At 37.7% G+C, this 57,671-nt stretch carries 45 protein-coding genes (1 of these 45 cut by a window edge); 24 read left to right on the plus strand and 21 right to left on the minus strand.

Features of this window, described 5'->3' with window-relative positions:
• Nucleotides 1-26: 26 nt before the first annotated feature.
• Nucleotides 27-1,148: a molecular chaperone DnaJ gene (gene dnaJ, locus ACFFHK_RS08605; protein ID WP_382371494.1), complete on the plus strand. Its 1,122-nt coding sequence runs from the start codon at nt 27-29 to the stop codon at nt 1,146-1,148.
• A gap of 58 nt (nt 1,149-1,206) precedes the next feature.
• On the opposite strand, the gene ACFFHK_RS08610 is transcribed toward dnaJ, so the two are convergent.
• From ACFFHK_RS08610 to uvrB, 9 genes are all read right to left on the minus strand, one after another.
• On the minus strand, nt 1,207-2,163 hold the full coding sequence (locus ACFFHK_RS08610; protein ID WP_382371496.1) for an ABC transporter permease: 957 nt from the start codon (nt 2,161-2,163) through the stop codon (nt 1,207-1,209).
• A gap of 24 nt (nt 2,164-2,187) precedes the next feature.
• Complete coding sequence (locus ACFFHK_RS08615; protein WP_382371498.1) at nt 2,188-3,705, minus strand: sugar ABC transporter ATP-binding protein; 1,518 nt, start codon at nt 3,703-3,705, stop codon at nt 2,188-2,190.
• 28 nt (nt 3,706-3,733) lie between these two features.
• Nucleotides 3,734-4,666 (minus strand): sugar ABC transporter substrate-binding protein, encoded by a 933-nt coding sequence (locus ACFFHK_RS08620; protein ID WP_382371500.1) that lies wholly within the window; start codon nt 4,664-4,666, stop codon nt 3,734-3,736.
• 79 nt (nt 4,667-4,745) lie between these two features.
• A complete protein-coding gene (locus ACFFHK_RS08625) occupies nt 4,746-5,684 on the minus strand; it encodes a substrate-binding domain-containing protein (protein ID WP_382371712.1) in 939 nt (312 codons plus the stop codon).
• Nucleotides 5,685-6,126: 442 nt separating this feature from the next.
• Entirely contained in the window at nt 6,127-6,843 is a 717-nt protein-coding gene (locus ACFFHK_RS08630) for an exonuclease domain-containing protein (RefSeq protein ID WP_382371502.1), read from the minus strand.
• A complete protein-coding gene (locus ACFFHK_RS08635) occupies nt 6,840-8,699 on the minus strand; it encodes a DUF294 nucleotidyltransferase-like domain-containing protein (protein ID WP_382371504.1) in 1,860 nt (619 codons plus the stop codon). The genes ACFFHK_RS08630 and ACFFHK_RS08635 overlap by 4 nt, the downstream gene beginning before the upstream one ends.
• A gap of 66 nt (nt 8,700-8,765) precedes the next feature.
• Nucleotides 8,766-10,457, minus strand: a complete 1,692-nt coding sequence (locus ACFFHK_RS08640) for a solute:sodium symporter family transporter (RefSeq protein ID WP_382371506.1) — start codon at nt 10,455-10,457, stop codon at nt 8,766-8,768.
• Between the two features lie 56 nt (nt 10,458-10,513).
• Nucleotides 10,514-11,647, minus strand: coding sequence for a Gfo/Idh/MocA family protein (locus ACFFHK_RS08645; RefSeq protein WP_382371508.1), 1,134 nt, complete (start codon nt 11,645-11,647; stop codon nt 10,514-10,516).
• 328 nt (nt 11,648-11,975) lie between these two features.
• Nucleotides 11,976-14,012 carry an excinuclease ABC subunit UvrB gene (uvrB, locus tag ACFFHK_RS08650; protein WP_382371510.1) on the minus strand — a complete coding sequence of 679 codons (2,037 nt, stop codon included), beginning with the start codon at nt 14,010-14,012 and terminating at the stop codon, nt 11,976-11,978.
• 157 nt (nt 14,013-14,169) lie between these two features.
• Here uvrB and ACFFHK_RS08655 point away from each other — a divergent pair, with 157 nt between their 5' ends.
• From ACFFHK_RS08655 to lpxC, 17 genes are all read left to right on the plus strand, one after another.
• Nucleotides 14,170-15,183, plus strand: coding sequence for a YeiH family putative sulfate export transporter (locus tag ACFFHK_RS08655; RefSeq protein WP_382371512.1), 1,014 nt, complete (start codon nt 14,170-14,172; stop codon nt 15,181-15,183).
• Nucleotides 15,184-15,776: 593 nt separating this feature from the next.
• Nucleotides 15,777-16,235 carry a division/cell wall cluster transcriptional repressor MraZ gene (mraZ, locus tag ACFFHK_RS08660; RefSeq protein WP_382371514.1) on the plus strand — a complete coding sequence of 153 codons (459 nt, stop codon included), beginning with the start codon at nt 15,777-15,779 and terminating at the stop codon, nt 16,233-16,235.
• A gap of 15 nt (nt 16,236-16,250) precedes the next feature.
• Nucleotides 16,251-17,216, plus strand: a complete 966-nt coding sequence (gene rsmH, locus ACFFHK_RS08665) for a 16S rRNA (cytosine(1402)-N(4))-methyltransferase RsmH (RefSeq protein ID WP_382371516.1) — start codon at nt 16,251-16,253, stop codon at nt 17,214-17,216.
• Entirely contained in the window at nt 17,216-17,533 is a 318-nt protein-coding gene (gene ftsL, locus ACFFHK_RS08670) for a cell division protein FtsL (RefSeq protein WP_382371714.1), read from the plus strand. Before rsmH ends, ftsL begins: the two co-directional genes overlap by 1 nt.
• A 24-nt stretch (nt 17,534-17,557) precedes the next feature.
• Nucleotides 17,558-19,324, plus strand: a complete 1,767-nt coding sequence (locus ACFFHK_RS08675) for a penicillin-binding transpeptidase domain-containing protein (RefSeq protein WP_382371518.1) — start codon at nt 17,558-17,560, stop codon at nt 19,322-19,324.
• A gap of 9 nt (nt 19,325-19,333) precedes the next feature.
• Complete coding sequence (gene murE / locus ACFFHK_RS08680; RefSeq protein WP_382371520.1) at nt 19,334-20,800, plus strand: UDP-N-acetylmuramoyl-L-alanyl-D-glutamate--2,6-diaminopimelate ligase; 1,467 nt, start codon at nt 19,334-19,336, stop codon at nt 20,798-20,800.
• A gap of 19 nt (nt 20,801-20,819) precedes the next feature.
• Entirely contained in the window at nt 20,820-22,214 is a 1,395-nt protein-coding gene (gene murF / locus ACFFHK_RS08685; protein WP_382371522.1) for a UDP-N-acetylmuramoyl-tripeptide--D-alanyl-D-alanine ligase, read from the plus strand.
• Entirely contained in the window at nt 22,208-23,290 is a 1,083-nt protein-coding gene (mraY, locus tag ACFFHK_RS08690; protein WP_382371524.1) for a phospho-N-acetylmuramoyl-pentapeptide-transferase, read from the plus strand. Before murF ends, mraY begins: the two co-directional genes overlap by 7 nt.
• Before the next feature lie 15 nt (nt 23,291-23,305).
• Nucleotides 23,306-24,631 (plus strand): UDP-N-acetylmuramoyl-L-alanine--D-glutamate ligase, encoded by a 1,326-nt coding sequence (gene murD / locus ACFFHK_RS08695; protein WP_382371526.1) that lies wholly within the window; start codon nt 23,306-23,308, stop codon nt 24,629-24,631.
• Nucleotides 24,632-24,648: 17 nt separating this feature from the next.
• Complete coding sequence (gene ftsW, locus ACFFHK_RS08700) at nt 24,649-25,824, plus strand: putative lipid II flippase FtsW (protein WP_382371528.1); 1,176 nt, start codon at nt 24,649-24,651, stop codon at nt 25,822-25,824.
• A gap of 9 nt (nt 25,825-25,833) precedes the next feature.
• Nucleotides 25,834-26,883, plus strand: coding sequence for an undecaprenyldiphospho-muramoylpentapeptide beta-N-acetylglucosaminyltransferase (gene murG, locus ACFFHK_RS08705; protein ID WP_382371530.1), 1,050 nt, complete (start codon nt 25,834-25,836; stop codon nt 26,881-26,883).
• Between the two features lie 9 nt (nt 26,884-26,892).
• The gene (gene murC, locus ACFFHK_RS08710; protein ID WP_382371531.1) at nt 26,893-28,335 is read left to right on the plus strand and encodes a UDP-N-acetylmuramate--L-alanine ligase; all 1,443 of its coding nucleotides are present in this window, start codon (nt 26,893-26,895) and stop codon (nt 28,333-28,335) included.
• Nucleotides 28,335-29,267, plus strand: coding sequence for a D-alanine--D-alanine ligase (locus ACFFHK_RS08715; protein ID WP_382371533.1), 933 nt, complete (start codon nt 28,335-28,337; stop codon nt 29,265-29,267). Before murC ends, ACFFHK_RS08715 begins: the two co-directional genes overlap by 1 nt.
• Entirely contained in the window at nt 29,264-30,112 is an 849-nt protein-coding gene (locus tag ACFFHK_RS08720; RefSeq protein ID WP_382371535.1) for a cell division protein FtsQ/DivIB, read from the plus strand. The genes ACFFHK_RS08715 and ACFFHK_RS08720 overlap by 4 nt, the downstream gene beginning before the upstream one ends.
• Nucleotides 30,113-30,125: 13 nt before the next feature.
• Nucleotides 30,126-31,427, plus strand: coding sequence for a cell division protein FtsA (ftsA, locus tag ACFFHK_RS08725; RefSeq protein ID WP_382371537.1), 1,302 nt, complete (start codon nt 30,126-30,128; stop codon nt 31,425-31,427).
• A 73-nt stretch (nt 31,428-31,500) separates the two neighbouring features.
• On the plus strand, nt 31,501-32,709 hold the full coding sequence (gene ftsZ, locus ACFFHK_RS08730; RefSeq protein WP_382371539.1) for a cell division protein FtsZ: 1,209 nt from the start codon (nt 31,501-31,503) through the stop codon (nt 32,707-32,709).
• A 54-nt stretch (nt 32,710-32,763) separates the two neighbouring features.
• Complete coding sequence (lpxC, locus tag ACFFHK_RS08735) at nt 32,764-33,681, plus strand: UDP-3-O-acyl-N-acetylglucosamine deacetylase (RefSeq protein WP_382371541.1); 918 nt, start codon at nt 32,764-32,766, stop codon at nt 33,679-33,681.
• Nucleotides 33,682-33,772: 91 nt separating this feature from the next.
• On the opposite strand, the gene ACFFHK_RS08740 is transcribed toward lpxC, so the two are convergent.
• The 9 genes from ACFFHK_RS08740 to miaB form a co-directional block, all read right to left on the minus strand.
• Nucleotides 33,773-35,101, minus strand: a complete 1,329-nt coding sequence (locus ACFFHK_RS08740) for a replication-associated recombination protein A (RefSeq protein ID WP_382371543.1) — start codon at nt 35,099-35,101, stop codon at nt 33,773-33,775.
• A gap of 3 nt (nt 35,102-35,104) precedes the next feature.
• Complete coding sequence (gene lolA / locus ACFFHK_RS08745) at nt 35,105-35,725, minus strand: outer membrane lipoprotein periplasmic chaperone LolA (protein WP_382371545.1); 621 nt, start codon at nt 35,723-35,725, stop codon at nt 35,105-35,107.
• Nucleotides 35,726-35,736: 11 nt separating this feature from the next.
• Nucleotides 35,737-38,622 carry a DNA translocase FtsK gene (locus ACFFHK_RS08750; protein WP_382371547.1) on the minus strand — a complete coding sequence of 962 codons (2,886 nt, stop codon included), beginning with the start codon at nt 38,620-38,622 and terminating at the stop codon, nt 35,737-35,739.
• Nucleotides 38,623-38,885: 263 nt separating this feature from the next.
• Nucleotides 38,886-40,340, minus strand: coding sequence for a catalase (locus tag ACFFHK_RS08755; protein ID WP_382371549.1), 1,455 nt, complete (start codon nt 40,338-40,340; stop codon nt 38,886-38,888).
• A 263-nt stretch (nt 40,341-40,603) separates the two neighbouring features.
• Nucleotides 40,604-41,086 carry a leucine-responsive transcriptional regulator Lrp gene (lrp, locus tag ACFFHK_RS08760; protein WP_382371551.1) on the minus strand — a complete coding sequence of 161 codons (483 nt, stop codon included), beginning with the start codon at nt 41,084-41,086 and terminating at the stop codon, nt 40,604-40,606.
• Nucleotides 41,087-41,178: 92 nt separating this feature from the next.
• The gene (gene secF / locus ACFFHK_RS08765) at nt 41,179-42,159 is read right to left on the minus strand and encodes a protein translocase subunit SecF (protein ID WP_382371553.1); all 981 of its coding nucleotides are present in this window, start codon (nt 42,157-42,159) and stop codon (nt 41,179-41,181) included.
• 17 nt (nt 42,160-42,176) lie between these two features.
• A complete protein-coding gene (gene secD / locus ACFFHK_RS08770) occupies nt 42,177-44,021 on the minus strand; it encodes a protein translocase subunit SecD (protein ID WP_382371555.1) in 1,845 nt (614 codons plus the stop codon).
• A gap of 28 nt (nt 44,022-44,049) precedes the next feature.
• The gene (yajC, locus tag ACFFHK_RS08775) at nt 44,050-44,388 is read right to left on the minus strand and encodes a preprotein translocase subunit YajC (protein WP_382371557.1); all 339 of its coding nucleotides are present in this window, start codon (nt 44,386-44,388) and stop codon (nt 44,050-44,052) included.
• A 197-nt stretch (nt 44,389-44,585) separates the two neighbouring features.
• Entirely contained in the window at nt 44,586-46,013 is a 1,428-nt protein-coding gene (gene miaB, locus ACFFHK_RS08780) for a tRNA (N6-isopentenyl adenosine(37)-C2)-methylthiotransferase MiaB (protein WP_382371559.1), read from the minus strand.
• Nucleotides 46,014-46,222: 209 nt separating this feature from the next.
• On the opposite strand from miaB, the gene ACFFHK_RS08785 reads away from it, so the two are divergent.
• The 4 genes from ACFFHK_RS08785 (at nt 46,223) to ribD (ending at nt 53,175) form a co-directional block, all read left to right on the plus strand.
• Nucleotides 46,223-47,404 carry an FAD-dependent monooxygenase gene (locus ACFFHK_RS08785; RefSeq protein WP_382371561.1) on the plus strand — a complete coding sequence of 394 codons (1,182 nt, stop codon included), beginning with the start codon at nt 46,223-46,225 and terminating at the stop codon, nt 47,402-47,404.
• A gap of 147 nt (nt 47,405-47,551) precedes the next feature.
• Entirely contained in the window at nt 47,552-51,490 is a 3,939-nt protein-coding gene (hrpA, locus tag ACFFHK_RS08790; RefSeq protein ID WP_382371716.1) for an ATP-dependent RNA helicase HrpA, read from the plus strand.
• 88 nt (nt 51,491-51,578) lie between these two features.
• Entirely contained in the window at nt 51,579-52,040 is a 462-nt protein-coding gene (gene nrdR, locus ACFFHK_RS08795; RefSeq protein ID WP_382371563.1) for a transcriptional regulator NrdR, read from the plus strand.
• A 1-nt stretch (nt 52,041) separates the two neighbouring features.
• Nucleotides 52,042-53,175, plus strand: coding sequence for a bifunctional diaminohydroxyphosphoribosylaminopyrimidine deaminase/5-amino-6-(5-phosphoribosylamino)uracil reductase RibD (ribD, locus tag ACFFHK_RS08800; protein ID WP_382371565.1), 1,134 nt, complete (start codon nt 52,042-52,044; stop codon nt 53,173-53,175).
• Here the strand turns inward: ribD and rimI are convergent.
• Both rimI and ACFFHK_RS08810 read right to left on the minus strand, forming a co-directional pair.
• Nucleotides 53,170-53,619 (minus strand): ribosomal protein S18-alanine N-acetyltransferase, encoded by a 450-nt coding sequence (gene rimI, locus ACFFHK_RS08805; RefSeq protein WP_382371567.1) that lies wholly within the window; start codon nt 53,617-53,619, stop codon nt 53,170-53,172. The two genes, ribD and rimI, sit on opposite strands and share 6 nt — an antisense overlap.
• Nucleotides 53,606-54,028 (minus strand): DNA polymerase III subunit psi, encoded by a 423-nt coding sequence (locus ACFFHK_RS08810; protein WP_382371569.1) that lies wholly within the window; start codon nt 54,026-54,028, stop codon nt 53,606-53,608. The genes rimI and ACFFHK_RS08810 overlap by 14 nt, the downstream gene beginning before the upstream one ends.
• A 139-nt stretch (nt 54,029-54,167) precedes the next feature.
• On the opposite strand from ACFFHK_RS08810, the gene folE reads away from it, so the two are divergent.
• Both folE and thrS read left to right on the plus strand, forming a co-directional pair.
• Nucleotides 54,168-54,824, plus strand: a complete 657-nt coding sequence (gene folE, locus ACFFHK_RS08815) for a GTP cyclohydrolase I FolE (protein WP_382371571.1) — start codon at nt 54,168-54,170, stop codon at nt 54,822-54,824.
• Between the two features lie 156 nt (nt 54,825-54,980).
• Entirely contained in the window at nt 54,981-56,912 is a 1,932-nt protein-coding gene (gene thrS, locus ACFFHK_RS08820; RefSeq protein ID WP_382371573.1) for a threonine--tRNA ligase, read from the plus strand.
• 143 nt (nt 56,913-57,055) lie between these two features.
• On the opposite strand, the gene ACFFHK_RS08825 is transcribed toward thrS, so the two are convergent.
• Nucleotides 57,056-57,671, minus strand: partial view of a Bcr/CflA family multidrug efflux MFS transporter gene (locus tag ACFFHK_RS08825; protein WP_382371575.1) — the 3' portion only. It continues 584 nt past the right edge of the window; 616 of the gene's 1,200 nt are visible here — the last part of the coding sequence; its start codon lies off the right edge, out of view — the gene reads right to left on this strand; it ends in the stop codon at nt 57,056-57,058.

Genomic DNA, 57,671 nt, shown 5'->3' on the forward strand with positions numbered 1-57,671 from the left:
CTTTACAACAGAGAAGATAAAAGATAATGGCAAAACGTGATTATTATGAAGTGTTAGGCGTTGCAAGATCAGATGATGAAAAAGCAATTAAGAAAGCCTATAAACGCTTAGCAATGAAATTGCATCCAGACCGTAATCCTGGTGATAAAGAAGCAGAAGCGAAATTTAAAGAAGTACAAGAAGCTTATGAGGTGCTAGGAGATAAAGAAAAACGCGCTGCTTATGATCAATATGGACATGCTGCGTTTGAGCATGGTGGAGCAGGTGCAAGTGGCTTTGGTGGAGCCGATTTTGGTGATATTTTCGGTGATATATTTAGTGATATGTTCGGTGGTGGGCGTGGTCGTCAACGTGTGGTACGAGGGGAAGACCTCCGCTATGACATTGAAATCACGCTAGAGGAAGCCGTTAAAGGGGTGAGCAAAGATATTCGTATTGCAACATTAGCAACCTGTGATACGTGTCATGGTAGTGGTGCAAAATCTGGCTCGAAAGTTGAGACTTGTAACTATTGTCATGGTTCAGGTCGTATTCGTCGCCAAAGTGGATTCTTTGTACAAGAGCAAACTTGTCCGCATTGTCATGGTGCAGGAAAAATTATTGAACAACCTTGTGATAGTTGTCATGGTGATGGTCGAGTACATAAACATAAAAATCTTTCCGTTAAAATTCCAGCTGGTGTAGATACTGGTAGTCAACTTCGTTTAAATGGTGAAGGAGCGGCGGGAGAAAATGGTGCGCCAGCAGGCGATCTTTATGTTGTGATTCATGTGAAAGAACACGATATTTTCCAACGAGATGGCAATAATCTTTATTGTGAAGTCCCTATCAGTTTCACCTTAGCTGCATTGGGTGGTGAAATTGAAGTCCCAACATTAGATGGTAAAGTAAAATTAAAAGTCCCTGAAGAAACGCAAACAGGTAAGCTTTTCCGTTTGAGAGGGAAAGGGGTAACCTCAACACGTTCACATTATCAAGGTGATTTAATTTGCCGTGTGATTGTGGAAACACCAGTGAAATTAAATAAAGAACAGAAAGCGCTATTACAACAATTTGAAAAAAGCTTAGAGGGGCGAAATCATCATCGTCCTAAAGAAAGTGGCTTTTTAGATGGGGTAAAACGTTTTTTCGATAATTTAGGTAAATAAAAATAAAAATGGCGAGAAAGTTCTCGCCATTTTTGTTATGAAGTAGAATTAATGTTACTTAACTACCTTTTTTACGACGTTTTAAGGTATCAATTAATACCGCAACGACAATAATCATTCCTTTTACAATTTGTTGCCAATATGGGTCAACACCAAGCATATTTAGACCTTTATTGGTTGTCCCAATAATTAATGCTCCAATGACACACATTGGAATGGTACCAATACCACCACTAAGGGATACGCCTCCAATTACCGCAGCAGCAATCGCATCTAATTCCCAAGCTAATCCGTAAGATGGGTTACCTGCGTAAGTACGAGCGGCTAACATTGCTCCCGCTAATCCTGATAATGCACCAGCTAAGATATAAACCCAAATTAAGGTTTTGGTGGTATTAATTCCACAAATTTTTGCCGCATTTAAGTTACCGCCAACGGCATAGACATGGCGACCAAAGGTTGATTTGCTTAAAAGAATATGTGCGCCAATAACCACTAAAATATACAGAATCACTAATCCAGGTAAACCAAAGAAATTGACATCTGAAATCCAAGTAAAGGCTTCAGAAGATGCATCAATCGGACGACCATCAGAGTAGAGTTGTGCAGCACCACGGGCAATAATCATCATACCAAGTGTGGCAATAAACGGTGGAATTGATCCGATGGCAGTTAAACCACCGTTAATTGCACCAAGTAAGGCACCTAGTGCAATAGAAAGCGCAAAGGCAAGAAATGCGGCGCTGACACTATCTCCACCAGTAACAATAGAAGCGGCGACTACAGAAGTTAATGCCACCATAGAACCAGAAGATAAATCAATCCCCGTTGTTACAATCGCAAAGGTTACTCCGATAGCAATAATTCCGAACATTGATACTTGTTCAATAATACTCCAGACAGTTCGTGCAGAGAAAAAGCCATCAATCGAAACGGATAACACTAAAAACAGTGCAATTAAAATAAGAACCATGCCATAAGCATTTAACAGTTTTTTCATCATATCATTCGACATAATTAATTCCCCATACGTTAAGTTTTAGTTATTTGTTAAACCAGATGCTAGTTCTAGCACTCGTTCTTGCGTTAATTCTTGATGAGGAATAATGCCCACTTGATGACCTTCGTGCATAACCATGACGCGATCGCTCATAGAGAGTAATTCCAACATATCAGACGTAATCATAATGATACTTTTGCCTTGTTTAGCAAGTTCAACCATTAATTTATACAGTTCCGCTTTTGCGCCAACATCAATACCTTTCGTTGGCTCATCTAAAATCAAAATATCAGGCTCAAGTAATAACCAACGTGCTAATAATACTTTTTGTTGATTTCCACCAGAAAGATTATTGGTTATCACCTCAACATTAGGCGCTTTAATTTTTAACTTATCTTTTTGTTCAAGGGCGGTACGTTGTGCTTTAGTAACTGAAATTAAAAAATTCTCTAAATAAGGCGACATTTTCGGCATGATCATATTGTCGGTAATACTTAAATTTAGGAATAAACCAGTTAATTTCCGATCTTCTGTAACAAAACCGATTTTGTATTTCATCGCATCTAGTGGGTTTTTAATGTCAGCTTTTTGTCCGTGAATATAAATTTCGCCACTATCAGCTGGTTTATAGCCAAATAAGCCCTCAACAATTTCTGATCGCCCTGCACCAACTAAACCCGCAATGCCGAAAATTTCCCCTTTTCGCACTTGAAAACTGACATCTTGATATTTTCCTGCACGTGTTAAATTTTTTGTTTCTAAGACGATTTCATCTGAAATATCTACTCGTTCTCGTTGGAACATTTCGGACATATCACGCCCTACCATCATTGAAATTAATTCATCTTTACTAACTTCAGAGGCTGGTTTTGTACCAATATATTGTCCATCACGAATTACGGTAATTTCATCAGATACACGGAAGACTTCATCTAATTTGTGAGAAATAAAAATAATTGCAATGCCATGATTCTTAACTGTTTCAATAATTTTATAAAGTTGTTCAACTTCAGTTTCAGTTAACGCAGTAGTCGGTTCGTCCATAATAATGACTTTTGCATTGTTTGAAACCGCAGTTGCAATCGCAACTAATTGTGCTTTTGCGACAGAAACATCAGACATTTTGACCGTTACGTCCATAGGAATACCAAGCCCTTGTAAGATCTTGGCTGCTTTTTCGTCCATCTCTTTTTGATTGAGGAAAAACTTTCCTTTAGTTAATTCTCGCCCCAGATAAAAGTTATCAGCAATAGTAAGATTAGCAGCAGGAGAGATTTCTTGAGGTACCATTGTTAAGCCTTTACGAATTGCATCGATTGGGCGAGATGGGCGGAATGGCTTACCATTTAAGATAATTTCCCCTCCTTCATCAGGGGTATAAATGCCATATAAGATTTTCATCAAGGTAGATTTACCTGCACCGTTTTCACCCATTAATGCGTGAACGCTACCTTTTTTTACTTTTAGATTGATGCCATCTAGTGCTTTAACCCCAGGAAAGGTTTTAGAAACATTGCGCATTTCTAAAATATAAGGGGTGTGGGTTAATGAATCCATTTAGAACTCCTTAATTCTTAACAAATTATTATTCTTTGTATTTATTAATATATTGTTCTTTTTTATCTGGTGTTACTAGTTCAAAAGGAATCCAGTTATAGAGAGGAACTGTCTCACCCATGGCAGCTTTGTATGCCATTTCAACACTGATTCGACCTTGCCCCGAAGCAGATTGATATATGGTTGCATCTAATCCATTACCTAAGTATTCTAAGGCATCAGGTGTTGCATCAATTCCTACAATAATTAAATCATCATCTTTTAAACCTAGTTTTTTTGCTGCTAATAATGCGCCAATAGCCATTTCATCATTATTCGCTAAAACAACATTGATATTTTTGTGTGCTAAAAGTAAATTTTCAGCGACTTCTATTGCTTTTGCTCTATCCCATTTTGCCTCTTGTTCGGCAATAATTTTTATTTCAGGGTGTTTAGATAGAATATTTTTATTTCCCTCAGTTCGCTTAATTTGTGCATCTAATCCAAGAGGACCTAGCAAGATAATTGCATTGGCTGCTTTGCCGTTGAGCGCATTAACAGTAAATTCTCCTTGCATCTCTCCACTGATAATTTCTTCGGAACCAACATAGCTAGTCAGATATTTCATATCCTCTTCATTAGGTTTGACCGTAACAACAACAAAAGGAATTTTGGCTTTTTTAGCTTTTAATCCAATGGCCTTAACTATTTTAGGATCAGTAGGCATTGCAATAATGGCATCAACTTTAGCATCAATAAAATTTTCAGTATCATTAAGCATTTTTGTTGGATCGCCATTAGCATCAGCAAAACGCAATTTGATATCTGTATGTTCTTCAGCAAATTTTTTCATTGCGTCTTGTAGATAGGTAGGATATTTATCAGATAAGCTATACATAGTGATGCCAATCGTGATTGATTTAGCGGATAAATAAGGTATAAATAAAAATCCTACAACGAAAATCAATATTTTTCTTAACATGGGTTACTCCTTGTTTAAATTAAGGAATACAAGTAAAAAGAGAGAATGGAATATTATGTCTATTCCATTCTCATGTTATTTATTTATATTTTGCTTGATATTCTTCTTTTTTGTCTGGAGTAACGAGTTCAAAAGGAACCCAGTTAATTTTTTCAACTTTCTCGCCTTTTGCTGCGCGATAAGCTGTTTCGGCACCAGCGTAGCCTTGACCTTGTGCAGATTGGAATACGGTTGCATCAAGCCCTTTGCCTAAATACTCTAACGCATCTGGTGTCGCATCTAGACCAACAATAATAATATTTTCGTCTTTGATACCTAGTTTACGCGAGGCTAATACTGCACCGATTGCCATTTCGTCATTATTACTTACGACAACATTAATTGCTTTTTGACCTGATAATACGTTTTCCGCAATAGCTAATCCTCTATCACGTTCCCATTTACCTTCTTGTTCTGCCACAATAGTGATATTTTTATGATCTTTGAAGACATCTTTATTTCCTTGGGTACGTTTAGTTACCGCATCTTGTCCTAATGGACCTAATAGAATTAATGCTTCACCTTTATTACCATTAAGAGCATTTACGATGTAATTACCTTGGATTCGTCCGCCTTCAATTTCATCAGAACCCACAAAACTGGTAACGTATTTTTCTAAGTCATCATCATTTGGACGGCGGTTCACAATAATTAATGGAATACCTGCATTTTTCGCTTTACGACCAATCGCTTTCACAATATTAGGATCATTAGGGACGACTAATAACGCATCAACTTTTTGATCAATAAATGTTTCAACATCACTTAATTGTTTTGCTGAGTCAGCATTTGCATCAGCAAGTTTGATAACCACATCATCATGTTTTTTATCAAAATCACGAATTGCATCTTGAAGATAAGTTTGCCATTTGTCGGCAAAGGAATTCATTGGCGCACCGATGACATAAGTTTTTGCTGTTGCCGCTTGTGCAGTAAATAATAAGCCGCTACATAACACAGTTAATAATGTTTTTTTCATCATAAGATTAGCCTTGTAAGTTGAGTTAATCACGATGGAAATACGACTATATTCTATAAAACGTCAATGAAAAGAATATAAATTCCAAATAATGATAATTTGAAATAAATTATCTGTTGTTATATATAGCATTAAGGAAATTTTATGACAATTATGAAGTTAAAGAATTGTGAAATGTATCTCATTTTTTCATATAAAATTTTATGACTTTCTTTGTGAAAAAAAGATGGTAAGGAAAAAGAGTTTTTATAAAATTTTTATATATCAATAGATTAAGTTTTTATTTGGATTTGATGTTGATTAGATAAGTGATGAAAAATTTAGATAAAAGGTAGTATATAATTACAGAAGGTTAATAAAATTTAACTATTTTTCTGTTTTATTAGATAATGTTTTTTATGAATAAAATTTTTATTTTCAAAGCCAATTTGAAATAAAAAAATTAAATAATGTTGCCTTGTTGACGAATAATTTGCTTTAAAGTGGTTTGTGGGTGATTAAAGATCTTTGCCATTAATACTAAAAAGAGTTCTCCAGTTGCAATCGCATCAGCGATAGCATTGTGGGCTAAATAAGCGGGTAATCCTATTTTTTGACGAATTTCGGTGAGGCGTAAGTCAGGATTATATTGCCCTTGATAATCAGATAGTGTGCGAGTTAGCACGAGGGTATCCAAAAAGATTAAAGGCAGTGGTATTGTTGAGGGCAGTCCTAAGATTTGACGTAAAAAGCTTTTTTCAATAGAAGCGCAATGGGCAATAATAATTTTTCCTGCTAAGTAAGGGATTAAGCGCTGTAAGCATTCTTGTTCATTTAATCCTAGTGTTAATACTTCTGGTCGAATGTGATTAATAATGGCTGTTTCTGGTTTAATCGCATCACTTGCAGAAAGGTAGTAGTGTTGTGAAGTTGATAAAGAGAGAATTTGTTGTTGAATTTCCACTGTACCGATAGAGAGAATACGATCTTGGTTTGCATCTAATCCTGATGTTTCAAAATCTAATGCCACGAAAGTCAGTTCGTTTAATGGTTGATGACTTGATGGTAAGGCAGCTTGAAATAACGGTAAGGCTACTTCAGGTATGCGTTGGGTAACTAAAGCTTGTTGCCGTTGTTTTTCTAATTGTTTTAAAGGATCTCGCCAAAATTGCCAAATCATCGTAATAATCCTTTTGCATTAAAACGTAGTTGTGCTGCTTCTTGATAACGAGCGATGATGCGGAAGGCATCTTTTAGGTGATTTCGTTCAAACGAGGTTAAAGAAGTAGGTTCAATTTCATTGGTTAATGACTTGTCTTGTAATACGGCTTGTTGTTGATGACATAAGCGAACTTGGTTGATGAATGAAAAGGTTTCATATAATTCTTGCTGACTTTCTTGGCTAATAATGCCTTGTTTGCTAGCAATTTTTAATCGTTCGACTGTATTTGTGGCTAAATTGTTCGCTGCTAAAGCATAAACTCTAGCAAGTTCTACAATTAAATTAACGGCTTGTCGTTTTATATTTAATACTTTTTGGTTTGCCCCATTTTTGGCTAAAACGAATTGACGGAACATACCTAATGGCGGATTAATCCGTAATGAATTTGCAATGAGCAAAGCTAAAAAGCGGTTATTGCCTTTAATATGCATAAGAATGGTGTGTTGGAGACTTTCTACCAGTGATTCATCGCCAAATAAGAAACGAATATCAAGATAGACACTAATATCAAGTAGAGCTTGTGGATCAGGGTTATATACCCATTGACGATAATATTCTTTCCATTTAGCTAAAGATACTGACCATTTTGCTTGATTTGCCATCATATTGCCTTCGCAATAAGGATAACCACACGCATTTAAACCAGAACAAACGAAATTGCTTAAACGTTGGAAATAATCTTGCTCTTCTGATGTTGGCTGGCGAGCGAGAATTAATCCACTGTCTTGATCAGAATTAAGGTGCATTTCTTGTCGTGCTTGAGAACCAATAGCAAACCAAGCATAAGGCATAGGTGCTGGACCAAATTCACGTTCGGCAAGTTGTAATAATCGTTTGGTAAAGGCATCTGCGATTAAAGTAAGCATCTGTTGAATGATTTGTGCATCAGTGCCTGCTTCTTGTAATGTAAGAAATACAGCTTGTTTTTGTGGTACTAAAGCAAGCAATTCTTCTAAGGATTCTTGGCGGTAAATACGACTAATTAAAAAGACGGCTTGTACTTTGCTTTTTTCAACTAAACTGGTTGCGGTTAATACGCCAATAACATTGTTTTCCTCAACCACAGGTAAACTACGCACATTATGTTGCATCATCATTTCGACTGCTTCAATGAGCAATGCAGATTTATTAATGACCTGAGGCTCTTTTGTCATTACTAAACTAATAGGCTGATCAATCGTTATCCCTTCCGCAACCACACGTTTAGTTATATCACGATCGCTAATAATGCCAAGTAACTTATCATCTTGCATAATTAACGCACTAGAACGGTGCATTTTTACCATAATTTTAGCGGTATCTTGGATAGAACAATTAGGTGAAACAATCGCCATTTGTCGATTCATAACCGTTTCAACTGTTTTCAAATAAATAGCTTCTTCGGCTAAATGTGTAGTAGAGTGAGCTAAGCGAACGCTTTCTTTCGCAGCAAAATGATGACGAATTGCTGGATTATTTTCAATTAATTCAAATAGTTTTGATCGAGGAATACGATATAATAGTGTATTTTCGATAGCAATAACGTGATAATCACCGCTTCCTTCTTGATTGAGCTGGCTAAAACCAAAAAGATCTTCATCAGTTAATCTTGCGCGTAATTCGCCTGAAGGCAACCGCTGTTCAACCGCACCAGAACGAATAATAAATAAACCTTTACCAACTAATTGTTGTTGTTCTAATGTTTGATCTTTTGTGAGATAGAGGATATCGACAACGCCAGCTAAGGCCTGTTGATCATGTTTGGAGAGAAGATCAAAAGGGTGAATAGTGGACAAGAAAGTAATAATATTGGGTAAAAGAGAAGTTTCTAACATAGCAAAATACTTTAGTTAATAAAGTAAACCGCATATTAGCGGTTTACTTAAGATGACTTATTTTTATTATGCAACAACTTTTCTGGTTTGTGTATGACGTAAAGCTTGAATGATAGACCAGATAACATAAGCAATAGCAAGTGTTGCGACTACATAATAAGTTGGCATTAGCCATGTGCCTACATTTTGAGCTAAGAAAGTGTACATTGAAATAGAGGCTAAGCAAATTAATACTGCAACAGGTTTAGTTAATGACCAAGGTTTAATGTCCACTTGTTCGGTATAAACATCTTGATATTCAGTTGTGCGTGGGTAGAAGCGACCAATGATGAGCATAAATACAATATTTGCTATAAAGAGTAAACCGATTAAGTGGAAGAAGTGAATATCTACTTTAATAATAAAGTTAAATACAATATAAGCAGACATACCAAAGAGTAATCCTAATTTTGCTGCGATCGCTGGTACACGTTTAGTTAATAAACCAATTAAGACAACACTTAAAATTGGCGCATTAAACATTCCTTGTAATTGTTGAATTAAATAGAATAGACCGTCTGTACTCTTAGCAACTAAAGGCGCAGCAACCATGGCAATAATCGCTAAACTTAAACCTAGAATTTTACCGACAGTAACCACTTGTGTTTCAGTTGCATTAGGGTTTAAGGATTTTTTATAGATATTGACGGTAAATAGTGTTACTGAAGAGTTTAATGCGCCACTAAAAGTTGAGAATACAGCACCAACAACAACGGCGGCGAAGAAACCAACTAATAAATCAGGTAAAACTAATTGTACTAACATTGGGTAGGCATTATCAGGGTTCTCCATTTGCCCATTGAAAATATGGTAAGCGATGATACCTGGTAAAATAATAATGCTTGGAATTAATAATTTAAAGAATGCACATAGGAATACCCCTTTTTGTCCTTCAGCCAGATTTTTTGCACCTAATGCTTTTTGTACAATAGATTGATTAGTACACCAAAAGAACATATTGGATACAATCAACCCAGTAAAGAGGGTTGAAAAGGGAACTAATGAATCTTCAGCACCGATAGAATTAAACTTTTCTGGGTGAGATTGGAATACTTCCGTTAGACCAGACCAAACATTACCATCACCAACATAGCCGAGAGCAAATAAGGTTACGGTTAAACCACCAACAATTAATCCTACACCGTTTAAGGTGTCGGCAATCGCAATAGCTTTAATGCCACCGAATACGGCATAAATCGCACCAATAGCTCCAACACCCCAAACCATAATTAATAGAGCAGTTGAACGATCTAACTGGAGCACATTAGAAACTTGAAATAAATTTTCTAAGGCAATCGCACCTGTATAAAGTACGATAGGTAGCAATGAGATAACATACAACCCTAGGAATAATATTGAGGTGATTGTTAGCGTTTGTTTATCAAAACGCTTTTCTAAATATTCAGGAATACTTGAAATACCGAGTTTGAGATAGCGAGGTAAGAAGAAAATAGCGAATAAGACGATCGTAATTGCAGCCATAACTTCCCATGCCATTACAATGAAACCAGTGCGGAAAGAAAGACCATTTAAGCCAACAAGATGTTCAGTAGAAAGATTCATCAATAACATAGATGAACCAATATAAATCCCTGTTAAAGAGCGTCCTCCTAGAAAATAGCCTTCTGCAGATTCAGTTAAATGTGCATTACGCGTTTTGTAATAAGCATAACCAGCTACAAAGGTAGTAAAGATAATAAATGAAATAAAAGCAAACATTGTTTTTCTCCTACATCGCTAGAAATCAATATTTCCAGCACAAAAATATACAAGTGTTAAATTTCACTCACCTTTATCCAAGTTTTATGTTGCGCAGAATATGCAATCGCTTCTAAAACTTGTGAAATGTGGTAACCCACATAAAAATCAGGTGAAATAGGTTTGTTATTTAATAAGCCTTCAATTAAATCCCTAACTTCAACCGCTTTTTGATCATTAAAGCCAATGCCATGTCCTGCACTGATGCAGAATGGGCGGTAGTCAGGGTGTTCAGGTCCAGTTAAAATGGTTTTAAACCCTTGTCGGTGAGATGTATCTTCATGACGATATAGTTTTAATTCTGCCATACGTTCTTGAGTAAAACTTAAGGTGCCTTTTGTACCTGTAACAACATAAGTAAGTCCCATTTTTCGCCCGCAAGCGATACGAGAGGTTTCAATCGTTCCCATGGCGCCGTTGGCAAAACGCACTAATGCACTTGCTTGATCTTCATTTTCAACAGTACAACGTTTATTAGGATCTTTAGGATCTGGTCGTTGTTTAATGACTGTTTGCATATCGCCACACACTTCTTGAATTTCTGAACCTAGTAAATATTCCGCCATATGTACAATATGGGCAGCGAGATCGCCTAATGCGCCTAGTCCTGCGAGATGACGATAACAATGCCAATCCATAGGAGTATTAGGATTTGCTAAATAATCTTCGTTATGTGTACCGTAAAAATGGATAACCTCGCCAATTTCACCATTAGCAATAATTTCACGCGCTAATTGGCTTGTTGGGTTTTTGGCATAATTGAAACCAACTAATGTTTTTACGCCTGCTTGTTGTGCAGCAAGATACATCTCTTTGGCTTCTGCAGCTGTTAAAGCTAATGGTTTTTCAGAATAAACAGTTTTTCCATGCTGAATTGCAGCTAAAGCAATCTCTTTATGTAAGAAATTTGGGGTACAAATATCAACGACATCAACATTTGGATCGGCAACTAACTGTTTCCAATCAGCAGTAGAACGGCGAAAACCAAACTCTTTTGCGCGTTGGGCTGCCAATTCAGGGGTAACTTCTGCTAAAAATTCGAGTTCAACTTTATTTTGTAAATTGAACACAGTTGGTAATTGCGCATAAGCAATAGCATGGCAACGACCGATATAACCTGTGCCAACAAGACCAATTCTAACCTTATCCATTTGGAACTCCTTTTGAAAAATATTCTTCATACTCAATGTGTTCTACTTGCTGCAAAAGGCTTTTGGCGAAAGTACAGTAAGATAAATTGCTGACTAACATACTATGTCGTTATGAAAATTTCAATTCAGTTATTCATTAAAGTAAAATTTTTATTTCATTTTGTGATCTAGGTAGGAATATTGAATATTTAAAGTAGAAAAGCCTTGAAATGAATAGAGAAAGCGTATCAATGTATATTGTATGATGAAGATAAAAGAATATTTATTCTATCCTTTTTTATGATGAAAAAATAAGCAGGAAAAGATCTCCTGCTTATCTTTATAGATGTTAATCTCCTTGTAATTGCATAAAGCGTTCACGTAGTGAATGTAATTGATCTCGAGTTTGTGCGGCTTTTTCAAATTCAAGATCTTGAGCAAATTTATACATTTGTTGTTCAAGTCGTTTAATCTCTTTTTGTAGATCTTTTGCATTATCCAATGTTGCATAAGTAGCAGTGGGTTCTGCAATTTTGTTTTGACGAGCTTTTTTCCCTTTTTGGTTTGTTGGGCTTTGTCCAATATCTAAAATCTCACCAATTTTCTTATTTAATGCTTTTGGTACGATACCATGTTGTTCATTATAGGCCTGTTGTTTTTGTCGGCGACGTTCCGTTTCACCAATCGCTTTTTGCATAGATGGGGTAATATGATCAGCATAGAGAATTGCTTTACCGTGCAGGTTTCGTGCTGCACGACCAATCGTTTGAATTAAGGAACGTTCTGAACGTAAAAAGCCTTCTTTATCGGCATCAAGAATGGCAACCAATGAAACTTCAGGCATATCTAATCCTTCACGCAATAGGTTGATACCAACTAGGACATCAAATTCCCCCGCACGTAAATCCCGAATAATTTCAACACGCTCTACAGTATCAATGTCTGAGTGTAGATAACGAACTAAGACACCGTGTTCCGCTAAGTAATCGGTCAGATCTTCTGCCATTTTCTTGGTAAGTGTAGTAACTAATACACGCTCATTTTTCTCTACTCGTAAACGAATTTCTGAAAGGAGATCATCAACCTGTGTACTGACTGGGCGAACTTCAATTTCTGGATCTAATAATCCAGTTGGACGCACAACTTGATCGATAATTTCATCACCCGATTTTTCTAATTCATAAGGACCAGGTGTGGCTGAAACATAAATCGTTTGTGGTGCTAAACGTTCAAATTCTTCAAAGCGTAATGGACGGTTATCTAATGCAGAGGGTAGGCGGAATCCATATTCAACCAGAGTTTCTTTACGAGAGCGGTCGCCACGATACATTCCTCCGATTTGTGGAACGGTAACGTGTGATTCATCAATAATTAATAAGCCATCGTTTGGAATATAGTCGAATAGTGTTGGTGGTGGTTCACCCTCTTTGCGACCAGAAAGATAACGAGAGTAGTTTTCGATCCCTGAGCAATAGCCAAGCTCATTCATCATCTCAATATCAAATTGGGTACGTTGGGTAATTCGCTGTTCTTCCAAGAGCTTATGTTCTTTTATAAAGTATTCTCGGCGTTGAACTAATTCTTGTTTGATTTGTTCGATTGCTTCAAGAATACGTTCGTGTGGCGTAACATAGTGAGTTTTAGGATAAACGGTATAACGTGGTACCACGCCAAGCGAGCGATTGGTCAACGGATCAAATAGACTTAAACGCTCAATTTCTTCGTCAAATAACTCGACCCGTAAAGCAACATCATCTGATTCAGCGGGGAAAATATCAATTACATCTCCATGCACTCGGAATGTCCCACGTTGAAAGGCTTGATCATTTCGCGTGTACTGCAATGCGGCGAGATGAGATAAAATTTGGCGTTGATCGATAATCGCACCTGTTTGTAAATGTAGCATCATTTTTAAATAGGAATCAGGATCACCTAATCCATAAATTGCAGAAACAGAGGTTACCACAATCGTATCTCGGCGTTCGAGAAAAGATTTGGTCGCTGATAGCCGCATTTGTTCGATTTGATCATTAATGGACGCATCTTTTTCAATAAAAGTATCGCTAGAGGGAACATAGGCTTCAGGCTGATAGTAATCATAGTAAGAAACAAAATATTCCACGGCATTTTCAGGGAAAAAGGCTTTCATTTCAGCATAAAGTTGCGCCGCTAACGTTTTATTCGGCGCAAAGATCATGGCTGGACGATTGAGCTGAGCAATCACGTTAGCAATAGTAAATGTTTTTCCAGAACCTGTTACGCCAAGTAAGGTTTGATGCGCTAATCCATCGTTTAAATTTTCAATTAACTTAGCAATAGCAGCAGGTTGATCGCCAGAAGGTTGAAAATCAGAGTGGAGAATAAATGGCTTACTATTTTTTTTCATAATAACAAAGGTTGGTAAAAATTTGCTGAATCTTAACATATTTTTATAACAAGCTAAATTTGCCATACAAAATCAAGAGATTTTGGCAAACGACCATAGTATTATGGGCTATAAGGAACTATAATTTTTTCGAACATTAATTTATGAAAGAAATGCTATGAAAATTAATATTTTATTACCTGGTCTATTATTAGCAGGTGCGGTAACTGTGATTGCTTTTACATTAAGCTATTTAGGCATTGGACAATCATTAGGTATCAGTGCCTTAACTTTTGCCATTTTATTAGGAATGCTTGTTGGAAATACCCTTTATCCTAAGGTAGCAAATAGCTGTCATGAGGGGGTGAATTTTTCTAAGGGAATTTTGTTGCGTGCAGGCATTATTTTGTATGGTTTTCGCATTACGTTTCAACAAATTGATTCTGTTGGCGTTAATGCAGTTGTAACAGATGCCATTATGTTGCTTTCAACCTTTCTGATTACTTGCTGGTTAGGGATAAAATGGCTCAAAATTGATAAAGAAACGACTTATCTTTGCGCAACTGGGGCAAGTATTTGTGGTGCGGCGGCGGTGATGGCAGCTGAACCTGTTGTCAAAGCGCAATCGCATAAAGTGTCGGTGGCGATTGCAACCGTTGTTATTTTTGGGACGATTGCGATGTTTGCGTATCCTATTTTTTATACGTGGCTGCAATCTTATCTAACAGAACATCAGTTTGGTATTTATATTGGTTCAACGGTACATGAAGTGGCACAAGTGTATGCGGCGGGTCAGAATATTAATAGTCAGATTGCAGATAGTGCTGTGATTACCAAAATGATTCGGGTGATGATGTTAGCACCGTTCTTATTGGGACTCTCTTATTTTTTAAGCCGTGAGCAATCAACGACAGAACATAGAAAAATCAATATTCCGTGGTTTGCCGTTTGGTTTATTATTGTTGCTATTTTTAACTCATTCCCTATTTTGCCAGTAAAAATAACGCAATGGTTAGTCCAGATCGATACCATTTTGTTAATGATGGCGATGTCGGCATTAGGGTTAACGACACACCTTGATGCCATTAAAAAAGCAGGAGCAAAACCATTAATTCTTGGTTTGATTGTCTTTTTCTGGTTATCGATTGGTGGTTTTGTAATTAATGTGGTAACTCAATCACTATTCGGCTAATAAACTGGAGCAAAAATGGAGTGCTGATTACTCCAGTAATAATTATTTCAACTGAACATAACATAAGAAAAAAACTTGAAAAATGGTAAGTTTTGCACAGACTTATTTTTGTCAAGTTTTTTTTTATTTATTTTTTTACTGAAAAATATAATCTTTACTGGATTTTATTTAACTTATTGATTTTAAATAAAATGTTATTTTGCAAACAATTTTCGTTAGTATGAATAAAAATCCTTATATAGCAAGGATTAAGAAAATTTAGAGAAGAGTATTCCACAAAGTTATCCACAGGTTGTGTGGATAGAAAAATCAGTCATAAATTGGTGAAGATACTTATAAATATAATGTCATTAGAAAGAGATGTATTCTCTCCTTTATACATGCCCAAAATCATTCTTAATTTGTACTTTATTCACTAAATTACATCATCATTTTTTCCAAAAAGATTTTTTTGCAAATTTATAGTGTTTTATATGTAAAAAATGTAAGGAATTACTTGCAATCCTTTATTTCAGAGAATAGACTAATAAAAGTGGTAGATTGTGGTAAATAGTGGTAAAAATTCTTTATTTTTAACGAATAGGTAATGGGATATGTTTCGAGGCGCATCGTTGATTAATCTTGATGCAAAGGGTCGTTTAGCGATCCCAACTCGTTATCGCATGGAACTTCAAGATAAAGAGCATGGACAACTTATTTGTACAGCAGATATTCGCCAGCCTTGTTTGTTGTTATACCCTCTTTCAGAGTGGGAAATTATTGAGCAAAAATTATTACAATTACCAAATTTTGATGAAACTGGACGACGTTTACAACGTGTGATGTTGGGATATGCAACGGAATGTGAATTAGATAAAACGGGGCGAATTTTGCTTAGCCCTGCTTTAAGACAACACGCCGCTCTAGAAAAAGAAATCATGCTAGTAGGACAACTTAATAAGTTTGAAATTTGGCAAGCTGAAAAATGGCAACAACAAATCGCAGAAGATATTCAAATTGGTAGCAGTGGTACGATGGCGACGTCTGATGAGTTAAGAACTTTGTTTTTATAAGTGAGTTTTATTCCTATGGAACAAGTAACCTATTCAGATCCGACACATTTTACAGTTCTATTAAATGAAGCGGTAGAGGGATTATCAATTAAGCCAAATGGCATCTATATTGACGGTACTTTTGGACGAGGTGGACACTCTCGCAAAATTTTATCTGCGTTAGGTGAAAATGGGCGTTTAATTGCGGTTGATCGTGATCCTGAAGCGATTTTGGCTGCACAGGCAATTACGGATAATCGTTTTTTAATTGAGCATAATACTTTTTCTGAAATTAAATCGATCTGTGAAAAACATCACTTAGTTGGCAAAGTCGATGGTATTTTGCTTGATTTAGGGGTTTCTTCACCACAATTAGATGATGCAGCGCGTGGATTTAGCTTTATGCAAGATGGTCCATTAGATATGAGAATGGATAGTTCTAAAGGGCTTTCTGCAGCAGAATGGTTACAGCAGGTATCAGAAAGTGATTTAGCTTGGGTATTAAAGACTTTTGGTGAAGAGCGTTTTGCTAAACGTATTGCCCACAGTATTGTCGAGTTTAACCGTCAAGCACGACAGAATAAAACAGAACCGCTAACGCGTACATTGCAATTAGCACAACTGATTGCACAAGCTATGCCTGTAAAAGAGAAACATAAGCACCCAGCAACCCGTAGTTTCCAAGCTATTCGCATTTTTATTAATAGTGAATTAGAAGAATTGGAAAAAATCTTAAATTCGGCAATCGATGTGTTAGCACCAACAGGCAGATTAGCCATTATTAGCTTTCACTCATTAGAAGATCGTTTAGTAAAACGTTTTATGAAAAAACAGAGTAAAGGTGATGATATTCCTAAAGGATTACCATTAACTGAAGATCAAATTGAACGAAACCAAAAATTAAAATTAATTGGAAAGGCGATTATGCCAACAGAGGCAGAACTTGCACTAAATAGTCGATCAAGAAGTGCGGTATTACGCGTGGCGGAGAGATTAGCATGATTTTTAAAACTTATGATCGTTATCCGTTATGGCGAATTATTGTTGATGACATTTTTCAAGCAAATAAAACTGTCATTTTATTATTACTGGCTTTAGTAATTGTAGGTGTATCAACTATTTGGGTAACTCATTTAACACGTTTAGTTATTAATGAAAAAAATCAATTACAAATAGAATACCAAGCCTTACAAAATGAAGCGTTAAATTTAAGATTAGAAGATAGTGCATTAAGTGATCGTACTCGTATTGAAGGAATTGCGCGTAGATTAGGTATGCAATCAATGCAAGATGATCAAGAAGTATTAATCATTGAATAAAAAATTGAATAACTAGGTAACACAATGGTACGGGCAAAAATTAAATCATCACAGCAAACAAGCAGTTTTTCTAAAGGACGCTATATTGTTACGATTGTCTTAATTATAGGGCTATTAATTGCGCTTATCGCAAGAGCAGCCTATGTTCAGTTGATTAATGCAGATTTTTATATCGCAGAAGGAAATAAGCGTTCTTTGCGTACTGAGCAAATTCCCTTTATTAGAGGAGATATTTTAGATCGTAATGGTGATTTGTTGTCTGTTAGTGTAGAAAATTATTCTGTTATTGCTGATCCAAAAGAAATTTTTGCAAAAAATTCTTTGATGGAAAAAGAGCGTTGGCAGCGTTTAGCTGAAACGCTTGATATGTCATTGCCACAACTAATTGCACGTTTAAATAAAAATCCTAAATCACGTTTTGTCTATTTAGACCGCCAAATTTCTCCGACGATAGCGAAATATATTCAGGATTTAAAAATCACTGGTATTTCAATGCGTAAAGAGTATCGCCGTTTCTATCCAACGGTGGAAGAGTCTGCACAATTATTAGGCTATACCAATATTGATGGTCAAGGTATTGAAGGGATTGAAAAGAGTTTTGATTCATTATTAATTGGTAAAGCAGGTTCAAAAACTTATCGTCGTGATAAATCAGGAAATATTATTGAAAATATTTCTAGTACACAAAAGTATGACGCACATGATGTAACTTTGAGTATTGATCGTCATTTACAATCAATGGTATTCCGTGAAATTAAAAAAGCGGTTGCAGAAAATAAAGCTGAATCAGGAACAGCCGTATTAGTAAAAATTAGCACTGGCGAAATTTTAGCGATGGCAACAGCGCCATCTTATAACCCAAATAATATTTTGGGTTCTCAAGCTGAATTGCGTCGTAATCGGGCGATTACTGATACATTTGAACCTGGTTCGACTGTAAAACCATTTGTAGTATTATCGGCTTTAACGCAAAAGATCGTTTCTCCAGATACAGTGATTAATACCACGCCATTTGTTGTGAATGGGCATACTATTCGAGATGTAGCTCCAAGAAATGAGCTATCAATTACAGGGATTTTACAAAAATCTAGTAATATTGGTGTTAGCCGATTATCGTTACAAATGCCCATATCCGTGTTGATGAATACTTACCATAAAGCAGGCTTTGGCAAGCCAACGAATTTAGGGTTAGTGGGTGAGCAATCTGGAACATTACCATTAAATCGTAAACGCTGGGCTGATATTGAACGAGCAACAGTAGCATATGGTTATGGTTTAACGGTTACACCATTACAGCTAGCTCGTGCCTATGTTGCTTTAGGAAGCTTTGGTGTTTATCGTCCACTTTCTATTACCAAAGTTGATCCACCTGTGATTGGCGAACGTATCTATTCAGAAAAAATTACACGCGAAGTAGTGCATATGATGGAAAGTGTGGCACAACCTGGTGGCGGCGGTATTGCGGCAGCGGTTCCTGGATATCGCGTCGCAATTAAAACAGGGACAGCGAAGAAGTTAGAAAATGGGCAATATGTGGATAAATATATTGCCTATACAGCAGGAATTGCGCCAGCAAGTAATCCACAATTTGCATTAGTGATTTTGATTAATAACCCAACTGCGGGTAAATATTATGGTGGCGCGATTTCAGCACCTGTTTTCTCCAAAATTATGGGGCATACTTTACGTGCTAAAAACATTACCCCAGATGGTATCTCTGGGGAGGTGAAGAGTGCAAAACGTATTGTACGTATTGAAATACCTAAAAGTGAGAATCAACGCAATAATTAAGGAATAAGTATGCAGCGTTTAAGCCATTATTTTGATTTAGCTTTACCAGAACAACCGTTGCATACTATGCAATTAGATAGTCGAGCCGTAACAAAAGGTGATGTTTTTATTGGTTTAATTGGACATCAAGTTGACGGCAGGCAGTTTGTGCCACAAGCGATAGCAGCAGGCGCCGCAGCAATTATTTTAGAGAGCGAAGACCCACAAGATGATCCACGCCTCAGCTGGCAGGATAATATTCCTGTTATCTATGTTTATCAATTAGCACAGCAGCTTTCAAAATTAGCAGGTGAATTTTATCAATATCCGTCTAGTCGTTTGAGTTTAGTTGGCGTAACGGGGACAAATGGTAAAACAACGGTTGCTAATTTATTGACTCAGTGGAATTATCTCTTAGGCAAGTGTAGTGCTGTAATGGGAACCATTGGTAATGGGTTTTATCAACACATTCAACCAGCAACCAATACCACAGGCTCGGCAGTAGAAATTCAACGTCATTTAGCAGCATTTGTTGCACAAGGTGCAGAATTTGTTGCAATGGAAGTATCTTCGCATGGCTTAGTTCAACAACGTGTGGCTGCGTTGCAATTTAATGCAGCCGTATTTACCAATTTAAGCCGAGATCACCTTGATTATCACCATACTTTAGATGCCTATGCCGCTGCAAAAAAAACACTTTTTACCGATCTTTCAGTACAACAACGTATTATTAATGCAGATGATGCAGTAGGTAAACAGTGGTTACAAATATTACCAACTGCCGTTGAAGTGAGTTTAAATCCAACTTTCCAACCACAACACCAACAATGGTTAAAAGCAGAGAACATTGAATATCACCCACAAGGTGCCACCATTTCTTTTACGTCCAGTTGGGGAAGTGCCGTTTTCCATTCACAATTAATCGGTGAATTTAATGTATGTAATTTGCTACTAGCGACAGCAACATTATTATCATTGGGTTATTCATTAACACAACTAGCAGAAACCGTAAGTAAGCTAGAAGGTGTTTGTGGTAGAATGGAACGTTTTACTGCTCCACATAAACCAACAGCAGTAGTCGATTATGCTCATACACCAGATGCACTAGAAAAAGCGTTATTAGCTTCTCGTTTACATTGTCATGGGAAACTATGGTGTATTTTTGGCTGTGGTGGGGATCGTGATAAAGGAAAACGTCCACAAATGGCGAAGATTGCTGAGCAGCTCGCTGATAAAGTAATTATTACAGATGATAACCCTCGAACTGAAGATGCTGCTGCAATTATAAATGATATTGTTCAAGGGCTAGACTTTCCAAATAACGCTACTATAATTCATCGCCGTGAACAGGCATTAGCGTATGCGTTTTCTCATGCTAAAGAGAATGATTTAATTTTAATTGCTGGTAAAGGGCATGAAGATTACCAGATTATTGGACATACTAAGTATCATTTTTCTGATCGTGAAATTGTTTCACAATTACTTGAACTGACTTAATTGATAAAGAAGAATAACAATGATCAAAATTAATTTTTCTACTTTACAAAACCTGTTAGCTGCACAGATAGTAAATTCTCCACAAACGGATTTTGACGTAGAAAGTGTAACAACCGATAGCCGCACAAATTGTTGCGGCAGTATTTTTTTTGCCTTACGAGGAGAAAGTTTTGATGCTCACCAATTTTTAGATCAGGTGTATCAACAAGGTGCAAAAGTTCTGGTCGTTGAGCAGGCAAATCCAATGATTCCAGTGCCACAATTAGTGGTTAGCGATACAAAGAAAGCACTAGGAAAATTAGCGGAGTGGGTGAGATTACAGGTGAATCCTAAAGTGGCTGCAATGACAGGATCATCGGGCAAAACAACCGTAAAAGAGATGACCGCAGCGATTTTACAGCAAACAGCAGGTTCTGAAGATTATGTGTTATTCACTGCTGGTAATTTTAATAATGATATTGGTGTGCCATTAACTTTATTACGTTTAACACCAATTCATCGTTATGCGGTGATAGAACTTGGCGCAAATCATGCGGGAGAAATTGCTTATACAACACAGTTAGCTCACCCAGATGTGGCGTTAGTGAATAATGTTGCTCCAGCACATTTAGAGGGCTTTGGTTCTGTTGGGGGAGTGGCGAAAGCAAAAGGGGAAATTTATCAAGGTTTAACTGCAAATGGTTTGGCGATTGTGAATGCAAATTGCCAATATCTTGATATGTGGCGAGCAAATATTGGCGCACACTCAATTCAGCAATTCTCCTTGAATAATGCTCAAGCAGATATTTATGCGAAATCAATGGAACCTTATGCCGAAGGTTATCGTTTTACCTTATGTACACCACAAGGTGAAATTGAGATCAGTTTACCTTATTTAGGTGAACATAATATTAGCAATGCGTTAGCGGCAACCTCTTTAGCAATGGCATTGGGCGCTTCATTAGAAGATGTGAAAATTGGGTTGTCATTGGGAAAACATGTGAAAGGGCGATTATATCCAGTCAAAGTGAATTCACAATTTACAATCCTAGATGATACCTATAATGCCAATGTAGATTCATTAAAAGCAGCAATTGCGGTATTACAACAAGCTGCACAAACTGTCAAAATCCTTGTGGTTGGCGATATGGCAGAGTTAGGGGAGAGTACCGCACAATGCCATCAGCAGGTTGCTGTTGCTGCACAGCAAGCGGGTTTAACACAAGTATTTAGTGTTGGGCAGCATAGTAAAGTCATCAGTGCAGCTTGTGGTGGTGAACATTATCAACAAAAAGCAGAATTAATTTCGGCATTACAACAATATGTAACGACACAATTACAAGCAGGAAACACAATTCTATTATTAGTGAAAGGTTCTCGTTCGATGAAAATGGAAGAGGTCATTGCTGCATTTAAAGGTTTTGAACAATGTTAGTTTGGATTAGTGAATTTTTAGTTAAATACCATACGTTTTTTAATGTTTTTTCTTATATTACCGTCAGAGCAATTTTAGCGTTGCTAACTGCATTATTGTTCTGCTTATGGATTGGACCTAAAGTGATTACACGTTTACAAATGTTGCAAATTGGGCAGGTCGTGCGTGATGATGGCCCCCAAAGCCACTTTAGTAAACGTGGTACGCCAACGATGGGGGGGATTATGATTCTTGCCTCTATCGGGGTGAGTACATTGCTTTGGGCGAATTTAGAAAATCCTTATGTTTGGTTTACCTTATTTGTGCTATTTGGCTATGGTGCAGTAGGGTTTATTGATGATTATCGTAAAGTGGTACGCAAAAATACAGATGGTTTAATTGCGCGTTGGAAATATTTTTGGCTCTCTTTTATTGCATTAATTGCTGTGTTCGGAATGTATTGGATTGGTAAAGGAACGAATGCGACAGTATTAGTGGTGCCGTTTTTTAAAGAAATTATGCCACAATTAGGTGTGTTTTATATCATTCTTGCCTATTTTGTGATTGTGGGAACCAGTAATGCAGTGAATTTAACTGATGGGTTAGATGGGTTGGCGATTATGCCAACGGTTTTAGTTGCATCTGCATTTGCCTTGATTGCTTGGGCAACAGGAAATGTTAATTTTGCTGATTATCTGCATATTCCGTATATCAAATTTAGTGCAGAGTTAGTGGTCGTTTGTACTGCAATCGTGGGCGCTGGATTGGGTTTCCTTTGGTTTAATACCTACCCAGCACAAGTCTTTATGGGCGATGTCGGTTCGTTATCATTAGGTGGGGCGATTGGTACGATTGCTGTATTAGTGAGACAAGAGTTTTTATTAGTGATTATGGGTGGGGTATTTGTGATTGAAACCTTATCTGTGATTTTACAAGTAGGATCATACAAATTAAGAAAACAGCGTATTTTTCGTATGGCGCCAATTCATCACCACTTTGAATTAAAAGGTTGGCCAGAACCACGAGTCATTGTCCGTTTTTGGATTGTTTCCTTAATTTTGGTGTTATTAGGGTTAGTAACGTTAAAACTACGTTAAACATTGGGGACAAAGATGAATGCTCGTGGAGTAGATTACACTGGTAAGAGAGTAACTATTGTTGGGTTAGGTAAAACAGGACTTTCTTGTGTCGATTATTTTTTTAATAAGTCAGTTAAATTACAAGTAATGGATACTCGTCAGCAGCCAGCTGGCGTAGAGCAATTACCTTCTGATGTGCCTGTACATACTGGTGGATTAAATGCAGAATGGTTAGTGAGTAGTGATTTAATTGTATTAAGTCCTGGCATAGCATTAACAACACCTGAAATTCAACAAGCGATTGCCGCTGGCGTTGAAGTAGTTGGGGATATTGAACTTTTCTGCCGTGAAGCGAAAGCGCCTATTGTGGCGATTACTGGTTCGAATGGCAAAAGTACCGTTACCACATTGGTTTATGAAATGGCGAAAGCGGCAGGTATGAATGTGGGGGTCGGCGGCAATATTGGTATTCCAGCACTTTCTTTGTTAGATAAAAATTGTGAGTTATTTGTACTAGAATTATCAAGTTTCCAATTAGAAACGACTTATAGCTTAACTGCAGCTGCGGCAACTATTCTCAATATTTCAGAAGATCATATGAATCGTTATCACGATTTAGCAGATTATCGCCAAGCGAAATTACGTATTTATCACCAAGCCCAAACGTTAATTATTAATCATGAAGATCGTTTAAGTTATCCAGATAATCAAGAATCAGGACAACAATTATTCCGTTTTGCCGCGCAAGATGCAGACTACTATTTAGCAAAAGAAGCGGATAAAACTTATTTAACCACGCCACAAAAACGACTATTAGCGGTTGATCAAATTAAATTGAGCGGGCGACATAATTATATGAATGCACTAGCAGCGATTGCTTTGGCTGAGGCAGCAAATGTTCCTGAAGTGGGGATCGTGCAGGCATTAAAAAACTTTGCTGGATTAGATCATCGTTTTCAAACGGTACATGAGGAAAATGGGGTACGTTGGGTAAATGATTCAAAGGCGACTAATGTAGGCAGTACCCAAGCAGCATTAAATGGATTAGAGGTGGCAGGACGTTTATATCTCCTATTAGGTGGCGATGGTAAAGGTGCTGATTTTAGTGAATTAAAACCTTTAATTAATAAAACAAATATTTTTTGTTACTGTTTTGGGCAAGATAAACAAGCCTTAGCAGCATTATCAACACAAAGTGTCATTGTGGATACGATGGAACAAGCTATTCAAGCAATTCGTCCATTGTTAAAGGCTGGGGATATGGTTTTGTTATCACCTGCTTGTGCTAGTTTAGATCAATTTGCAAATTTTGAAGTGCGAGGGCAAGAGTTTGCCCGTTTAGCCAAACAAACTACATAATTAAAGGGTAAGATGTAATGTTAGCGAGGATAAAAAATGCGTTTTGGCGTTGGGGACGTATTACACCACAGTCGTCTTTATATGATCGTACCTTATTTTTACTCTTTATTATTTTGCTTTTCATTGGTTTTATTGCAGTAACGACAGCTTCCTTTACGACTGCAGCCAAACTCTTTAATGATCCGCTCTATTTTGCTATTCGTGATGCTATTTATATTGTAACAGGATTAGCATTTTTCTTTTTTGTGTTACAAATTCCTATGGATAAATGGGAAAAGTGGAGTACATGGCTCTATCTAATTGCTTTAGCTTCACTGATTGTTGTATTAATTGTTGGGCGAAATATTAATGGTGCAACACGTTGGATTTCATTAGGTGTTGTAAACTTCCAACCAGCAGAATTAGCAAAGTTAGCGTTAATTTGTTATTTATCAAGTTTCTTTGTACGTAAATATGATGTTGTGATTACTCGACAACTTATTTTTTTACGCCCTACGTTAGCTTGTACAGTGTTGAGTGTTTTTTTACTTTTCCAGCCAGATCTCGGTAGTACTATTGTGCTATTTGTGATTACATTTGGAATGCTTTTTGTTACTGGTGCGAAAATATTTCAATTTATATTATTAATGGGAGCAATGGCTAGTGCTGTTTTGCTCTTGATTATATCATCTCCATACAGAATGAAGCGAGTAACGTCTTATATGGACCCTTTTGCTGACGCATTTGGTTCGGGTTATCAACTATCTAACTCATTAATGGCATTTGGCAATGGTGAGTTCTGGGGACAAGGTTTAGGAAACTCCGTGTTAAAATTAGAATATCTCCCTGAAGCACATACTGACTTTGTTTTAGCGATTGTTGGCGAAGAGTTTGGTTTCGCTGGTGTGTTAGTTATTGTATTTTTATTAGCAGTATTAGTTTTTAGAGCGTTAAAAATTGCTAAAGAGTCTTTAACATTAGAACAGCGTTTTCGCGGCTTTTTTGCCTTTGGTATTGCATTTTGGGTCTTCTTTCAAGGCTTTGTAAACCTTGGGGTAACTATCGGTTTATTACCAACGAAAGGTTTAACCTTTCCCCTTATTAGTTATGGTGGATCAAGTTTAATTATTATGTGTATTGCAATCGGCATTTTAATGCGTATTGATCATGAAAATCGGTTAGCTAGTGGCCATGCACATTTACGAGATGATTAAGAGTAAGGTATGACAAAACGTTTATTAGTGATGGCTGGTGGTACTGGCGGTCATGTTTTTCCTGCGATTGCGGTGGCACGAGTTTTACAACAACAAGGTTGGGAAATCGAATGGTTAGGTACAAAAGATCGCATGGAAGCTCAATTAGTACCAAAACATGGTATTCCCATTCATTTTATTGAAATTTCAGGGTTGCGTGGTAAAGGGATAACTGCTTTAGTAAAAGCACCATGGCAGATTTTTAAAGCAGTGTTACAAGCACGTAAAATCATTAAAACTTACCGCCCTGATGCCGTGCTAGGTATGGGAGGGTATGTATCAGGACCTGGTGGCGTGGCAGCAAAATTATGTGGTGTACCTATTGTTTTACATGAACAGAATGCTGTTGCAGGTTTAACAAATAAATGGTTAGCCAAAATTGCTACTCGTGTTTTGCAAGCCTTTCCAACCGCATTTGCCAGTGCAGAAGTGGTGGGTAATCCAGTAAGATCGGATATGTTTACCTTGCCAACGCCACAGCAACGTTTTTCAATGCGAGAAGGTGCTTTGCGAGTATTAGTGGTTGGTGGGAGCCAAGGGGCAAGAATATTAAATTTATTAATGCCACAAGTTGCTGCACAATTAGGTGATAAAATTACCATTCGTCATCAAGTTGGACAAGGAAATCGTGAGGCGATCCGTCAGTTGTATCTTGAACAGGCTCAAGTTGAGGTAACAGAATTTATTGATGATATGGCAGAAGCCTATGCGTGGGCAGATGTTGTGATTTGTCGTTCGGGAGCATTAACTGTATGTGAAATTGCTGCCGCAGGTGTGCCTGCAATTTTTGTTCCGTTTCAGCATAAAGATCGCCAACAATATTTAAATGCTCGTTATTTGGCAGATTCAGGTGCAGCAGAAATTATTGAGCAAACAGAACTTTCTGCTGACAACGTGGTTACACGATTAAAACAATGGGATCGCCAACAATTATTAGTTATGGCAGAGAAAGCACAAACTAAAGCTACTCCACGAGCTGCACAACAAGTTGCAGAAACCATTATTTCAGTTACAGAGTAAGAGAACAGTATGGACGATAAGATTAAACAAAATTTTCAACACCAAGTACGTATGGTGATTCCTGAAATGCGCCGCGTCAAACAGATTCATTTTGTAGGGATTGGCGGTGCTGGTATGGGCGGAATCGCAGAAGTATTGTTGAATGAGGGGTATCATATTACTGGATCTGATATTCAAGAGAATGCCGTAACGCTACGTTTATCAAGTTTAGGCGCAAAAATTTTCTTACAACACGCAGCGGCTAATATTGCAGATGCTAGTGTAGTGGTGGTATCTAGTGCAATAAAACCAGATAATCCAGAAGTTGTTGCTGCGCATGAAGCACGTATTCCAGTGATTCAACGCGCGCAAATGTTAGCTGAAATTATGCGTTTTCGTCATGGGATTGCCGTCGCAGGAACACACGGTAAAACAACAACAACAGCAATGATTGCGATGATTTATGCCCAAGCGAAATTAGATCCAACTTTTGTGAATGGTGGTTTAGTTAAATCGGCTGGTACCAATGCGCATTTAGGTTTAAGTCGTTATTTAATTGCAGAGGCAGATGAAAGTGATGCTTCTTTTTTACATCTCCAGCCAATGGTATCTGTCGTAACAAATATTGAGCCAGATCATATGGATACCTATCATGGTGATTTTGAGGAAATGAAGCAAACTTATATTAATTTCTTACATAATTTGCCATTTTATGGGTTAGCCGTATTGTGTGCAGATGATCCTGTCTTACAAACTTTATTACCTAAGGTAGGACGACAAATTATTACTTATGGTTTTAGTGAACACGCAGATTATCGAATTGATAATTATAGCCAAACAGGTTTTCAAGGGCACTATACCGTGATTTGTCCAAATGGAGAAAAAATCGAAGTGTTATTAAATGTGCCTGGGCGCCATAATGCGTTAAATGCAACGGCAGCATTGGTGGTGGCAAAAGAAGAGGGGATTGATAATGCGGCGATTTTAGCGGCATTAGCAGATTTTCAAGGGGCAGGTAGACGTTTCGATCAATTAGGTTCATTTATTCGTCCAAATGGTAAAGTGATGCTAATTGATGATTATGGTCATCACCCAACGGAAGTGAATGTAACCATTCAAGCTGCGCGCCAAGGTTGGGAAAATAAACGGATTGTGATGATTTTCCAGCCACACCGTTATAGTCGTACTCGTGATTTATTTGATGATTTTGTACAAGTATTATCACAAGTTGATGTATTAATTATGTTAGATGTGTATTCCGCTGGCGAACCACCAATTACTGGAGCAGATAGTCGATCTTTATGCCGATCAATTCGTAATTTAGGTAAAATTGACCCAATTTTCCTTGCTGATCCTGCGCAATTACCAGAAATTATGGATCAAGTATTACAAGATGGCGATCTTATTTTGGCACAAGGTGCAGGGAATGTAAGTAAACTCTCTCGTCAACTCGTAGAGTTATGGAGTAAATAATGGATATTCAACAATTAAAACAAGAAAAAATTGCCGTATTATTAGGTGGACATTCCGCAGAAAGAGATGTGTCATTGGCGTCAGGTGCGGCAGTGTTAGAAGCGTTACGTTCAGAAGGCTTTGATGCCTATCCTATTGATCCTAAAACTTTTCCAGTAGAAGAATTAAAAAAACAGGGGTTTCAACGTGTTTTTAATATTTTACACGGGCGTGGTGGAGAAGATGGCTCATTACAAGGATTGTTGGAACAATTAGGTATTCCTTATACAGGGTGTGGTGTGATGGCATCGGCATTAACGATGGATAAAATGCGCACGAAATTACTCTGGAAAGCGGTGGGCTTACCTACTGCAGAAATGGAAGTGATTACTAAACAAACGCGTGCTGAATTAAATTCTGAAGCGATTGTGGCTAAACTGGGACTACCATTAATGGTAAAACCATCATTAGAGGGATCAAGTGTTGGTTTAACAAAAGTGAAGCAAATTGAAGAACTTGTGGCGGCAGTTGATTTAGCGTTAACACATGATGATACGGTATTGATTGAGGAGTGGTTAGCGGGACAGGAGTTTTCGGTTCCAGTGTTAGACGGAGAAGTATTACCTTCAATATTAATCAAACCAGCAGGTGAATTTTATGATTATGAAGCGAAATATATTTCAGATAAAACACAATATTTCTGCCCATCTGGGTTGAGTGAGGAGCGTGAAATAGAACTTCGTCAATTAGTCAAACGTGCTTATGATATTGTTGGCTGTCGTGGGTGGAGCCGTATTGATGTGATGACTAATGCAGATGGACAATTTAGATTGGTTGAAGTGAATACTAATCCAGGAATGACAAGCCATAGCTTATTCCCAATGGCAGCAAAAGTAGTTGGGTATCGTTTTTCTCAATTAGTGGTTAAAATTTTGGAGTTAAGTGCTAAATGAGAACCCGCACAAAATATACTTCGCATGTGATTCGTAACAATACATCGCCTACTTATCATAATTATGCTAAACAAAGGAAAAGTGAGGCATTGATTAGCCTAAAGGGGTGGGTAAAATTAATTTTAACGTTCACGATCGCGAGTGTTCTCTATTACGGTTATTCACATCGCTTTGATTGGTTGGATAAACTTGATGTTTCGCCAATTCACTCATTTAATCTAATGGGAAAGCCGTTATTTACGACCACTAATGACGTACGAGAAATGTTAAAAAAATATGCAGATACGCATCAAGGATTGAGAGGATATTTTGGGCAAGATGTTGAATCAATTGAAAAAATGTTTGAATCATTGTCGTGGATTAAATCAATTTCAATTCGTAAAATTTGGCCAGCACAATTAAATATTAGTGTAATGGAATATATTCCTGCTGCAAAATGGAATGAGGTCAACTATTTAACTTCCGACGGCACAATTTTTAGCTTACCAAAAGGGAAAATAAATGATGATAATTTACCGCATCTTTCTGGTCCAGATTTTCAAGGTATTATTGCGCTAAAAACTTGGCATGATTTAAATAAAATTCTGAAAACAAAAAATATAAGTTTAAAATTTGTATCAGTTGATGATCGAGGTTCGTGGAATGTAACTTTATCTAATGATATGATATTAAAACTTGGGAGAGGTGAATGGCGAGATAAAATTGATCGTTTTTTAACTATTTATCCGCAAATTGAAATTCCTGAGAATAAGAAAATTGCCTATATTGATTTAAGATATAATACTGGTGCAGCAGTCAGTTTTACTGATATACCAAAATATATTGAAAAAACAGAAGATAATTAAGTGATGAATAATTATGGCTAAAATTGATGAACCACAAATTATTGTCGGATTAGAAATCGGCACATCGAAAGTTATTGCTGTTGTTGGTGAGTTATTGCCTGACGGTGTAGTAAATGTTATCGGTGTTGGAAGTTGTCCGTCAAAAGGTATTGATAAAGGAAGTATTACAGATTTAGAAGCGGTGGTGAATTCGATTCGACGAGCGATTGAAGCTGCAGAATCTGTTGCTGATTTAAAATTAATCGCTAGAGTTACCTTAGCCATTACAGGCGAACATATTAAAAGCTTAAATGAGAGTGGGTTTGTTGCCTTATCTGGTGAGGTAACACCAGTAGAGGTTGACGAAGCAATGCATATTGCAAGCTCGGTTAAAGTAGGCGATGGATTAACTGTGTTGCACGTTATTCCGCAAGAATATGCAGTTGATCAGCAAATGAATATTAAAAACCCGCTTGGTTTACAAGGTGTTCGTTTAACAGCACAAGCCCATCTAATTGCTTGCCATCAAGATTGGTTGGTGAATTTACGTAAAGCTGTAGAGCGCAGTGGTTTGAAAGTAGATGATATTGTTTTCTCAGGATTAGCATCTAGTTATTCTGTATTAAGTGAAGAAGAAAAGGAACTTGGTGTCTGTTTGATTGATATTGGCGCTGGAACAATGGAGATTTTAGTCTTCACAGATGGTGCTTTACGTTATAGTAAAGTCATTCCTCATGCGGGTAATCGTGTAACTGACGATGTTGCGCAAGGTATTTTTACCTCAAGAACGAACTCAGAAAATATCAAAGTGAATTATGGTTGCGCCGTATTGCCTTCAGCATATGAAAATCGGAAAGCCTCAGCAGATAAAGTAATTGAGGTACCTGGAATAGGTGGTCGTAAATCACAGAAAATAACAAAAGAATTCTTATCGTTGATTATTTCTTCACGTTATAAAGAGTTATTAGGGCAGGTAAATAAAGAGTTAGAGATATTGAAACAGCAGTTAAAAGAGAATAATGTACCGTCTGAATTGATTGCTGGTGTAGTATTAACTGGTGGTGGCGCATTAATTGATGGTATGTTGGAGTGTGCAACAGAAGTTTTTGGACAGCAGGTACAAGTAAAAATCGGAACCCCACTTAATATTACTGGTTTAACAGATTATGTTGATAAACCACAATATGCAACAGTGCTAGGATTATTACAATATACTTATTATCAGTCATCAGGAATACAGCCACAAATTAAAGGAATAAGTGGAGAATCATTAAAAACAAACAAAATAGGCAGTTTTGTTAAAAAATTTTTTAATAAAGTGAAGTCTGAGTTTTGAGATTCTTTATTTTTGGCATACAATAAACAGAATGTCATAATGTTTTTAAATGGTTATATAAGAGAGAGCAAATATGTTATTTGAACCTATTGACGAAATAGTTCAAGATGCTGTTATTAAAGTCATCGGCGTTGGTGGTGGTGGCGGTAACGCATTAAACCACATGGTGCAAGATGAATTCAATGGTGTTGAATTCTTTTCAGTAAATACTGATGCACAAGCACTTCGTAAAAGTCTAGCGCCACAAACAATTCAAATTGGCGCTGAAATTACCAAAGGTCTTGGAGCTGGTGCGAAACCAGATATTGGACGCCAAGCAGCAGAGGAAGATCGTGAAGCCTTACGTAATATGTTAGAAGGGGCGGATATGGTATTTATCGCGGCAGGAATGGGCGGTGGTACAGGAACAGGTGCAGCGCCAATAATTGCTCAAGTAGCAAAAGAGTTGGGTATTTTGACTGTTGCAGTGGTAACAAAACCGTTCAAGTTTGAAGGGAAAAAACGAATGCAGTTTGCCGAATCAGGTATCCAAGAGCTGGCTAAGTATGTGGATTCTCTGATTACAATTCCAAATGATAAATTATTAAAAGTATTAGGTAAAAATATCTCATTCCTTGAGGCATTAGGTGCGGCGAATGATGTTTTACGTAATGCAGTACGTGGTATTTCAGATATCATCACTTCCCCAGGCTTAATTAACGTTGACTTTGCAGACGTAAGAACGGTAATGTCAGAAATGGGATACGCTATGATGGGAACGGGAATTGCATCAGGTGAAGTGGGTGATGGACGTGCTGAAAAAGCTGCACAGGAGGCGATTGCTAGCCCATTATTAGAAGATATTGATATTTCTGGTGCAAAAGGCGTATTAGTAAATATTACGACGAGCGGTTTCAATTTTGCAATGGGGGAATTTGAAGCAGTAGGTGAAACTATTCATGCTTTTGCTGCAGAAGATGCCACTGTAGTTATTGGTACCAGCGTGAATCCAGATTTGCCTGAAAATGAATTGCGAGTAACGATTGTTGCAACAGGGATTGGTAATCGTAATGTAACAGGTGAACCACGCCTTGAGATTGTGGCAAATAACCCGCAAAATGAGGCTAAAAATATTGGTTATCAATTACCGCCATTAAGCGAAACTGCACATATTGATCAATTCAGTAGAACGATTGAGAATTCAGTGGGTGGCGCAAGTAATGGTAATGCAGTGAAGAAAACTGCAGTAGATGAGTCAAAATTATTTGATATACCAACTTTCTTGCGTAAAAACGCGAATTAAAAATAAGCAATGAAAAGTTTCAATGATAATTAATCATTGGTAACTGGAGTCATTATGATGAGACAAAGAACATTAAAACAAAGTGTAAAAGTTACAGGAATCGGGCTTCATAGTGGTAAGAAAGTTACGCTTACGTTACGCCCAGCGCCTGTAAATACTGGTATTATTTATTGTCGTACTGATTTACCAGAAGTGGTTTCTTTTGTGGCGGATCCACATCTGATCCGAGATACAACACTTTGTACTTGTATGATCAATGATGATGGTGTGCGTATTTCTACTGTTGAACATCTTAATTCTGCTTTAGCTGGATTAGGAATTGATAACATCATCATTGAAGTTGATGCGCCAGAAATTCCAATTATGGACGGTAGTGCAAGCCCATTTGTTTATTTACTGTTAGATGCTGGAATTGAGGAACAAGACGCTGCGAAGAAATTTCTTCGCATTAAGAAGAATATACGTGTTGAAGATGGCGATAAATGGGCGGAATTTAAGCCATATAATGGTTTTAAATTGGATTTCACTATTAATTTTAAACACCCAGCAATTAGTAATGATGTCGCCCATTATCAATTAGAATTTTCAACAAAAGCATTCATTCAACAAATTAGTCGAGCAAGAACGTTTGGCTTTATGCGTGATATTGAATATTTACAATCTCACGGACTTGCGCTAGGCGGTAGTTTAGATAATGCTATTGTATTAGATGACTATCGTATTTTGAATGAAGAAGGGTTGCGTTTTAAAGATGAATTAGTACGTCATAAATTACTCGATGCGATTGGTGATCTTTATATGGCTGGACACAATATTATTGGTGAGTTTACTGCATATAAATCAGGTCATGATCTTAATAATAAATTAATCCGTGCCGTATTAGCAGACCAAGAGGCATGGGAACTTGTTTCATTAGATGAAAAAGAACAAGCAACACAAGGATATTTGGCGCCTAATCAAGTACTCATTTAATACCATTAAATCTCTTATAACCATAAATTGAAACGCACCATTAGGTGCGTTTTTTATTGATACTATTTTTGATTTCAGATACTTTCATTGATTATTTGCTTGCATCTTGATCTAACTGAGCTAACCAATCCAATTTTTGCTTAATTTTGATTTCCATACCACGTTCATTAGGGAAATAAAGTTTGGTACCTTTTAATGGTTCAGGAAAATAATTTTCACCCGCTGCATAGGCATTTGGTTCATTATGAGCATAGCGATAATTTTTTCCAACACCTAAGTTTTTCATTAATTGGGTTGGCGCATTGCGTAAATGAATAGGCACATCAAAATCAGGATATTCAGTGGCAAGTTTTTTAGCTTGATGAAATGCAAGATAAACTGCGTTACTTTTTGGTGCAGCGGCAAGATAAACAATCGCTTGTGCGATAGCTCTTTCACCCTCAGCAGCTCCCACGCGAGTGTAACAATCCCAAGCATTCAGAGCGATATCCATCGCGCGAGGATCGGCGTTACCAATATCTTCTGAAGCAATCGCTAATAGACGGCGAGCGACATATAAAGGATCGCCACCAGCGGTAATAATCCGAGCATACCAATATAATGCAGCATCTGGCGCCGAACCTCGAATAGATTTATGAACGGCAGAAATCAAGTCATAATACCGATCGCCTTGCTTATCAAAACGTGCTTGCCGCTCACCAAGGATATCGACCATTAATTGTTGAGTAAGCTGTTTACCTTGTGGCGTATCATCTGCCATATCAACCATCAATTCTAAACAGTTTAAGGCTAGGCGGGCATCGCCATTCACATATTCTGCCAACGTATGTAATAATCCATCTTCGAGTTGTAGTGCTAAATTACCGTAACCATTTTTGGGATCAGCAATAGCACGTTGTAGAATATCTACAATATCTGTAATAGCTAAGGATTTTAATAGATACACTCTTGCACGAGATAACAATGCAGGATTGAGCTCAAATGAGGGGTTTTCAGTCGTTGCTCCAATAAAAATAATGGTACCATCTTCAATATAAGGCAAAAACGCATCTTGTTGTGATTTATTGAAACGGTGTACTTCATCGACAAACAGTAAGGTTTGTTGCCCAGCGAATTGATTTTGTTTAGCTCGATCAATCGCTTCACGAATATCTTTTACCCCACTGGTTACTGCAGAAAGGTATTCCACTTTTGCATTTAACCGACAAGCAATAATTTCTGCTAATGTTGTTTTACCTGTTCCAGGTGGTCCCCATAAAATCATGGAGTGAGCATGACCTGCTTCAATTGCTTTGCGTAGTGGCTTACCTTTATCTAATAGATGCGTCTGCCCAAAATAATTGTCTAGTGTTGTAGGACGCATTCGAGCAGCCAATGGGCGAAAATCATCATTGGCAAAGTTAAGATCTAAGTTATTCATTTATTAGTTACTACTTTTACGTTGATCATCTAATTCAGCACCTTTTGGTAACGTAAATTTAAACAACGAATTAGGTAATTCAGCGGTATTGATATTGCGTAAAATATAGAGATTAGCTTGTCCATCTTTTTCAATCGTACTAAAGCTATTCAATAGCCCATCGGCATTAATTTTAATCGTAAATTGTTTGATATGGCTTTTATTATTACGAGGGGTTAAAGTAAAAACATCATCTTTTTGCTCTACTTGATAATTTGCCCAATGGCGTTGATCATTACTGGTTAATAGAACAAATGGTGTGTTGTTGACTGCGTCATTTACCCAATTTGCAGTAGCTTGTTCGACAAATGGATCATAAAACCATAGGGTTTTACCGTCTGCGATCATTTCACTTTCTTGCGGTGAAGTAATGGTCATTTTAAATAAATTAGGGTGTTTAATTTGTAATGTGCCTTCGCCCTGCTGTATGACTTTTCCATCTGCATCAGAAACTCGTTGTTGGAAGCTGCTACTAAGAGAACTGATATGATTTAAACGTTGCTGTAATTCAGATTTAGCATCTGCTAATGCGTGATTGGTAAAGAGCAATGTTGCAACGCTTAATAAACCGAATAATTTTTGCATAACTTCTCCTTTTAATAACTATTTCTTGGCGCAAGGATCTCACGTTTACCATTAGTTGGCGATGAAAGAATACCTTGTTGTTCCATTTGATCTAAGATACGTGCTGCCCGTGGAAAGCCTAAGCCTAAACGACGTTGTAAGAATGAGGCAGAAGTATTGCCACTGCTTAATACAACCTCTACTGCTTCATCAAATTTTTCATCAAGATCACCACTGTTGCTATCGCTATTATTTGAATCATCATTCTCTTCGCTATTTTCAACAATTTCTGCTAAATAGTTCGGTTTGCCCCTTGCTCGCCAATCGCTCGCGACTCGGACGACTTCATCATCAGTCATATAAGCACCGTGTACTCGAATAAGATCACCTTGACCAGAATAGAGCATATCTCCTTTACCAAGTAGGGCTTCTGCGCCAGATTGGTCTAAAATAGTGCGAGAATCAATTTTACTTGCGACAGTAAAAGCAATACGGCTTGGAATATTCGCTTTAATTAATCCAGTAATTACATCTACCGATGGGCGCTGGGTGGCGAGAATTAAATGAATACCGATTGCTCGAGCTTTCTGTGCTAAACGTGCAATTAACTCTTCTACTTGTTTGCCAACAATCATCATTAAATCAGCAAATTCATCGACTATCACAACAATGTAAGGCAATTTTTCTAATGCTGGTGGCATGGAATCCATGGTATCGCCAGGTCGCCAAATTGGGTTTGGAATAGGGAGATTCATTTCGCTAGCTTGGTCAATTTTGCTATTAAACCCTTCAATATTACGAACGTGTAATGCGGTGAGTAGTTGATAACGACGTTCCATTTCATCGACACACCAGCGTAATGCGTTTGCTGCTTTATTCATATCAGTTACGACATTTGTTAGCAAGTGCGGAATATCGTTATACATAGAAAGTTCTACCTGTTTTGGATCAATCATAATGAATTTTACTTCATCAGGTTTGACTTTAAATAACAGACTTAAAATCATCGCATTGACCCCAACTGATTTCCCAGAACCAGTTGATCCTGCGACTAATAGATGTGGCATTTTAGCTAAATCAACAACAACTGTTTTTCCGCTAATATCTTTTCCTAATGCCATGGAAAGTGGTGATTTCGCTTGATGGAACTCATTGCTACTCAACACTTCCCTTAATAATACACTATGGCGTCGATCATTTGGTGTTTCGATACCAATGTAAGGTTTGCCTGGAATAACTTCAGCAATACGAATAGAACGGAACATTAATGCACGCGCTAAATCAGTATCAATACTGGTTACTTTAGCGGCTTTTGTACCTGGTTGTAATTCAATTTCGTAACGTGTTACCACTGGACCAATCGTTACATTACGCACAGTTGCTTGTACCCCAAAATTACGTAATTGGTGTTCAATGCGACGTGAAGTTTCTTGAATTTCTGCTTCAGTAATATTTGTCGTCATTGCTTTTCCTTCATTTAATAAATCAAGGCTTGGTAATGGTGTTGTTGGTTTCACGGTTGAAATGGGATCAGGTTGCAACAATGGGTGGACCAATGTATTAGCATAGGGTTTATAGTTAGGGGAAGTTACCATTGTTTCAGGTAATTCTTCATTTTCATCTGCTGATTCGGTGGATAAGAGATGATGAAGCGTGCCTTCTTGATTTAATGCTTTTGCTCGACTAACTATTTCAGCTTGCTTTTCTTGCTGTATTGCCAAGAATTCTTGTCTTAAACGGTCATCTTGATTGTCATCAACTACTTCGTCATTATTTGTATTAGTTGTTGTTAAATTAACAGTAGGCATTGCTGTTTCAGTTGTACTGTCTGGTTGCCGCCATTGTTCATGTGCTTGAAAAGTAGCAATGTTCTCTTTAGCTGATGAATTTTGTAACGTTGTAGATAAAGAGACTTTAGGTAAATCGGTAATCTCATTTGTATCAAAAACAGGAAATTCAACCTTATTTAAATTGTCTTCTTGAGGTTGAAAAGGGGACTGAGAAAATGCTGTTGTCGTTGTAACTGGCTGCGTTATCGTTTCGGTTGATTCAATGGTAGAACTATTCTCATGGTATGAAGAGCTTTCTGGTGATGTTGTTAAACCAAAAATCGTAGGGTTAACAAATTGATCTTGTTGTATAGTTGTTACAGCAGTGTTATTAGAGGTAACTTCAGTAACTCTATCAGATTGTCTTGGTAATGGTAATTCAATTTGTTCATAATTATCGAGGGGTTTTGCAGTTTCTATGGTTGGTTCTTCTATTGATTTATTTTCATCTGATGTGTTTTCATCATTAGCCATAAGCCAATGATAAAAACGAGAGAAGTTTTTAATAAAGGAATGACCTATAGAAAGGATAAAGCCGATAATTAATGTGGTAAGAGTGATTAGTGATAAAATCCATGTACCAACATAAGGTATAACAAAATGAGAAATAGCAGCTCCAATTACACCACCAGAAAGATGATAGGGACTATTAGGTAAATAGAGTGCAGCAAGTGTAGCTAAGCTAATCAAAAATAAGAAAAAGCCAAAGGTACGCAAGAAGAAAATTCCACCTTTAAATTCAGTAATAGGGTGATAGCGTAGCAGGTAAAGTGGGATTAAAAAGACAAAAAATGGAATTAAATTCCCAACAGACCCAAATAAGGCAAATATAATATCAATTAACCAAGCGCCTACAACACCAGCTTTATTAACAATAACAGTTTGGTTACTTGCTATCGTCCAAGCATTATCCTCAGGATAATATGATGTCCAAGCAACTAATAAATATAAGCCAAAACAAGCAATTAAAAATAGCCCTAGATTAAAGAGATAAAGATTTGAACTAAGGTATTCTCTTTTGATTTCAACTTGCTTGAACTGGGATAAATTGAGGTTATTGAGTTTGATATTTTTAATTTTATTCATCATTGTTTTTGATATATTTTTTATCTAGTTTTTAGCACCAATTTAGGTTGCTATGATAACAACTCAAATTGGGTTAGACAAATTAAGAGTTAGATGATTTCTAACTATAATATTAAATTATTTAGTATAGATAGAATGATAGATAATGTTTTTGTGTGAATATAATTTGTTAATCATTAGATAGGTAGTATAAGTTTTTTAGATACATTTAACTACCGCACTTCTTCTTAAAAAGTGCGGTAATTATAACAGCAAGTTTGAAATTGCTATTTTGTTAAATTAGCACGAATATCATTGGCTAATTGTGGGCTGACTTTCTCAAAATGAGCAAGTTGTGCTTCAACAATCGCTTTATCTGTCACGCCTGCTAATGAGGCTGCGAAGTTAGCCGCTGTGCGTGCTTTTTGTCCTTCATCAAATAGATTATATAACGCCGCGGGTTGGCTGTAGTAATCTTCATCATATTCTCTGAAGTTAAAGTGTGCCGCTTCACGCTCTAGCGTTAAGGCTGGTGCTTGGTCGTGAGTTGGTACATAAGTTGCGAAGCGGTTTGGTGCATAGTTAGGGTGTGCACCCCCGTTGTGATCGACACGCATTGCTCCGTCACGGTGTGTGGTGTGATATGGGCATTTTGGTGCGTTCACTGGGATTTGGTGATGGTTTACCCCTAAGCGATAACGCTGTGCATCTTGGTATGAGAACAAGCGACCTTGTAACATACGATCTGGTGAGAAACCAATGCCTGGTACGATGTTAGACGGTGCAAATGCGGCTTGCTCTACTTCTGCAAAATAGTTTTCTGGGTTGCGGTTTAACTCTAACACGCCTAAATCGATTAATGGGTAATCCTTATGTGGCCATACTTTGGTTAAGTCAAAGGCATAGTTATGTTTTAACGCATCTGCTTCTGGCATCACTTGCACTTTCACGTCCCAACGTGGAAATTCGCCACGTTCAATCGCAAAGAAGAGATCTTCTTGTGCTGACTCGCGGTTTTCACCCACCACTTTTGCTGCTTCTTCGTTGGTGTAGTAACGGTGACCTTGTTGTGTTTTGAAGTGGAATTTCACCCAAAAACGCTCATTGTTTGCATTGATAAAGCTGTAAGTGTGGCTACCGTAACCATTTAAGTGACGATAATCTGTTGGAATACCACGATCACTGAATAAGATCATAATTTGGTGTAGTGACTCTGGGTGTTTAGACCAGAAATCCCACGCTGCATCTGCATTACGCAAGTTCGTTTTCGGATCACGTTTTTGTGTATGGATAAAATCAGGGAATTTCAACGGATCACGGATAAAGAACACGGGCGTGTTATTGCCGACTAAATCCCAGTTGCCTTGTTCTGTGTAGAATTTTAAAGAAAAACCACGCACATCACGCTCAGCATCCGCCGCACCACGCTCCCCTGCTACAGTTGAGAAACGCAATAATACGTCTGTTTTTTTACCGACTTCGGAAAATAATGCCGCTTTAGAATATTTAGAAATATCGTGGGTCACGGTGAACGTGCCAAATGCAGCCGAACCTTTTGCGTGCACTACACGCTCAGGAATACGCTCACGCGCAAAGTGGGCTAATTTTTCTTGAAACCATACATCTTGTAAAAGCAATGGCCCTTTCGCCCCTGCACTCATTGTATTATCGTTATCAACAACAGGTGAGCCTGCTGCTGTGGTTAATGTGGTTGATTGATGATCAAATGGACATTTTAACATAATTGTTTCCTTATGAAGTAAGTTAGGGGTTATATTGGTAAAAACTATTAATAATTTTATTTTTTATTATTATTACCTATCATAAGATGAATGATAATCTATTCTTTTAATAGTTATAATATATGAAAATTTATAAGATAATATCTTGACGAGGGAGTGGGTATTTGGCAAAAATTTTGTTGATTTTAATGAATGATGACAGTAATTAAGTTCAGTGTAATTCTTTATTTAGGAACTTACTGAACTTAATTTGATAAATAAGCTTACTTGAGTAATAAGAAATTTGTTTGTTTAACTTCTTCCATCACTACATAAGTGCGAGTGTCATTTACCCCTGGTAAACGCAATAATGTTGTACCCAGTAATTTACGATAGGCTGCCATATCGGCTACACGCGTTTTTAATAAATAATCAAAATCACCAGAAACAAGATGACACTCTTGGATTTCATCTAGATCTTGCACAGCACGATTAAATTCTTCAAAGACATCAGGCTTGCCGCGTACTAGCGTAATTTCAACAATGACTAATAGTGGTGAATCGAGTAATTCAGGATTGAGCAATGCGCGATACCCCATAATTACACCTTGTTTTTCTAAACGTTTGACACGTTCTAAACAAGGAGTAGGTGATAAACCAACGCGTTTTGATAATTCGATATTAGAAATTTTTCCGTTGTGCTGGAGTTCATTAAGAATTTTGATATCGATGGCATCAAGTGATTTAGCCATTTTTTTTTGACGCATGTTTTTAATCCTTTTGAGGTGGATAACGTATTTTTTATTATAGTAGATTTCAGATTAAAAGACATCAGCCGTACTTTGTACGGCTGATGTTGTTATGGTAATAATGCTTCTTGATCTGCACCTTCTTTATCGACTTTTGGTGGCAACATATGTTCACGTTTTAAACCAAAATTCAATGCTAATGCAATCGCGATATAGATCGATGAATAAGTACCAAAACCAATCCCGATTAATAGTGCTAATGAGAAACTGTGGATTGTTGGTCCACCAAATAGCAATAAAGCAATGACTACAATCAATGTAGTAATTGATGTCATCAAGGTTCTTGATAAGGTTTGACTTAACGAAATATTGATAATTTCTACTGTTGAAGCTCGGCGAATCTTACGGAAGTTTTCCCGTACACGATCGAATACTACAATACTATCGTTCAATGAATAACCAATTATCGATAAAATAGCAGCAACGAAAGTTAGGTCAATTTCTACTTGTAATGCAGAGAACACGCCGACTGTTACAATAACGTCATGTGCTAAGGAGAGAATTGCCCCTAATGCAAGACGCCATTCAAAACGGAATCCTACATAAATTAATAGCATTGCTAAGGTAATTAAAGTGGCATAAATCGCAGAAACAGTAAGTTCTTCACCAACATTTGGTCCGACGAATTCAATACTGCGAATATTAACGTCTTTATCAATACCACTTAGAATAGATTTAATATGTGTACCTAAATTTGGATCATTAAAAGATGCTGGTACACGAACCATAACATCACGCACACCACCAGAGGCTTGTACAACTGCACTGTGTAATCCATTTTCAGTTAGAACTTCACGTACTTTTGGTAAATCTGCTGGTTGTGAGAACGTGGTATCAATAACAGTACCGCCAGTAAAGTCTAGCCCCCAGTTAAAGCCTTTTGTAATAATGAAGAATAATGAAATTGCTATGACTAAAATAGAGAAGCTATATGCCACTACACGATAACGCATAAAGTGGAATAGCTTGTATGGGAACTTGATATCATTAAGACATTCAGTTTGATTATCTACATTTGTTGAATTTTTCATGCTAATTGATTCCATCCCTAAATCGATAACTTACTGAGTCGTTTACCACCATAGAGGAAGTTCACGATAGCACGAGTACCAGTAATTGCAGTAAACATTGAAATGGCAACACCAAGAGACAACGTAATTGCGAAACCTTTTACGGGACCTGTTCCTGCTGCATAAAGAATGATAGCAGTTAGAATAGTAGTTAAGTTTGCATCGAAGATACTTGAAAATGCACCATTATATCCTTCGTTAATTGCCTGTTGAATTGAGCGACCATTGCGTAACTCTTCTTTTATCCGTTCAAAGATCAGGACATTAGCATCGACCGACATCCCTACGGATAACACAATCCCAGCAATACCTGGCATTGATAAGGTTGCACCTGGAATTAACGACATTACACCAACAAGAATAATAATATTGGCAATTAAGGCGATATTTGCGATCAAGCCAAATTTACGATAGTAAAGCACCATAAATAATACAACAATGGCTAATCCCCAGAAGCTCGCTTTTAATCCTTGTTCAATGTTTTGTGTTCCTAATGATGGACCGATAGTGCGTTCTTCTACGATTTGAATTGGAGCAATGAGAGCACCAGAACGTAATAATACAGAGAGGTTTTGAGCTTCTGCTGGTGAATCAATACCTGTAATACGGAATGTATTACCAAGGCGAGATTGGATTGTAGCAACGTTAATAACTTCTTCGTGTTTGATTAAGATTGCTTTACCGTTAGCATCTTTTTGACCGCTATCTTTGTATTCACTATAAACAGTTGCCATTGGTTTACCAATTGCGGTTTTAGTCGCTTCAGACATAATATTTCCGCCTTCGCTATCCAATGAGATGTTTACTTGTGGGCGACCGTATTCATCATTACCAGAATTTGCATCCGTAATATGTTCACCCCCTAAAATAGTTTTACGATAAACCACAACAGGTCTACCATTGCGGTCATGTTGTAATTCAGAGTCAGATGGCACCATACCATTCTCTGCTGCAGCAACGTTTGCAGTTTGGTTTACCATACGGAATTCTAAAGTTGCAGTTGCACCTAAAATTTCTTTAGCTCGTGCAGTGTCTTGCACACCTGGTAATTCAACGACAATACGTTCTGCACCTTGTTGTTGAACGACAGGTTCTGCTACCCCTAATTCATTTACCCGTTTACGCAAAATAGTGATGTTTTGTTCTACCGCACTGGTTTTCAAACGAGTAAGTTCAGTTTCAGAAAGGGTTAAAGTAACGTTTTGACCATTACTGATAACATCCCAATTTGGATGTTTACGTTTTAAAACACGAACGACATTTTCAGGTGAGATTTGATCGGCTAATGTGATTACAGTGGAATAATTATCACCTGATTGTAATGCTTTATAGACAAATTTTTCTTTACGTAACTCGGTGCGAAGATTGTCTTGTAGTTGTTCTTGTTGTTTCGCTAAAACTGACTTGAGATCTACTTCCATTAAGAAACGCACTCCACCACGCAAATCGAGCCCTAGCTTCAATGGACTAGCCCCAATATTAGTGAGCCAATTTGGTGTTGCTGGCGCAAGATTTAGTGCAACAGAGTAATTATTGCCTAGTTTTTCTAGAATTTTATCTTTTGCGAGTAATTGTTCGTCTGTACTGCTAAATTTCGCCAGAATAGATCCATTCTCTAATGCAATAGATTTAATCGGAAGTTTATTTTGTTCGAGAACTTGACGAACGTCAGTTAATGTTTGTTCAGTGGCGACTTGTCCGCGAGTGCCAGAAATTTGGACAGCAGGATCTTCACCATAAAGATTTGGAAGGGCATATAAAATGCCGATGGCGACCACAAAGATCACCATCAGATTCTTCCATAAAGGGTAACGATTTAACACAATTAAATGCCTTTATGAAAATGAAAAATTAAAATGTTTTAATAGAGCCTTTTGGTAAAACAGCTGCAATGAAATCTCTTTTAATAGTGACTTCAGTAGTTGCATTTAATGCAACAACAATATATTGGTTTTCATTGTCAGTAGGGATTTTGGTAATTTTACCTAATAGCCCACTACTTAATAAAACCTCTTCACCTTTCGCTAAAGAATCCATTAATTTACGATGTTCTTTATTGCGTTTAGATTGAGGACGGAAAATCATAAAATAGAAAATTAAACCGAAAATGACCAATAAGAAGATCATTTGCATACCACCGCCTTGAGCAGCTGCAGCATCAGCAGCATATGCTGTAGAGATAAGACCCATGTTGTTTTCCTTATAAATAACTAATTAAGTAAAAAATAACTCACTTTGTACTTTAACTTTGCATAGCACAAAAAGAGAAAGCTAAAAATAGCACAAAAACACAATCTTGTGAAAATGTTCTTTCCCTGTTGTACTGGGAAGTTGTACTTTTTTTCAGCAAATAATTTCTCTACTTAGTTAAGTAGAGAAATTTGTGATTAGTTTACTTGGTAATGTCCAACGCCAAGTTCATCTTCTTTACGTGTACGGTGCATAACAGCTTGTGGCGATTGTTGAATACGCAAGCTCATTTCATCTTCAGTGCGTACGACTTCACCTCGTAAAGAGTTGGTATAAACATCAGTAATTTTAACATCAACAAACTTACCAATCATGTCTGGAGAACCAACGAAATTCACAATTCGATTGTTTTCAGTGCGTCCCGTTAATTCCATAATGTCTTTTTTCGATGGTCCTTCTACTAGAATACGTTGTTCAGTCCCTAACATACGGCGACTAAATTGTGCAGCCTGTTGATTGATACGTTCTTGTAGTAGGTATAGACGTTGTTTTTTCTCTTCTTCACTGACATCATCTGGCATATCTGCTGCTGGTGTACCAGGTCGAGGAGAATAAATAAAGCTAAAGCTCATATCAAAGTTGACTTGTGCAATGAGATTCATTGTTTGCTCAAAATCTTGGGCTGTTTCTCCAGGGAAACCAACAATAAAATCAGAGCTAATTTGAATATCTGGACGAGCTTCACGCAATTTACGGATAATGGCTTTATATTCTAATGCGGTATGGTTACGTTTCATCATTGTTAATACACGATCTGAACCACTTTGCACAGGTAGATGCAAGAAGCTAACTAATTCGGGTGTATCACGATAAACATCAATAATATCGTCAGTAAACTCGATTGGGTGTGAAGTGGTAAAACGTAAACGATCAATACCGTCAATCGCTGCAACAAGACGTAATAATTCTGCAAACGAACAAATACCGCCGTCATGTGTTGGACCACGATACGCATTGACATTTTGTCCAAGCAGATTAACTTCACGCACGCCCTGTTCTGCAAGTTGGGCAATTTCAAATAAAACATCATCTACTGGACGACTTACTTCTTCGCCACGTGTATAAGGGACAACACAGAATGAACAATATTTATTGCATCCTTCCATAATTGAAACAAATGCGGTTGGGCCTTCTGCTTTTGGTTCTGGTAAGCGGTCAAATTTTTCAATTTCAGGGAAGCTAATATCAACCACAGAACTTTTCCCTCCACGAATTTGATTTACCATTTCTGGTAAGCGATGTAAGGTTTGTGGTCCAAAAATAATATCAACATAAGGTGCACGTTCACGAATGTGTTCGCCTTCTTGTGAAGCAACACAACCACCAACACCAATAATTAAATCAGGATTTTGTTTTTTTAAATCTTTCCAACGACCTAATTGATGGAATACTTTTTCTTGTGCTTTTTCTCGAATGGAGCAAGTATTGAGTAATAGAATATCTGCTTCTTCAGCATTTTCGGTAAGTTCTAAACCATGTGTACTATTTAATAGGTCTGCCATTTTTGCCGAATCGTATTCATTCATTTGGCAACCCCAAGTTTTAATATGTAATTTTTGTGTCATTGCGGTTATTGAAAGTTAACTGATTGAAATAATGAAATTTATGCTATTGAAGATAGCACCGTTCTGAAAATCAGACGCTATTCTACCGATTTATCACAATAATCTCTAGCACTTCATTGAGGTATATTCAGGATTTATTTTCAGTAAGTTTTAGGGGCTATGGATGTTTTGGAGTAGAATAATGTCATTACAAAAAATAGGGTAACAAGATGAACGAGCAGTCTAAACATTATGATTTTATTATTGTAGGTGGTGGTATGGTGGGGGCTGCCTGTGCGGTTGGTCTGGCACAATTAGGGCTAAAAATTTTTGTCGTAGAGCAAGCACCATTATCTGTTTTTTCAGCAGAACAAGATTATGATTTACGGATTTCGGCAATTAGCTCAGGTTCAGTGAAATTATTACAATCGTTAGGTGCTTGGGATTATATTGCTGCACGACGTGTTTGCCCTTATCGTCAACTAAGTACTTGGGAAATTGAGGGCTTTGCGACCACGTTTTCTGCCGAAGAGTTAGGCTTAAGCGAATTGGGTTATATGGTAGAAAATCAGCTTATTCAGGAAGGGTTATGGCACTGTTTTTCTGCCTTTTCAACGATTAATGCTTGTGCAGAAGTACGAATTACACAGGCAGAGCGAATAGAGCAGCAATGGCAATTAACGTTAAGTAGTGGTGAAGTGATTAGTAGCCCTCGAGTGATTGCAGCAGACGGAGCAAATTCACAATGGCGTGAATTTGCTGGCATTGGTGTGACAGGTTGGCGTTATCAGCAAGATTGTTTATTGATATTAGTCGATACTGAAGCAGCACAACAGCAGATGACATGGCAACAATTTTATCCAACAGGGCCAAGAGCATTATTACCATTACAGGGGAAACAAGCCTGTTTAGTTTGGTATGATACGCCAGCAAAGATTGCACAATTAAAACAGTTATCGATGGATAAATTAACTCAAGCCATTATGATGGAATTTCCGAAATGCGTTGGACAAATTACGGCACGAAAATGTGGCGGTTTTGCCTTAACTCGCCGTCATGCTCAGCAATATTATAAAAATGGCGTTATTTTGATTGGCGATGCTGCTCACACGATTCACCCGTTAGCGGGACAGGGTGTTAATTTGGGTTTTAAAGATGTGAAATGCTTATTAGAGAATATAGCGTCTGCTTTAAAACAAGATCAACAACTCAATGAAGATCACTTTTTAGCGAAATATCAACGCCAACGTTATTACGATAATTTATTAATGCAATCGACAATGGATTTCTTTTATAAGGCTTTCCGTTCCCCATTATTGCCAGCAAAAATTGTTCGTAATATTGGTTTAATTGCAGCAGATCGAGCGGGGGTAGTAAAACGTCAAGCGTTAAAATATGCTTTAGGATTATGAGTTATTTTTTAGGATTTGTATGTAGAAAATCAATATTAATCAATGGATCTGCAGCTAAAAATATAACACACTTGTCGCCACTCACCACGCCAGTATAATACGCGGCAATAATGCGTATTTGATAAAAAAATGATGACTCAACAACACATGCAAACGAAAAAGAAACCTATCCATTCAGCGAGAAGCAATAAATCTAATGTATTAAATGATTGGCAACGTGAACTCTTATCGCAATTAGATCACGTCATGCTAGTGGATAAGTATGCGCTGAAAGCACGAATTAGTCGTGCGCCATATCAAGCGAAGGAGACGTTACAGCAAACATTAAGTGAAGCAGTAGCGTTGGCTAAACAGAAATATCAACAGCGCCAACAACGACCAATTACTATCACCTATCCTGAAGAGTTACCTGTTAGCCAACGGCGAGATGAAATTTTAACCGCGATTGCCAATCATCAAGTGGTGGTGATAGCAGGGGAAACTGGGTCAGGCAAAACGACGCAGTTACCAAAAATGTGTTTAGCGTTGGGGCTAGGTAAAAAAGGTTTTATTGGTCATACGCAGCCTCGCCGTATTGCAGCTCGTTCTGTTGCGACGCGGATTGCTGAAGAACTACAAACAGAATTAGGTGATCTGGTTGGTTACAAGGTGCGGTTTAACGATCAAATCAGTGAAGCGACCCAAGTAAAATTAATGACAGATGGGATTTTGTTAGCAGAGATCCAATCAGATCGTTACTTAAATCAATATGATGTATTAATTATTGATGAGGCACACGAGCGTAGTTTAAATAATGATTTTATTTTAGGGTATCTAAAACAGTTATTGCCACGCCGTCCAGATCTAAAAGTCATTATTACCTCAGCAACGATTGATGTCGAACGTTTTGCTAACCATTTTGATCATGCACCGATTATTGAAGTATCAGGACGTACTTATCCAGTCGAAGTACGCTATCGACCAGTTGCTGAAAGTGAAGATCAAGATCAGTTGCAAGCAATTTTTGATGCAGTAGATGAATTACAAGCAGAGGGGCGAGGCGATATTCTCATTTTTATGAATGGAGAGCGAGAAATTCGTGATACTGCGGAAGCTCTCGAAAAACGAGCGTTACGTCATACCGAAATTTTACCATTATACGCGCGTTTATCCGCCCAAGAACAAAATCGTATTTTTCACCCAAGTGGCTTAAACCGCATTATTTTAGCTACTAATGTTGCCGAAACATCGTTAACTGTACCTGGGATTAAATATGTCATTGATCCTGGGACGGCAAGAATTTCACGCTATAGTTATCGGACGAAAGTACAACGTTTACCGATTGAACCTATTTCGCAAGCCTCCGCTAATCAACGGAAAGGACGCTGTGGGCGGGTAAGCGAAGGGATCTGTATTCGGTTGTATTCAGAAGAGGATTTTAATAATCGTCCTGAATTTACTGATCCAGAAATTCTGCGTACTAATTTGGCTTCGGTGATCTTACAGATGACCGCATTAGGACTGGACGATATTGAAGCCTTTCCTTTTGTAGATGCGCCAGACCGTCGCCAAATCCAAGACGGGTTACGGCTGTTAGAAGAGTTACAGGCATTAAAATGGATTGATACTCGGACGGGAAAAAAACGGGTATTAACCGAGAGTGGGCGGCAGTTAGCGAATTTACCGATTGATCCCCGTTTAGGCAAAATGGTGTTGAGTGCTGCCAAAATGGGTAGCTTGCGTGAAGTTATGGTGATTGTGTCTGCGTTATCAATTCAAGATCCGCGCGAGCGACCACAAGAAAAACAGCAAGCCTCTGATGAGAGACATCGCCGTTTTGCAGATAAAAATTCTGATTTTTTAGCCTTTGTGAATTTATGGCAGTATGTACAAACGCAACAGAAAGCACTTTCTCGCAATCAGTTTCGCCGTTTATGCCAAAAAGATTATCTCAACTATTTGCGTATTCGTGAGTGGCAAGATATTTACCATCAATTACGTTTAACTGTGCGAGAAATGGGCTTGGCGATTAATACCGAGCCAGCGGAATATGTGGCAATTCATACTGCATTATTAACAGGATTGCTTTCTCATATTGGAACGAAAGAGGCTGAAAAACAGCAATATTTAGGGGCAAGAAATGCGCATTTTGCTATCTTCCCTGCTTCTGCATTATTCAAAAAACAACCGAAATGGTGTATGGCAGCAGAATTGGTAGAAACCAGTAAACTGTGGGGCAGAATGGTGGCGAGTATTGAGGCAGAATGGATTGAGCCATTAGCACAACATTTAGTCAAACGTAGCTACCATGAACCTCGCTGGTCGAAAAAACAAGGGGCTGTATTAGCGAGTGAAAAAGTAACGTTATATGGTGTGCCGATTGTACAAGATCGTACAGTGAATTATGGTTCGATTGATCCTATGACTTGTCGAGAAATTTTTATTCGCTCGGCATTGGTGGAGGGAGATTGGTATACAAAACATAAATTCTTCTTTACCAATCAGAAATTAATTAAAGAAGTCGAAGAGTTGGAACATAAAACTCGTCGCCGTGATATTTTGGTCAGTGAACAGACATTATTTGAATTTTATGATCAACGTATTCCTCCTGATGTCATTTCGCAACGTCATTTTGATAAGTGGTGGCAACAAGCGCAGAAAAAAGAACCTGAATTACTTAATTTTGAGAAAGCTTTTTTAGTAAATGAAGAAACGAATATTAGTGCATTAGATTTCCCGAACTTCTGGCATCAAGGGAATTTAAAATTGAAAATAACTTATCAATTTGAGCCTGGCAGTGATGCAGATGGGGTTACAGTGCATATTCCCCTACCATTACTGAATCAAGTCGGTTTACATGGTTTTGATTGGCAAATTCCTGGATTACGCAAAGAATTAGTGATTGCCTTAATTAAATCTTTACCAAAGGCACAACGGCGGAATTTTGTACCCGCGCCGAATTATGCTGAAGCGTTTTTAGGGAGGGCAGTACCTTTTGAAAAATCATTAGTTGAAACCTTGAGCGAACAATTTCGCAAGATGACTGGTGTTTGGGTTGAACCAGAAGAATGGAATTGGGAACAAGTGCCTACACATTTAAAAATGACCTTTAGAGTGGTTGATGAAAAAGGGCGGAAGATTGCAGAAAGTAATGATCTTGATAGTTTAAAAGTGGCACTAAAAGATCGGATTCAACAGAGTATTGCAGAAGTGGCAGATGATGGCATTGAGCAGAGTGGTATCCATATTTGGAATTTTGATAAATTACCACAATGTTATGAACAAAAGAAACAAGGTTTTAGTATTAAAGCTTATCCTGCGATTGTAGATGAAAAAGAATCGGTGGGGATCAAATTATTTGAAACCGAGTTTGAGCAACAACGAGCCATGCAGCAAGGGTTACGTCGTTTACTGTTATTAAATGTACCCTCACCGATTAAGTATTTGCACGAAAAATTGCCAAACAAAGCAAAATTAGGCTTATATTTCACGCCATTTGGTACGGTTTTACAATTAATTGATGATTGTATTGCGTGTGCAATAGATAAATTAATTGTTGATTTTGGTGGATTTGTTTGGGAAGAGGAAAAATTTGCGCAGTTACGAGATTTTGTGCGCGCAAATTTAAATGAAATTACTGTAGAGATTGCCCAAAAAGTTGAACAAATTTTAACGTTAGTCTTTGAGATTAATAAGCGCATGAAAGGACGCTTGGATTTTAACCTAGCCTTTGCACTTTCAGATATGAAAGCACAAATTGCTTCATTGATTTACCCAGGTTTTGTGGAAAAAACGGGTTATCAGCGTTTAACAGATGTAAATCGTTACTTACAAGCTATTGATAAACGGTTAGATAAAGTTGCACAAGATGTGAATCGGGATAGGGCGGCGATGTTGAGAATTGAGAAAGTTCAGCAAGAATATCAGCAACTATTAAATAAATTACCAAAATCTAAGCCAATTCCCGATGACATTTTAGAAATACGGTATATGATTGAGGAATTGCGAGTAAGTTTATTTGCTCAACAATTAGGGACAGCCTACCCAATTTCGGATAAACGTATTTTGCATGTTATTCAGAGTGTTGCTTCATTTACAGCTCAATAATGGGAATATTTGGCTAGATTAACTAACTAAGGTGAGTAATAAATTCATTATTAATCACCTAACATAAAAATAAAAAATAGGAGGCAAAATGCACTGTCCATTTTGTACTGCACCAGATACAAAGGTAATTGATAGTCGTTTGGTGGCGGAGGGCTATCAGGTTAGACGTCGTCGTGAATGTTTACAATGTAAGGAACGTTTTACCACATTTGAATCCGCAGAATTAATTATTCCGCGTATTATCAAAAATAATGGCAATCGAGAACCATTTAATGAAGAAAAATTACGAGCAGGTATTTATCATGCGTTAGAAAAACGACCTGTCAGTGATGCGCAAATTGAAGAAGCAATAATGCGGATTGAACATTCCTTACAAGCAACGGGTGAACGAGAGGTGCCAAGTAAATTGGTCGGCAATTTAGTGATGAGTGAACTAAAGAAAATGGACAAGGTTGCTTATATTCGCTTTGCCTCTGTTTATCTTAGTTTTGATGATATTAAACAGTTTAGTGATGAGATCGAGAATTTAAAAGAGAAGGACAACGATTAATATGACTGCAGGATCAACTGACTTTTCGCTGGAAGATCGACAATTTATGGCGTTGGCAATTAAACTGGCTAAACGAGGGCGTTTTACCTGTACACCTAATCCTGCGGTGGGGTGTGTGTTAGTCAAAGATGGGGAAATTGTTGGACAAGGTTATCATGCAAAAGCGGGTGAGGCTCATGCTGAAGTAATGGCAATGCGTGAGGCGGGAGAACATGCAAAAGGGGCAACTGCCTATGTAACTTTAGAGCCTTGTTCACACTATGGACGAACACCGCCCTGTGCGAAAGGCTTGATTGAAGCAGGCGTCGTGCGAGTTGTCGCTGCAATGCAAGATCCCAATCCACAGGTGGCTGGACGTGGTTTAAAAATGTTGTCTGATGCGGGAATTATTACTGCAGTAGGTTTGTTAGAACACGAAGCAGAGCAGTTAAATCGTGGTTTTTTAAAGCGAATGCGAACGGGTTTGCCTTATGTACAACTCAAAATGGCGATGAGCATTGATGGCAGAACGGCAATGGCAAATGGGGAAAGCCAGTGGATTACAGGGGAATTGGCGAGACAAGATGTACAACATTATCGTGCTATGGCATCTGCCATTTTATCAACCAGTAAAACGGTGATGGTTGATGATGCTGCATTAACTGTGCGCTGGTCGCAATTAGCGCCACAAATTCAAGCGATCTATCCAGAAGAAAAATTACGTCAACCGTTACGTATTATCTTAGATTCACATCATCAGGTTTTACCGACAGGGCGTTTATTTACAACTGAATCACCCATTTGGTTAGTAAGTTCTCAAGCAAGAGAGATGCAAGATTATCCTGCATTTTGTCAACAGCAAGTTTTACCAGAGAGTCCTTATTTCTTCACAGATTTATTGACATTTTTAGGCAAACAACAGATCAATTCTGTTTGGGTAGAGGCGGGAGCGACATTGGCAGGGAAATTGATTGAAGCCCAATTAGTAGATGAACTCATTATTTATATCGCACCAAAATTATTGGGCGACCAAGCACGAGGATTATGTCATTTACCAAATTTACATCATCTCGCTGACGCGCCATTATGGCAGCTGGTTGAAATGACGCAAATTGGTGAAGACATTAAATTAGTTTATCGCCAACCGAGTTTATAAATAACACGCCATAATCACAGCGTGTTCACGTCCTCCACTAGGCAATGGATAGTAATTGTTACGCCGTGTAACTTCATTAAAGCCGAGTGTTTGATATAAACATTGGGCTTTTTGATTTGATTCGCGTACTTCTAACCAAAGTGTAGCGACCCCTTTTGCTTTTAATTGCCCCATTAGTGATTGTAATAAGCTTTTACCCAATCCTTGTCCTTGATATTGTGGGTGAATGGCAATATTAAACAAAGTCGCTTCATCAAGCACAATCTGGCAAATACAGAAGCCAACGATTTGATCCTGTTGTATCACTTTTAGGTTTAGATAATTTTCGCCTTGGTTGTTTCGAAGTGTTCCCAAGCTCCAAGGTACACTATGGGCTGCGGTTTCAATGGCAAAGAGCTGTGTAAAATCGGCTTCATTAATAGGTTGAATATTAAAGTGTGTCATGTTGTTTTGTGAGGTAGTGTTGAATTTGCTGCCAAATATGACGTTTTTGTTCAAGAGTTAATTGTAAGTTTTGTGGCAATAAAATCGCTTGATGTGGTAATTGAGCAAAAGGTGAATGAATAAAAGCAGTTTGACAATCTTCAGTATAGAAAATAAATAATGGTCGTTGGCTATCTAAACGCGCTAATTTGTTGGCAGTTAGATGGCAGAATGCGTCATGCGAACCAGCAACTGCAAAAATTAAATCTTGTACTAAAGTATGCTGGGCAATGAGTGGATCATCGCTTAAAAGCAATGTATGAATATGATGAGGCAGTTGAATATTACCTACACCTTGTAACGCCTCGGGATTTTTCAGTTCCCAAAGGGGAATGCCCATCTCTTGTAGTAACAATTCACGTCTATTCATCTGTTTGCTCCTTTTTGCCGCTGCCAATCATAGCATTTCTTATTAGAAAAACAGAGTGTCAGTTTGATAAATAGTTAATTAATCTTTCATAAATGTATCGGCATTGTTAGAATACGTGCCGAATAATAAGGAGTGGTCAATGAGTACAATTTCACGAGAGGCACAACAGGTTAGCGCTGCTTTATCAGCAAAAGGATTGGAAACCCCAATGGTGGCAAGAGTTGGCACACAAGACGAACGTCGCCAAAAAATAGAACAGCATATGCGAGAAGTGATGACGATTTTGGGGTTAGATTTACGTGATGATAGTTTGGAAGAAACACCAAAACGTTTAGCCAAAATGTATCTAGACGAAATTTTTAGTGGACTGGATTATCATAATTTCCCGAAGATTACGCGGATTGAAAATCGAATGAATGTGAGTGAAATGGTGCTGGTAAATGACATTAATTTAACCAGTACTTGTGAGCATCATTTCGTTACTTTTGCGGGAAAAGTGTCCGTTGCTTATTACCCAAAAGATTGGGTCATTGGCTTGTCGAAAATTAATCGTGTGGTCGATTTTTTAGCCCAACGTCCACAAGTACAAGAACGGTTAACGGAACAAATTTTAGTTGCTTTTCAAACCTTGTTACAAACGGAAGATGTGGCAGTTTATGTACGCGCCACGCATTTTTGTGTGAAATGTCGCGGTGTGCGAGATGCGAATAGTTTTACAGTTACATCGGCGTATGGTGGAGTTTTCCAGCAGGATCGAGACAGAAAACAAGAGTTTCTCGCGCTCATCTCAAAATAGTTTAATTTTTCAAATTTTATTCATCTTTATTGGATTCTATACTATACTTTCGCCCGCAATGAAACACATTGTGGGTGTTTTATTTTGCAAAATACAAAAATGTTTTTTTAATCACAAGTTACCCCTCGTATAGGTAACCACTGTAAGGATTTTATTATGCCAATTATTACTTTACCAGACGGTTCTCAACGTCATTTTGATCAATCTGTAACTGTTTTAGAGGTCGCACAAAGTATTGGTGCGGGATTAGCTAAGGCGTGCATTGCTGGGCGTGTCAATGGTGAGCGTAAAGACGCTTGCGATGTGATCGAACAAGATTGCCAATTAGAAATTATTACAGCAAAAGATGAGGACGGTTTAGAAATTATTCGCCACTCTTGTGCCCATTTACTCGGTCATGCGTTAAAACAACTCTATCCAAACGCAAAAATGGCGATTGGACCAACGATTGAAAACGGCTTTTATTACGATATCGATTTAGAGCAATCGCTAACAACAGAAGATTTAGAAAAAATCGAAAAAAGAATGCTTGAGTTAGCAAAAACTAATTATGACGTTGTAAAAGAACCTGTTTCTTGGCAAAAAGCATATGAGGTGTTTACCCAGCGCGGTGAGCCATACAAAATGGCTATTTTAGATGAGAATATTGAAAAAACAGCAACACCAGCGCTTTATCATCACCAAGAATATATTGATATGTGTCGTGGTCCACACGTACCAAATATGCGTTTTTGTCATCATTTCAAATTACAAAAAGTGGCTGGCGCTTACTGGCGTGGCGATAGTAACAATAAAATGTTGCAACGTATTTATGGCACAGCTTGGGCGGATAAAAAACAACTTGCGGATTATTTAAAACGCCTTGAAGAAGCGGCAAAACGTGATCACCGTAAAATTGGTAAAGCATTGGATCTTTACCATATGCAAGAAGAAGCACCAGGTATGGTATTCTGGCATAACGATGGTTGGACAATTTTCCGTGAACTGGAAACTTTCGTGCGTACTAAATTAAAAGAGTATGATTATCAAGAAGTAAAAGGTCCATTTATGATGGATCGAGTGCTTTGGGAAAGAACGGGGCATTGGCAAAACTATAGCGATTTAATGTTTACGACCTCATCAGAAAATCGTGAATATGCGATTAAGCCAATGAACTGTCCAGGACACGTTCAAATCTTTAACCAAGGACTCAAATCTTATCGTGATTTACCGTTAAGAATGGCGGAATTTGGATCTTGTCATCGTAATGAGCCATCAGGTTCTTTACACGGCTTAATGCGAGTGCGTGGCTTTACGCAAGACGATGCGCATATTTTCTGTACAGAAGATCAAATTGAAAGTGAAGTAACCTCTTGTATCAAAATGGTGTATGACATTTATAGTACCTTTGGTTTTACGGATATTTATGTCAAACTTTCAACTCGCCCAGAAAGCCGTATTGGTTCTGATGAAATGTGGGATCGTGCCGAAGCAGACTTAGCAAAAGCATTAGAACATAACGGTTTAGCATATGAAGTGCAGCCTGGGGAGGGGGCATTCTATGGACCGAAACTTGAGTTTGCATTGCGTGATAGTATTGGGCGTGAATGGCAATGCGGTACGATTCAATTAGACTTTGCGTTACCAGGTCGATTAAATGCTTCTTATGTGGCAGAAGATAATGAACGTAAAACACCAGTTATGATTCATCGTGCAATTTTAGGATCAATCGAACGTTTTATCGGCATCATTACGGAAGAGTATGCTGGTTTCTTCCCTGCGTGGTTAGCACCAACTCAAGCCGTAGTTATGAATATTACTGATTCACAAGCGGAATATGTGCAAAATGTGGTGAAAACCCTTTCAGATGCAGGATTACGTGTGAAATCTGATTTACGCAATGAGAAAATCGGCTTTAAGATCCGTGAACATACCTTAAAACGTGTACCTTATATGTTAGTTTGCGGTGATAAAGAAATTGCTGAAGGTAAGATTGCGGTACGTACGCGTAAAGGTCAGGACTTAGGTTCATTCACTCTTGAAGCGTTTACTGAAATCTTGAAGCAACAAGTAAGAGGACGTGAGTTGAAATTACTTGGTGAAGAGTAGAGCGTTATATTAAGGTTTTGATTCAAACACTTGATATAATATTGGGCAGCTAAAAATGTTGTCCATTCTCAATAATCATTGAATGATCCCGTTACAATAACGGGATAATTTTTTATAAAACAATAAACTATCTTGCATCACGGCTAGCTGTGATTTAGATTTCTATAGGTTAATAACCCATACCCCAAGACAGCGATAATTACGCAAAGGATCATGGTTGCCAGCATAGGAATAGCGCTAGTAACAGGAACTAAGGCTAGCAATGAACCAACAACCGCGCCACCGCCGAAACGTAATGTGCCCAAAACAGAATTTGCTGTTCCAGCAGTATGAGGGAATCTTTCTAAAATTAATGCTGTGGCATTAGCGCCAATAGTAGAGTTCATGCCGATAAACCAAGCAATACCAAGTGCCATTGCCCAGAAGCCCAGATCAAGTATGGCAACAAGTAATAACCATAGACCTGCAGTAGCTTGCATACCTAAGCCAAATTGCAGCATTCTTTCTGCACCAACTTTCCCTACCACACGTCCATTAACCCAAGTAAAAGTTGCCATGACAATGATATTCATCATAAAAAAGTAGCCAAAGTGTTGTACTTTTACCCCATAAATATCAATATAAACTAGTGATCCTGAAGTGAGAAAGGCAAATAATCCTGCAAACGAAAATGTGGAAACAATTAAATAACCAATCACTTCTTTAACTCTTAAAACCGCCCAGAATTGACGCAAAATATTTCTTAATGAGAAGGCTTGC

It is taken from the genome of Gallibacterium trehalosifermentans (assembly GCF_042433055.1).
Lineage (GTDB): Bacteria > Pseudomonadota > Gammaproteobacteria > Enterobacterales > Pasteurellaceae > Gallibacterium > Gallibacterium trehalosifermentans.

What these genes read in the sequence shown, in the direction of transcription:
- dnaJ (WP_382371494.1), top strand. Translation starts at nt 27, where the DNA reads ATGGCAAAACGTGATTATTATGAAGTGTTAGGCGTTGCAAGATCAGAT.
- ACFFHK_RS08610 (WP_382371496.1), bottom strand. Translation starts at nt 2,163, where the DNA reads ATGTCGAATGATATGATGAAAAAACTGTTAAATGCTTATGGCATGGTT.
- ACFFHK_RS08615 (WP_382371498.1), bottom strand. Translation starts at nt 3,705, where the DNA reads ATGGATTCATTAACCCACACCCCTTATATTTTAGAAATGCGCAATGTT.
- ACFFHK_RS08620 (WP_382371500.1), bottom strand. Translation starts at nt 4,666, where the DNA reads ATGTTAAGAAAAATATTGATTTTCGTTGTAGGATTTTTATTTATACCT.
- ACFFHK_RS08625 (WP_382371712.1), bottom strand. Translation starts at nt 5,684, where the DNA reads ATGAAAAAAACATTATTAACTGTGTTATGTAGCGGCTTATTATTTACT.
- ACFFHK_RS08630 (WP_382371502.1), bottom strand. Translation starts at nt 6,843, where the DNA reads ATGATTTGGCAATTTTGGCGAGATCCTTTAAAACAATTAGAAAAACAA.
- ACFFHK_RS08635 (WP_382371504.1), bottom strand. Translation starts at nt 8,699, where the DNA reads ATGTTAGAAACTTCTCTTTTACCCAATATTATTACTTTCTTGTCCACT.
- ACFFHK_RS08640 (WP_382371506.1), bottom strand. Translation starts at nt 10,457, where the DNA reads ATGTTTGCTTTTATTTCATTTATTATCTTTACTACCTTTGTAGCTGGT.
- ACFFHK_RS08645 (WP_382371508.1), bottom strand. Translation starts at nt 11,647, where the DNA reads ATGGATAAGGTTAGAATTGGTCTTGTTGGCACAGGTTATATCGGTCGT.
- uvrB (WP_382371510.1), bottom strand. Translation starts at nt 14,012, where the DNA reads ATGAAAAAAAATAGTAAGCCATTTATTCTCCACTCTGATTTTCAACCT.
- ACFFHK_RS08655 (WP_382371512.1), top strand. Translation starts at nt 14,170, where the DNA reads ATGAAAATTAATATTTTATTACCTGGTCTATTATTAGCAGGTGCGGTA.
- mraZ (WP_382371514.1), top strand. Translation starts at nt 15,777, where the DNA reads ATGTTTCGAGGCGCATCGTTGATTAATCTTGATGCAAAGGGTCGTTTA.
- rsmH (WP_382371516.1), top strand. Translation starts at nt 16,251, where the DNA reads ATGGAACAAGTAACCTATTCAGATCCGACACATTTTACAGTTCTATTA.
- ACFFHK_RS08675 (WP_382371518.1), top strand. Translation starts at nt 17,558, where the DNA reads ATGGTACGGGCAAAAATTAAATCATCACAGCAAACAAGCAGTTTTTCT.
- murE (WP_382371520.1), top strand. Translation starts at nt 19,334, where the DNA reads ATGCAGCGTTTAAGCCATTATTTTGATTTAGCTTTACCAGAACAACCG.
- murF (WP_382371522.1), top strand. Translation starts at nt 20,820, where the DNA reads ATGATCAAAATTAATTTTTCTACTTTACAAAACCTGTTAGCTGCACAG.
- mraY (WP_382371524.1), top strand. Translation starts at nt 22,208, where the DNA reads ATGTTAGTTTGGATTAGTGAATTTTTAGTTAAATACCATACGTTTTTT.
- murD (WP_382371526.1), top strand. Translation starts at nt 23,306, where the DNA reads ATGAATGCTCGTGGAGTAGATTACACTGGTAAGAGAGTAACTATTGTT.
- ftsW (WP_382371528.1), top strand. Translation starts at nt 24,649, where the DNA reads ATGTTAGCGAGGATAAAAAATGCGTTTTGGCGTTGGGGACGTATTACA.
- murG (WP_382371530.1), top strand. Translation starts at nt 25,834, where the DNA reads ATGACAAAACGTTTATTAGTGATGGCTGGTGGTACTGGCGGTCATGTT.
- murC (WP_382371531.1), top strand. Translation starts at nt 26,893, where the DNA reads ATGGACGATAAGATTAAACAAAATTTTCAACACCAAGTACGTATGGTG.
- ACFFHK_RS08715 (WP_382371533.1), top strand. Translation starts at nt 28,335, where the DNA reads ATGGATATTCAACAATTAAAACAAGAAAAAATTGCCGTATTATTAGGT.
- ACFFHK_RS08720 (WP_382371535.1), top strand. Translation starts at nt 29,264, where the DNA reads ATGAGAACCCGCACAAAATATACTTCGCATGTGATTCGTAACAATACA.
- ftsA (WP_382371537.1), top strand. Translation starts at nt 30,126, where the DNA reads ATGGCTAAAATTGATGAACCACAAATTATTGTCGGATTAGAAATCGGC.
- ftsZ (WP_382371539.1), top strand. Translation starts at nt 31,501, where the DNA reads ATGTTATTTGAACCTATTGACGAAATAGTTCAAGATGCTGTTATTAAA.
- lpxC (WP_382371541.1), top strand. Translation starts at nt 32,764, where the DNA reads ATGATGAGACAAAGAACATTAAAACAAAGTGTAAAAGTTACAGGAATC.
- ACFFHK_RS08740 (WP_382371543.1), bottom strand. Translation starts at nt 35,101, where the DNA reads ATGAATAACTTAGATCTTAACTTTGCCAATGATGATTTTCGCCCATTG.
- lolA (WP_382371545.1), bottom strand. Translation starts at nt 35,725, where the DNA reads ATGCAAAAATTATTCGGTTTATTAAGCGTTGCAACATTGCTCTTTACC.
- ACFFHK_RS08750 (WP_382371547.1), bottom strand. Translation starts at nt 38,622, where the DNA reads ATGATGAATAAAATTAAAAATATCAAACTCAATAACCTCAATTTATCC.
- ACFFHK_RS08755 (WP_382371549.1), bottom strand. Translation starts at nt 40,340, where the DNA reads ATGTTAAAATGTCCATTTGATCATCAATCAACCACATTAACCACAGCA.
- lrp (WP_382371551.1), bottom strand. Translation starts at nt 41,086, where the DNA reads ATGCGTCAAAAAAAAATGGCTAAATCACTTGATGCCATCGATATCAAA.
- secF (WP_382371553.1), bottom strand. Translation starts at nt 42,159, where the DNA reads ATGAAAAATTCAACAAATGTAGATAATCAAACTGAATGTCTTAATGAT.
- yajC (WP_382371557.1), bottom strand. Translation starts at nt 44,388, where the DNA reads ATGGGTCTTATCTCTACAGCATATGCTGCTGATGCTGCAGCTGCTCAA.
- miaB (WP_382371559.1), bottom strand. Translation starts at nt 46,013, where the DNA reads ATGACACAAAAATTACATATTAAAACTTGGGGTTGCCAAATGAATGAA.
- ACFFHK_RS08785 (WP_382371561.1), top strand. Translation starts at nt 46,223, where the DNA reads ATGAACGAGCAGTCTAAACATTATGATTTTATTATTGTAGGTGGTGGT.
- hrpA (WP_382371716.1), top strand. Translation starts at nt 47,552, where the DNA reads ATGCAAACGAAAAAGAAACCTATCCATTCAGCGAGAAGCAATAAATCT.
- nrdR (WP_382371563.1), top strand. Translation starts at nt 51,579, where the DNA reads ATGCACTGTCCATTTTGTACTGCACCAGATACAAAGGTAATTGATAGT.
- ribD (WP_382371565.1), top strand. Translation starts at nt 52,042, where the DNA reads ATGACTGCAGGATCAACTGACTTTTCGCTGGAAGATCGACAATTTATG.
- rimI (WP_382371567.1), bottom strand. Translation starts at nt 53,619, where the DNA reads ATGACACACTTTAATATTCAACCTATTAATGAAGCCGATTTTACACAG.
- ACFFHK_RS08810 (WP_382371569.1), bottom strand. Translation starts at nt 54,028, where the DNA reads ATGAATAGACGTGAATTGTTACTACAAGAGATGGGCATTCCCCTTTGG.
- folE (WP_382371571.1), top strand. Translation starts at nt 54,168, where the DNA reads ATGAGTACAATTTCACGAGAGGCACAACAGGTTAGCGCTGCTTTATCA.
- thrS (WP_382371573.1), top strand. Translation starts at nt 54,981, where the DNA reads ATGCCAATTATTACTTTACCAGACGGTTCTCAACGTCATTTTGATCAA.